At 69.0% G+C, this 57,466-nt stretch carries 42 protein-coding genes, 1 tRNA gene and 10 pseudogenes (1 of these 53 only partly in view); 27 read left to right on the top strand and 26 right to left on the bottom strand.

The window, feature by feature from the left end:
- Positions 1-234 precede the first annotated feature (234 nt).
- From ACFJGX_RS01510 to tssH, 10 genes and pseudogenes are all read left to right on the top strand, one after another.
- Positions 235-828 carry a LemA family protein gene (locus ACFJGX_RS01510; protein WP_382327601.1) on the top strand — a complete coding sequence of 198 codons (594 nt, stop codon included), beginning with the start codon at positions 235-237 and terminating at the stop codon, positions 826-828.
- On the top strand, positions 828-1,850 hold the full coding sequence (locus tag ACFJGX_RS01505; protein ID WP_382322951.1) for a M48 family metalloprotease: 1,023 nt from the start codon (positions 828-830) through the stop codon (positions 1,848-1,850). The genes ACFJGX_RS01510 and ACFJGX_RS01505 overlap by 1 nt, the downstream gene beginning before the upstream one ends.
- 44 nt (positions 1,851-1,894) lie before the next feature.
- Positions 1,895-3,256 (top strand): 16S rRNA (cytosine(967)-C(5))-methyltransferase RsmB, encoded by a 1,362-nt coding sequence (gene rsmB / locus ACFJGX_RS01500; RefSeq protein WP_382327599.1) that lies wholly within the window; start codon positions 1,895-1,897, stop codon positions 3,254-3,256.
- Positions 3,228-3,779, top strand: a pseudogene (locus ACFJGX_RS01495) (DUF4390 domain-containing protein); the annotation flags it as partial. The gene rsmB and the pseudogene ACFJGX_RS01495, both read left to right, overlap by 29 nt.
- Positions 3,780-3,844: 65 nt before the next feature.
- The gene (locus ACFJGX_RS01490; protein ID WP_382327597.1) at positions 3,845-3,973 is read left to right on the top strand and encodes a hypothetical protein; all 129 of its coding nucleotides are present in this window, start codon (positions 3,845-3,847) and stop codon (positions 3,971-3,973) included.
- Positions 3,974-3,978: 5 nt separating this feature from the next.
- A pseudogene (locus tag ACFJGX_RS01485) lies at positions 3,979-6,266 on the top strand (ATP-binding protein).
- A gap of 30 nt (positions 6,267-6,296) precedes the next feature.
- Entirely contained in the window at positions 6,297-7,001 is a 705-nt protein-coding gene (locus tag ACFJGX_RS01480) for a response regulator (RefSeq protein WP_382322953.1), read from the top strand.
- A gap of 58 nt (positions 7,002-7,059) precedes the next feature.
- Positions 7,060-7,135, top strand: a tRNA-Phe gene (locus ACFJGX_RS01475).
- Between the two features lie 105 nt (positions 7,136-7,240).
- Positions 7,241-7,627, top strand: coding sequence for a hypothetical protein (locus ACFJGX_RS01470; protein WP_382322954.1), 387 nt, complete (start codon positions 7,241-7,243; stop codon positions 7,625-7,627).
- 118 nt (positions 7,628-7,745) lie between these two features.
- Positions 7,746-10,286 (top strand): annotated as a pseudogene (tssH, locus tag ACFJGX_RS01465) (type VI secretion system ATPase TssH); the annotation flags it as partial.
- Positions 10,287-10,301: 15 nt separating this feature from the next.
- Here the strand turns inward: tssH and tssF are convergent.
- The 3 genes and pseudogenes from tssF to ACFJGX_RS01450 form a co-directional block, all read right to left on the bottom strand.
- Positions 10,302-11,168 (bottom strand): annotated as a pseudogene (gene tssF / locus ACFJGX_RS01460) (type VI secretion system baseplate subunit TssF); the annotation flags it as partial.
- Positions 11,169-11,221: 53 nt separating this feature from the next.
- Positions 11,222-11,965 carry a hypothetical protein gene (locus ACFJGX_RS01455; protein ID WP_382327595.1) on the bottom strand — a complete coding sequence of 248 codons (744 nt, stop codon included), beginning with the start codon at positions 11,963-11,965 and terminating at the stop codon, positions 11,222-11,224.
- A complete protein-coding gene (locus ACFJGX_RS01450; protein ID WP_382322956.1) occupies positions 11,962-12,189 on the bottom strand; it encodes a hypothetical protein in 228 nt (75 codons plus the stop codon). Before ACFJGX_RS01450 ends, ACFJGX_RS01455 begins: the two co-directional genes overlap by 4 nt.
- A gap of 1 nt (position 12,190) precedes the next feature.
- Between ACFJGX_RS01450 and ACFJGX_RS01445 the strand changes: the two genes are divergently transcribed.
- The 4 genes from ACFJGX_RS01445 to ACFJGX_RS01430 all read left to right on the top strand — a co-directional run bounded on the left by ACFJGX_RS01445 (position 12,191) and on the right by ACFJGX_RS01430 (position 15,371).
- The gene (locus ACFJGX_RS01445) at positions 12,191-12,637 is read left to right on the top strand and encodes a type VI secretion system baseplate subunit TssG (protein ID WP_382322957.1); all 447 of its coding nucleotides are present in this window, start codon (positions 12,191-12,193) and stop codon (positions 12,635-12,637) included.
- Positions 12,638-12,729: 92 nt separating this feature from the next.
- A complete protein-coding gene (locus ACFJGX_RS01440; protein WP_382322958.1) occupies positions 12,730-13,758 on the top strand; it encodes an ImpA family type VI secretion system protein in 1,029 nt (342 codons plus the stop codon).
- Between the two features lie 165 nt (positions 13,759-13,923).
- Positions 13,924-14,325: a hypothetical protein gene (locus tag ACFJGX_RS01435; protein WP_382322959.1), complete on the top strand. Its 402-nt coding sequence runs from the start codon at positions 13,924-13,926 to the stop codon at positions 14,323-14,325.
- Between the two features lie 401 nt (positions 14,326-14,726).
- Positions 14,727-15,371, top strand: a complete 645-nt coding sequence (locus ACFJGX_RS01430) for an N-acetyltransferase (RefSeq protein WP_382322960.1) — start codon at positions 14,727-14,729, stop codon at positions 15,369-15,371.
- A 7-nt stretch (positions 15,372-15,378) separates the two neighbouring features.
- Here the strand turns inward: ACFJGX_RS01430 and ACFJGX_RS01425 are convergent, their stop codons facing one another.
- Complete coding sequence (locus ACFJGX_RS01425) at positions 15,379-16,296, bottom strand: LysR family transcriptional regulator (protein WP_382162638.1); 918 nt, start codon at positions 16,294-16,296, stop codon at positions 15,379-15,381.
- Between the two features lie 107 nt (positions 16,297-16,403).
- Here ACFJGX_RS01425 and ACFJGX_RS01420 point away from each other — a divergent pair, with 107 nt between their 5' ends.
- From ACFJGX_RS01420 to ACFJGX_RS01405, 4 genes are all read left to right on the top strand, one after another.
- Positions 16,404-17,387: a TRAP transporter substrate-binding protein gene (locus ACFJGX_RS01420; RefSeq protein WP_382163770.1), complete on the top strand. Its 984-nt coding sequence runs from the start codon at positions 16,404-16,406 to the stop codon at positions 17,385-17,387.
- Between the two features lie 71 nt (positions 17,388-17,458).
- Complete coding sequence (locus tag ACFJGX_RS01415) at positions 17,459-17,974, top strand: TRAP transporter small permease (protein WP_382322961.1); 516 nt, start codon at positions 17,459-17,461, stop codon at positions 17,972-17,974.
- Between the two features lie 24 nt (positions 17,975-17,998).
- Positions 17,999-19,282, top strand: coding sequence for a TRAP transporter large permease (locus ACFJGX_RS01410; RefSeq protein ID WP_382322962.1), 1,284 nt, complete (start codon positions 17,999-18,001; stop codon positions 19,280-19,282).
- Positions 19,282-19,533 (top strand): hypothetical protein, encoded by a 252-nt coding sequence (locus ACFJGX_RS01405; RefSeq protein ID WP_382162628.1) that lies wholly within the window; start codon positions 19,282-19,284, stop codon positions 19,531-19,533. Before ACFJGX_RS01410 ends, ACFJGX_RS01405 begins: the two co-directional genes overlap by 1 nt.
- On the opposite strand, the gene ACFJGX_RS01400 is transcribed toward ACFJGX_RS01405, so the two are convergent.
- Positions 19,442-20,032, bottom strand: a complete 591-nt coding sequence (locus ACFJGX_RS01400; RefSeq protein ID WP_382327592.1) for a hypothetical protein — start codon at positions 20,030-20,032, stop codon at positions 19,442-19,444. The two genes, ACFJGX_RS01405 and ACFJGX_RS01400, sit on opposite strands and share 92 nt — an antisense overlap.
- Positions 20,029-22,108, bottom strand: a pseudogene (locus ACFJGX_RS01395) (ATP-dependent helicase). Before ACFJGX_RS01395 ends, ACFJGX_RS01400 begins: the two are co-directional and overlap by 4 nt.
- Positions 22,109-22,210: 102 nt before the next feature.
- On the opposite strand from ACFJGX_RS01395, the gene ACFJGX_RS01390 reads away from it, so the two are divergent.
- The 3 genes and pseudogenes from ACFJGX_RS01390 (at position 22,211) to ACFJGX_RS01380 (ending at position 27,319) form a co-directional block, all read left to right on the top strand.
- Complete coding sequence (locus tag ACFJGX_RS01390; RefSeq protein ID WP_382322965.1) at positions 22,211-23,173, top strand: AEC family transporter; 963 nt, start codon at positions 22,211-22,213, stop codon at positions 23,171-23,173.
- 133 nt (positions 23,174-23,306) lie between these two features.
- Positions 23,307-25,452, top strand: a pseudogene (gene katG, locus ACFJGX_RS01385) (catalase/peroxidase HPI).
- 931 nt (positions 25,453-26,383) lie between these two features.
- Complete coding sequence (locus ACFJGX_RS01380; RefSeq protein ID WP_382322968.1) at positions 26,384-27,319, top strand: hypothetical protein; 936 nt, start codon at positions 26,384-26,386, stop codon at positions 27,317-27,319.
- 7 nt (positions 27,320-27,326) lie between these two features.
- Here ACFJGX_RS01380 and ACFJGX_RS01375 read toward each other — a convergent pair whose 3' ends face one another.
- Positions 27,327-28,292: an MBL fold metallo-hydrolase gene (locus tag ACFJGX_RS01375; RefSeq protein ID WP_382327590.1), complete on the bottom strand. Its 966-nt coding sequence runs from the start codon at positions 28,290-28,292 to the stop codon at positions 27,327-27,329.
- Between the two features lie 140 nt (positions 28,293-28,432).
- On the opposite strand from ACFJGX_RS01375, the gene ACFJGX_RS01370 reads away from it, so the two are divergent.
- On the top strand, positions 28,433-28,936 hold the full coding sequence (locus ACFJGX_RS01370) for a GAF domain-containing protein (RefSeq protein ID WP_382162605.1): 504 nt from the start codon (positions 28,433-28,435) through the stop codon (positions 28,934-28,936).
- The gene (locus ACFJGX_RS01365) at positions 28,933-29,334 is read left to right on the top strand and encodes a hypothetical protein (RefSeq protein WP_382322970.1); all 402 of its coding nucleotides are present in this window, start codon (positions 28,933-28,935) and stop codon (positions 29,332-29,334) included. Before ACFJGX_RS01370 ends, ACFJGX_RS01365 begins: the two co-directional genes overlap by 4 nt.
- A 95-nt stretch (positions 29,335-29,429) precedes the next feature.
- Here ACFJGX_RS01365 and priA read toward each other — a convergent pair.
- The 4 genes and pseudogenes from priA to ACFJGX_RS01345 all read right to left on the bottom strand — a co-directional run bounded on the left by priA (position 29,430) and on the right by ACFJGX_RS01345 (position 36,099).
- Positions 29,430-31,578, bottom strand: a pseudogene (gene priA, locus ACFJGX_RS01360) (primosomal protein N').
- Between the two features lie 446 nt (positions 31,579-32,024).
- A pseudogene (gene hemE, locus ACFJGX_RS01355) lies at positions 32,025-33,129 on the bottom strand (uroporphyrinogen decarboxylase).
- Between the two features lie 76 nt (positions 33,130-33,205).
- On the bottom strand, positions 33,206-33,832 hold the full coding sequence (locus ACFJGX_RS01350) for a thioredoxin family protein (protein WP_382322972.1): 627 nt from the start codon (positions 33,830-33,832) through the stop codon (positions 33,206-33,208).
- Between the two features lie 47 nt (positions 33,833-33,879).
- Positions 33,880-36,099, bottom strand: a complete 2,220-nt coding sequence (locus ACFJGX_RS01345; protein ID WP_382327588.1) for a protein-disulfide reductase DsbD family protein — start codon at positions 36,097-36,099, stop codon at positions 33,880-33,882.
- A gap of 224 nt (positions 36,100-36,323) precedes the next feature.
- On the opposite strand from ACFJGX_RS01345, the gene ACFJGX_RS01340 reads away from it, so the two are divergent.
- Complete coding sequence (locus tag ACFJGX_RS01340) at positions 36,324-37,544, top strand: class I SAM-dependent methyltransferase (protein ID WP_382322973.1); 1,221 nt, start codon at positions 36,324-36,326, stop codon at positions 37,542-37,544.
- Between the two features lie 62 nt (positions 37,545-37,606).
- Here ACFJGX_RS01340 and ACFJGX_RS01335 read toward each other — a convergent pair whose 3' ends face one another.
- On the bottom strand, positions 37,607-38,386 hold the full coding sequence (locus ACFJGX_RS01335; RefSeq protein ID WP_382322974.1) for an alanyl-tRNA editing protein: 780 nt from the start codon (positions 38,384-38,386) through the stop codon (positions 37,607-37,609).
- A gap of 45 nt (positions 38,387-38,431) precedes the next feature.
- Here ACFJGX_RS01335 and ACFJGX_RS01330 point away from each other — a divergent pair, with 45 nt between their 5' ends.
- On the top strand, positions 38,432-39,274 hold the full coding sequence (locus ACFJGX_RS01330; RefSeq protein WP_382322975.1) for a creatininase family protein: 843 nt from the start codon (positions 38,432-38,434) through the stop codon (positions 39,272-39,274).
- An 89-nt stretch (positions 39,275-39,363) separates the two neighbouring features.
- Here the strand turns inward: ACFJGX_RS01330 and ACFJGX_RS01325 are convergent, their stop codons facing one another.
- On the bottom strand, positions 39,364-40,047 hold the full coding sequence (locus tag ACFJGX_RS01325) for a histidine phosphatase family protein (RefSeq protein WP_382322976.1): 684 nt from the start codon (positions 40,045-40,047) through the stop codon (positions 39,364-39,366).
- Positions 40,048-40,262: 215 nt separating this feature from the next.
- Here ACFJGX_RS01325 and ACFJGX_RS01320 point away from each other — a divergent pair, with 215 nt between their 5' ends.
- Complete coding sequence (locus tag ACFJGX_RS01320) at positions 40,263-42,578, top strand: ATP-binding protein (RefSeq protein ID WP_382327586.1); 2,316 nt, start codon at positions 40,263-40,265, stop codon at positions 42,576-42,578.
- A gap of 121 nt (positions 42,579-42,699) precedes the next feature.
- Here ACFJGX_RS01320 and ACFJGX_RS01315 read toward each other — a convergent pair.
- The 11 genes and pseudogenes from ACFJGX_RS01315 to ACFJGX_RS01265 form a co-directional block, all read right to left on the bottom strand.
- Positions 42,700-44,213, bottom strand: a pseudogene (locus ACFJGX_RS01315) (tripartite tricarboxylate transporter permease).
- A 34-nt stretch (positions 44,214-44,247) separates the two neighbouring features.
- On the bottom strand, positions 44,248-44,733 hold the full coding sequence (locus tag ACFJGX_RS01310; protein ID WP_382322979.1) for a tripartite tricarboxylate transporter TctB family protein: 486 nt from the start codon (positions 44,731-44,733) through the stop codon (positions 44,248-44,250).
- 156 nt (positions 44,734-44,889) lie between these two features.
- A complete protein-coding gene (locus tag ACFJGX_RS01305) occupies positions 44,890-46,263 on the bottom strand; it encodes an ATP-binding protein (protein WP_382322980.1) in 1,374 nt (457 codons plus the stop codon).
- On the bottom strand, positions 46,260-46,961 hold the full coding sequence (locus tag ACFJGX_RS01300; RefSeq protein ID WP_382163768.1) for a response regulator transcription factor: 702 nt from the start codon (positions 46,959-46,961) through the stop codon (positions 46,260-46,262). Before ACFJGX_RS01300 ends, ACFJGX_RS01305 begins: the two co-directional genes overlap by 4 nt.
- A gap of 108 nt (positions 46,962-47,069) precedes the next feature.
- Complete coding sequence (locus ACFJGX_RS01295; protein WP_382322981.1) at positions 47,070-48,038, bottom strand: threonine dehydratase; 969 nt, start codon at positions 48,036-48,038, stop codon at positions 47,070-47,072.
- Entirely contained in the window at positions 48,035-48,730 is a 696-nt protein-coding gene (locus ACFJGX_RS01290; protein WP_382322982.1) for a VOC family protein, read from the bottom strand. Before ACFJGX_RS01290 ends, ACFJGX_RS01295 begins: the two co-directional genes overlap by 4 nt.
- A gap of 15 nt (positions 48,731-48,745) precedes the next feature.
- Complete coding sequence (locus ACFJGX_RS01285; protein ID WP_382322983.1) at positions 48,746-49,600, bottom strand: PhzF family phenazine biosynthesis protein; 855 nt, start codon at positions 49,598-49,600, stop codon at positions 48,746-48,748.
- 20 nt (positions 49,601-49,620) lie between these two features.
- Positions 49,621-50,235: a glutathione S-transferase family protein gene (locus ACFJGX_RS01280; protein ID WP_382322984.1), complete on the bottom strand. Its 615-nt coding sequence runs from the start codon at positions 50,233-50,235 to the stop codon at positions 49,621-49,623.
- A gap of 4 nt (positions 50,236-50,239) precedes the next feature.
- Positions 50,240-51,460, bottom strand: coding sequence for a PLP-dependent aminotransferase family protein (locus ACFJGX_RS01275; protein WP_382327584.1), 1,221 nt, complete (start codon positions 51,458-51,460; stop codon positions 50,240-50,242).
- Positions 51,461-51,472: 12 nt separating this feature from the next.
- Positions 51,473-52,417, bottom strand: coding sequence for a DMT family transporter (locus ACFJGX_RS01270; protein WP_382325847.1), 945 nt, complete (start codon positions 52,415-52,417; stop codon positions 51,473-51,475).
- A gap of 87 nt (positions 52,418-52,504) precedes the next feature.
- Positions 52,505-52,912 (bottom strand): annotated as a pseudogene (locus tag ACFJGX_RS01265) (LysE family translocator); the annotation flags it as partial.
- Positions 52,913-53,173: 261 nt separating this feature from the next.
- Between ACFJGX_RS01265 and ACFJGX_RS01260 the strand changes: the two are divergent.
- Positions 53,174-54,592, top strand: coding sequence for a PLP-dependent aminotransferase family protein (locus ACFJGX_RS01260; RefSeq protein WP_382322986.1), 1,419 nt, complete (start codon positions 53,174-53,176; stop codon positions 54,590-54,592).
- A gap of 13 nt (positions 54,593-54,605) precedes the next feature.
- Here ACFJGX_RS01260 and ACFJGX_RS01255 read toward each other — a convergent pair whose 3' ends face one another.
- A complete protein-coding gene (locus ACFJGX_RS01255; RefSeq protein ID WP_382322987.1) occupies positions 54,606-56,825 on the bottom strand; it encodes an ATP-binding protein in 2,220 nt (739 codons plus the stop codon).
- Positions 56,826-56,873: 48 nt separating this feature from the next.
- Positions 56,874-57,466, bottom strand: the final stretch of a protein-coding gene (gene abc-f, locus ACFJGX_RS01250) for a ribosomal protection-like ABC-F family protein (protein WP_382327582.1). Its footprint extends 1,306 nt past the window's final position; 593 of the gene's 1,899 nt are visible here — the last part of the coding sequence; its start codon lies off the right edge, out of view; it ends in the stop codon at positions 56,874-56,876.

Here is a 57,466-nt window from a genome sequence, read left to right as displayed (position 1 = left end):
GCGGCGCTATGCGCCGCCCCCTCAAGGGGGCAACACCTGCGGCCCGGCAAAGCCGGTTCCGCGGTGTTTCTGGACAGGGGCACTTTCGCCTTCGAGCCAACAGAAGCCCCCGGTCATCCGACCGGGGGCTTTTTTCATGGCGCGCGCGCAGGCACGGGTGATGCCCTGCGGGGTATATTGGCCGCGCTTGCCGCACGGCAGGCGGTTCAACACCAACAACAAGGAGTTCCAAACATGTCCGTCTCGCTGTGGGTCTTCCTGGCCGTGGGCCTGGTGCTGTTCTTCTGGGCCGTGGGTGCCTACAACCGGCTGGTGCGCCTGAAAAACGCGATCGCCAACGCGTTTCGCCAGATCGACGTGCAGCTCAAGCGGCGTTACGACCTGATTCCCAACCTGGTGGAGGTGGCGCGCCGCTACCTGGCCCACGAAGCCCAGACGCTGGAGGCGGTGATCGCGGCGCGCAACCAGGCGCGCACGGCCGAGCAGACGGCGGCCGGCAGCCCGCTCAACGCCGGGGCGCTCGGCGCCCTGGCCGGGGCCGAACAGGCTCTGGGCGGCGCGCTGGGCAAGCTGTTCGCGGTGGTCGAGGACTACCCCGATCTCAAGGCCGACCAGAACATGCGCGAGCTCAGCGAGGAGCTCACCAGCACCGAGAACCGCGTCGGTTTCGCGCGCCAGGCCTACAACGACCACGTGCTCGAGTTCAACGACGCCGCCGCCCAGTTCCCCACGCTGCTCATTGCGCGGCTGTTCGGCTTCCAGCCTTTGACCATGCTGGCGTCCACCACGAGCGAAGCCGAACGCGAGGCCCTGCGCATCCAGCTGTAATGCGCTTCTTCGAATTCCAGCGCGACGCCCGGGGTGAGACCCGGCGCCTGCTGTTCGCGTTCGGCCTCACCGTGCTGTTGCTGCTGGTGGCGGTGAACGCCGCGCTGGCCCTGGCCTGGGGCCTGAGCTGGGGATTCTGGATGCCCGGCGAACTGCGCTTCCCCCGCTATTTCTTCTCCGTCAACACCGGGGTCACGCTGCTCTTCGTGCTGGGGGGCTGGTGGGTGGAGACCTCCCGCCTGGCCGACGGCGGCGGGGCGCGCCTGGCCGAGCAGATGGGGGCGCGGCCCGCGCAGCCTTCGGGCGACCTCGACGAACAGCGCTTCTGCAACATCGTCGACGAAATGGCGATTTCATCGGGCCTGAAACGGCCGCAGGCCATGGTGCTGGCGCGCGACCAAGGCATCAACGCCTTCGCGGCCGGCTGGGACGAGAACGACGCGGTGGTGGCCGTGACCCAGGGCGCGCTCGACCACCTGACCCGAGACGAACTGCAGGGCCTGGTGGCGCACGAGTTCAGCCACATCGGTGAAGGCGATACGCGCCTGAACATGCGGCTGGTCGGCATGGTGTTCGGGCTGGAGATGCTGTTTCGCATGGGCCAGGACCTGGCCGAGCTCGACAGCCGGGACCGGCGCTGGATCACGGCCCTGATCGGCCTCGCCATCATGGCCGCAGGCTGGCTGGGCTGGCTCGCCGGCCACGCGTTGCAGGCCGCCGTCTCGCGCCAGCGCGAGTACCTGGCCGACGCGCGCGCCGTGCAATGGACGCGCAGCCGCGACGGCCTGGGTGGCGTGCTGCGCAAGGTGCTGAGCCAGCAGCGCGAAGGGGTGGTGCCGCGCCAGGTGGGCTCGATGGTGCAGCACATGCTGCTGGTGGCGAACGCGGGCGGCAAGACCGAGCACTGGCTCGACTCGCACCCGCCGCTGGCCCAACGCATCCGCCGCATCTATGGCCGTGACATGGGGCCGCTGCCCCTGCTGAGAGAGGACGAACCCGCCACCCCGTCCCGCGCTGTGTGACACTCGCGGTCTTCGCTTTGTCTGCGCTTGCCACGGAACCTGCCTTGACCGCTCCGGCCCCCCCGACCTCCACCGCTCCCGGCCTCCAGGGTCCCACCCTGCGCACCCAGTTGCGCCACACCGCGGGCTGCGTGCTCGCGGTCGAGCAGGGGCGTTCGCTGAGCGAGGTGCTGCCCGAGCTGGTGCCCGCGCTGCGGCCGGGCGTGCAGGCGCTCACTTTCCACGCCTTGCGCCACCTCGGGACGGCGCGCGCCCTGGTGAACCAGTTGGTGGAGCGCAAGCCGGCGCCACCGGTGCAGGCCCTGATGTCCAGCGCGGTGGCCTTGCTGCTGGACGCGACCGACGAACATGCCCCGCGTTACCCGGCGCACACGGTGGTGAACCAGGCGGTGGAAGCCGCCCGCCAGGACCGCCGCACCGAGCGCCAGGCGGCGTTCGTCAACGCCTGCCTGCGCCGCTTCCTGCGCGAGCGCGAGGCGCTGCTGGCGCATGTGGCGGCCGACCCGGTTGCGCGCTGGAACCACCCGTTGTGGTGGATCGAGCGCCTGCAGCGCGACCACCCCGAGCACTGGCGCGCCATCCTGGAGGCCAACAACCAGCCCGGCCCCATGGCCTTGCGCGTGAACTGCCGCCGCGTGGAGCGCGCCGCCTACCAGCAGGCCCTGGAAGCCATCGGCCTCACCGCCACCCCCACGGGCAGCGATGGCCTGGTGCTGGACGCCCCGCAGCCGGTCGAGCGCCTGCCCGGTTTTGCCCAGGGCCATTGTTCGGTGCAGGACGCCGCCGCCCAGATGGCGGCCGACCAGTTGCTCGAAGGCCGGACCTGGACCGCGGCCGACCGCGTGCTCGACGCCTGCGCCGCCCCTGGCGGCAAGACCGCCCATTTGCTCGAACGCGCCGACCTGAACCTGCTGGCGCTCGACGTGGACCCGCGCCGCTGCGAGCGCATCGAAGACACCTTGCAGCGCCTGGGACTGCAAGCCACGGTGCGCAGCGCCGATGCCGCAAAACCCGCCGCCTGGTGGGACGGCCAGCCGTTCGACGCCATCCTGCTCGACGCGCCTTGCACCGCCTCGGGCATCGTGCGCCGCCATCCGGACGTGCGCTGGCTGCGCCGCGCCAGCGACGTGGATGCGCTGGTGCGCACGCAGCGCGGCCTGCTCGAAGCCCTCTGGCCGCTGCTCAAACCCGGTGGCCGGCTGGTCTACGCCACCTGCTCGGTGTTCCGCGCCGAAGGCGACGGGCAGGTCCAGTCGTTCCTTGTGCGCCACACCGACGCGCTTCATCGGCCTTCGCCGGGGCATTTGCTGCCCGGTTCGGCCGCCCCGTCGGGGGAGTTCAACGACAATCCTCCAGGTGGATACGACGGTTTCTTCTATGCCCGCATCGACAAGGCCCTGCCTTGACCGACCGCCCATCGCCACCCGCCGGACCCGCGCCGTGAACCGATGGCGTGGGTTTGTCCTGGGGCTGGCGCTGTCGCTGCTGGCGTTCTGGCCCGCGCACGCCCAGGCCCCGCTGGTGGAGCAGCTCGGTCTGCAGCGCACCCCCGAAGCGCTGTTCCTCTCGGCCCGCATGGAGCTCCAGCCCGCGCCGGTGGTCGAAGACGCCCTGTACAAGGCCGTTCCCCTCTATTTCGTGTGGCATGCCGACGTTTACCGTGCCCGCTGGTACTGGACCGACAAGCGCGTGGCGAGTGCCACGCGCACGCTGCGCCTGGCCTACCAGCCGCTCACCCGGCGCTGGCGCGTGAGCCTGTCCAACGAGACCGCCGCCGCCTCCGGCGGGGCCGGCCTGCAGTACGCCCTGCACCAGAACTTCGACTCCCTCAACGAGGCGCTGGCCGGCGTGGGCCGCGTGGCCCGCTGGAAGCTGGCCGACGCGGCGCGGCTCGAACCCGATGCCGAGCATGAAGTCGAGTTCTCGTTCCGGCTGGATCTGACCCTGCTGCCCCGGCCGTTCCAGATCGGCATGGCAACCAGCCCGAATGGACCGTGGAAGTCCGCCAGACCCTGCCGGTGCCCGGGCGGGCGGAGGCCGACAAGGCCCCGGACCACACGGCCGGCGGCGTTCACGCCGTCGAGCTCACCGGCGAACCCAGCGTGCGCGAGCCCACGCGCTAGCGGCCATGTCCAGCGTGCGCGGCCCGCGCGGCCAGGACCCCATCGTGACCCCGGTCCACACCACCGCCCCCAAGACCAAGCCCGCCGCTGTGCGCTGGGCCATCGGCGCCGGACTGGTGTTCATGACCGGCGTGGGCATGGTGCTGCTGTTCCTGCTCACCCTGCCACCAACAACCGCGCGTTCTACGAGCAGAACTTCAACTGGCTGGTCGGCATCAACGTGGCGGTGGCGGCCTTCCTGTTGCTCGTCATCCTGTGGCTGGCCCTGCGCCTGGCCCTGCGCCTGAAACGCGGCAAGTTCGGCAGTCGGCTGCTGATCAAGCTCGCCGCCATCATCGGCCTGGTCGGCATCCTGCCGGGTTTGCTGATCTACACCGTGTCCTACCAGTTCGTTTCGCGCTCCATCGAGAGCTGGTTCGACGTGCGCGTGGAATCCGCGCTGGTCGCCGGACTCAACCTCGGGCGCACCACGCTCGACACCTTGACCGCCGACCTCAGCAGCAAGACCCGCGTGGCCGCCGAGGGCCTCTCGCGCGTGCCCAACCCGTCGGCCGTGCTCGCGCTGGAGCGCGTGCGCGAACAGCTCGGCGTGACCGACCTGGTGCTCTGGAGCGCCAACGGCCAGGCCCTGGGCAGCTCGGGCAGCTCGCGCTTCGACATCAACCCCGAGCGCCCCACGCCAGCCCAGCTGCGCAGCGCCCGCAACGCCCGCGTCGTGGCCCAGATCGAGGGCCTGGAGGAGGACGGCAGTGGCGAGATCGAGGCCCTGATCGCGGCCAGCCAACCGCGCATCAAGGTGCTGGCCCTGGTGAGCCCGCCCAACTTCGGTTTCAACGCCGAGCCGCGTTACCTGCAGGTGGTGGCACCGCTGCCCGGTGCGCTGGTGACGGACGCGCTGGCCGTGCAGGTCGCCAACCGCGAGTACCAGGAGCGCGCGCTCACCCGCGAAGGTCTGCGCCGCATGTACATCGGCACGCTCACGCTGGCGCTGTTCCTCGCCGTGTTCGGCGCCGTGCTGCTGGCCGTGCTGCTGGGCAACCAGCTGGTGCGCCCGCTGCTCGTGCTCGCCGAGGGCATGCGCGAAGTGGCGGCCGGCAACCTCGCGCCCAAGACCGCACTGACCTCGCGCGACGAGCTCGCGAGCCTCACGCGCACCTTCGCGCACATGACACAAGACCTCTCGGACGCGCGCGCCGCGGTGCAGCAAAGCATGGAGCAGGTGGACGCCGCGCGCGACAACCTGCAGACCATCCTGGACAACCTCACCGCCGGTGTCGTCGTGCTCGACGAGCAGGGCCGTGTGCGCAGCGTCAACCCCGGCGCGGCGCGCATCCTGCACACGCCGCTGGCCGTGCACATGGGCCAGCCATTGGCCGAGGTGCCGGGACTGGAGACCTTTGGCGGCGGCGTGCTGCAGCAGTTCGAGCGCTTCCTGTCCGACCAGGCGCAACACGAAGGCGGCTACTGGCAGCAGTCCTTCGAGCTCAGCGCGGACGGCACCACGCCCTTCGACGAAGGCATCACCCTCATCGCGCGCGGCGCCCTGCTGCCCAACAACGAACGCCTGCTGGTGTTCGACGACGTCTCGGAAATGGTGTCCGCCCAGCGCGCCAAGGCCTGGGGCGAGGTCGCGCGCCGCCTCGCGCACGAAATCAAGAACCCGCTCACGCCCATCCAGCTCTCGGCCGAGCGCCTGGCCATGAAACTCGACGGCAAGGTACAGCCGCCCGAACAAGCCATTCTCAACAAGTCGGTGAAAACCATCGTCGACCAGGTCGATGCGATGAAGCGCCTGGTCAACGAATTCCGCGACTACGCGCGCCTGCCCGCCGCGCAACTCATGCCGGTCGACCTCAACGCCCTGGTGCGCGACATCGTCGTGCTGTACGACAACGCCGCCGTGCCGGTGCGCCTGGAACTCGCCGACGACCTGCCCAAGGCCATGGCCGACCCGCAGCAGGTGCGGCAGACCTTGCACAACCTGGTGCAGAACGCGCAGGACGCCATGGCCGGCGTGCCCGACGCCCAGGTGCTGCTGCGCACCCGGCGCTCCGACTCCGGCCAGTGGGTGCGCCTGTCGGTGCTCGACGAAGGCCCGGGTTTTGCCGAACACATTCTCAAACGGGCGTTCGAGCCTTACGTCACCACCAAAGTCAAGGGCACCGGCCTGGGCCTTGCGGTGGTCAAGAAAATCATGGACGAACACGGCGGCCGCGTGGATCTGAGCAACCGCATGACCGAAGGCAAGGTGATCGGCGCGCAAGTGTCGTTATCATTCGCAGTTGCAAATTGACAACACGTTCCGAGGGACACACACCGCGCCATGGCAACTATTCTGGTCGTAGACGATGAACTGGGGATTCGAGACCTGCTCTCGGAGATCCTCAACGACGAAGGCCATACGGTCGAACTCGCTGAAAACGCCGCACAGGCCCGCGCTGTGCGCGCCCAGTTGCGCCCCGACCTGGTGTTGCTCGACATCTGGATGCCCGACACGGACGGTGTGACCCTGCTCAAGGAGTGGGCCAGCGGTGGCCTGCTCTCCATGCCCGTGATCATGATGAGCGGCCACGCCACCATCGACACTGCCGTCGAGGCCACGCGCATCGGTGCCACCGCTTTCCTCGAAAAGCCCATCACCATGGCCAAGCTGCTCAAGGCGGTGGACCAGGGGCTCAACAAGGCCCCCGCCAAGCCCAGCGGCCCCGTCGTGTCCGCCCTGCGCATGGGCGGTGGCATGCTGTCATCGACCGACATCGCGGTGGAGGCCGCCGTCAGTGGCAGCGCTTTGCCCGAGCCGGCAATGATGGACCTGGGCCCGCAGTCGCTGCAGTCGTTCAACCTCGATGGCCCGCTGCGCGAGGCGCGGGACGATTTCGAAAAAGCCTACTTCGAATACCACCTCGCCAAAGAGTCCGGCTCCATGACCCGCGTGGCCGAAAAGACGGGCCTGGAGCGCACCCACCTGTACCGCAAGCTCAAGCAACTCGGCGTGGACTTGGCGCGCAGCAAACGCAACGCGCTCTGAGCGCCCGACGGCGGAAAAACCAGGCGCCGGAAGCTGCTACAATCTCGCTTCTTCCAAAGGCCCGGTAGCTCAGTTGGTAGAGCAGCGGATTGAAAATCCGCGTGTCGGTGGTTCGATTCCGCCCCAGGCCACCAGTATTTATGCGCCCCAGCGCCCGATAAGGGTTCTGGGGCGTTTTGCTTTTGGGTTCAGAGCTGCGGCTTCTGCATTGTTGCCGTGTCAACCTCGCAGAGCGTGCCTTGGCATTGCTGTGGCAAGGCCGTGCCAGGGCGGAGCGCAATTGCCCCGATGGCGCGCACGATTTGATCGAACGGCCGATGGAAAGCGCGCTGTTCAACTTTCTTCAAATCCAATCCAATTTCAGCGCACGCCTCGCTCGCACCAACGTTGCCGAGCGATCGCCTGCTGGTTCTGTGCGCAACACACGCGCATTGAGTGCAGCATTGTTGCGCCATCCAGACATCCTGAAAAAAACTCTCAACCTCCGTTCGACAGCTCTCAATTTTGATTTGAAACGAAATGCGGTTTTTGGTCATGAATTGACATTTTGCGGGATCGAGTTGCAGGCATTGATTGATGCAAAAAATGACTGCATCGTCAATCCTGTCAGATATGACAGTTGTTGAGTTGTGGCTCGCAATCGAGCATTCGCAGCTCTACGAAAACAACAGTCAGGAGGGCGATCGGCATGAATTTGCTGACTAGTACGGGCCATGTGCAATTCATGGACGAGGGTAGTGGCGATTGCGGGAGAGTGTCTTGAGCATTCCTCGCCGCACACTGTTTGGCAAACTCAATGTCGACCTGTTTCGAGCCATCGAGTCCGCCACCGTCTTGGCCAAACTGAGAGGCAATCCTTATGTAGAAGTGGTGCATTGGTTGCACCAACTCTGGCAGGCGCCCAATGGCGATTTTCATCGCCTGGCCACGCACTACAGTCTGGATATCGCGCAGGTCGAGAGAGATCTGACGGTGGCCTTGGCCCATTTGCCCACCGGCGCCGCAGGTGTCAATGATTTTGGCCATATGGTCGAACTGGCCATTGAGCGCGCATGGGTGTTTGCCAGTCTGACAATGCGTGACCAGCGCATCCGTGGCGCCTGGCTGTTGGGGGGCATGCTTCAAACACCTGACTTGCGACGCGTGTTGTTGGGTGTCTCGGCGAGCTTCCAGAGAATTCCTGTGGCGCAAATGGCGGAGGACTTTCCGCTGGCGGTTCGCGGCTCGGGTGAAGACGCTGCGATGGCACATGAGTCCACCGATTGGCAACCGGCATTGCCAGGGGAGGCCAGTGGTGCGCTCGATCCAGAGCCCCACGGCCAGTCCGCACTGGTCAAGTACTGTGCCGACCTCACCGCGCTGGCGCGAGAAGGGGGAATCGACCCAGTGGTCGGGCGCGAGCAAGAGATCCGCAACATGGTGGACATCCTGTTGCGCCGCCGTCAGAACAACCCTTTGCTGACGGGCGAGGCGGGAGTCGGCAAGACGGCGGTGGTCGAAGGCTTGGCCCTGGCCGTCGTAGGCCGTCTGGTACCTCCCAGTCTGCATCGTGTGCGCATCCTGAGCCTGGATGTCGGGGCCTTGCTGGCCGGCGCGAGCATGCGGGGGGAGTTCGAATCGCGCCTGAAAGCTGTGCTCAGGGAGGCGGCTGATTCCCAAGTGCCGGTGATCCTGTTCGTGGACGAGGTCCATACCCTCATCGGGGCCGGTGGTCAGGCCGGAACGGGCGACGCGGCCAATCTTCTCAAGCCCGCGCTGGCGCGGGGCGCCTTTCGTGTGATTGGTGCCACCACGTGGTCCGAATACAAAAAACACATCGAAAAGGATCCCGCGCTGACGAGGCGATTCCAGATGCTGCAAGTGCTGGAGCCGCAAGAGTCGGCCGCCGTGGCGATGGTGCGGGGCCTGGTGCCCGCATTCGCCAGGCACCATGGCGTAACGGTGCTCGATGAAGCGGTGCGTGCCGCGGTCTGCTTGTCCCATCGGTACATCCCGGCGCGCCAATTGCCGGACAAGGCCATCAGCTTGCTGGACACCGCGTGCGCACGGGTCGCCATGTCACTCCATGCCCCCTCGCGTGAACTGGAGACGATCCAGGCGCGTCGGGATGCCTTGCAAGGCGAGCACACCCTTCTCTTGCAGGAGGCCAGCATAGGGAAAGACCGCTGCGAGGCACTGGGGGAGGTTCAGCAGCGCATGGCGGACGTGGAGCACGAGCACAAGGTGCTGGCCGATGCAGGCGCGGCCGAGCGTCTGCTCACCAGTGCCATTCTTGAAAAACGCGAAGCCTGCCGCAGGGTCGAAGACGAAAACTCAAGGCGTGTTCTGGCATGCGAACTCCAGGCCCTGGAGCGGGACTTGCACCAACTGCAGGGTGATAGGCCTGGTGTCCACACTCAGGTGGATGAAGGAGTCGTGGCATCCATCGTGGCGGATTGGACAGGCATCCCCGTGGGCCGCATGGTGCGCGACGACCTGACAACTGTCCTGTCCCTCGAAGACCAGTTGCGCAAGCGCGTGATCGGCCAGGATGCTGCGCTGTCGACGGTGGCTGCTCGTGTCAAAACAGCCAGGGCGCGCCTCGGGGACCCTCACAAGCCGCTGGGCGTCTTTCTGCTGGTGGGGCCTTCCGGGGTGGGCAAGACCGAAACGGCCTTGGCTTTGGCTCAGGCTGTCTATGGCGGTGAGCACAACCTGATCACCATCAACATGAGTGAGTACCAGGAGGCTCACACCGTTTCTGGTCTCAAGGGTTCTCCGCCCGGTTATGTCGGTTACGGCGAAGGCGGGGTGCTGACGGAAGCGGTGCGACGTCGGCCCTACAGCGTCGTTCTGCTCGATGAAGTTGAGAAGGCCCACCCCGATGTGCACGAACTCTTCTATCAGGTGTTCGACAAGGGCTCGATGGAAGACGGGGAGGGGCGTGCCATCGATTTCAGGAACACCTTGATTCTCCTCACGAGCAACACCGGTTCCGATCTCCTCCATCAACTCTGTGAAGACCCGGTTCTTCTGCCGGACACCCAAGCGCTTATGGACGCCTTGCAGCCCGAGTTGCGCAAGGTTTTTCCCGCGGCCTTTCTCGGGCGCCTTCTGGTGGTGCCCTACCTGCCGCTCTCAGCCGGGTTGCTGGAGTCGATTGTTCGTCTGCAGCTGCAGAAAGTGGTGGCACGCATGCAGGAGCAACACGGCGTGCTTCTGGAGTTCACCTCCGGCGCATTGACCCACATCGTGGCGCAGTGCGGTACCCACGAAACCGGCGCGCGCCGCATCGGCCAATTCATCGAGCACAACGTGTTGACTCAGCTGGCCGAGGTCTGGCTGCAGCCCCTGCAGCGCCAGAAAGTAGAAACGGCTGGGACAGGCAAAGTACTCGTGCAGCAGGTTGCTGCGCATGCCAGGTGTTCCAGGCCAGCGGCAGCAGGCCCTGGTCGGGACCCAGGCCTTCGTGCACCAGTGCGTCCTGCGTCACCACATGCGGGTGGTCGGCCAGGCGGCCGGGCACACCGGTGAGAGACGCGACAGCGCCAACGTGCAGCAACTCGAACAGGTGGGATGCCACCTGCTCGTCGCCCCGGAGATACAGGGGCAGGCGGTCCAGTCCCTTGAGGTCGCAGAAATTCAGCTCACCGGTGACGCGCAGGCGGATGCGCAGGCTGCCGGCCACCTGCACCGTGGGAGGCAGGTAGCGCTCCAGCGCCGGAATGTCCGGTGGCGCGCCCGCCAGCTGGGCGCTGACGATCTCGATCGGCCAGAGCACCACATCCTGGCCGCTGCGGAATTCGCACGAGGTGGTCTCGCCATCGGGCACCTTGGCGAAAAAGGCCGTGCCACGCGGTACCGAGAACCCCTTGCTCGAGTCCCCTCCTGCACCTTCGGATGCAATTGCGCGACCGCCATGCTGGGTGTGGGCGCGACGTAGTTGGGGTACACCACCTCCAGCAACCGCTGGCTGAAGCGCGGAAACTCCGCATCGAGCTTGATGCTCATGCGCGCGGACATGAAGCAGAACGACTCGATCAGACGCTCCACATACGGGTCGGCCACCTCCATGCCCTGCATGCCCAGGCGGCGCGCGATCTTGGGATGAAGCTGGGCGAACTCCGACGCCGCTTCTCGCATGTAGGTGAGTTCGCGGTTGTAGTAGTCGAGCAGTTGAGGGTCCATGTTTCAGGTGTCTCCGATGAGGGGCGTTCAAGGGTTCGCGGCGCCACCCGCGCTCAATACCCTTTGGGAATCACGTAGCTGCGTTCGTTGGTGTCGTCGGACCAAACGCCCCGGAAATTGCTTCGGCCATGGCCCTGGTCGGGCGCGACCTCAATGCACAGACGCTGTTCCGGACCGCACTTGCTCAGCCGGATGCGCCCGCCCTTCTTCTCCAGGAAGGTGACGCTGGCCTGCATGCGCGCCATGTCGTCGGAGAACGCGGTCTTCTGCATTTGCAAATCGGCCTGTTGACGCTGCAGTTCGGCCTGCTGGCTCCGGATCTGCTGCACACCGACCCCCGCCACCACGACCGTGCGCACCAAGCCCATTGCACACAGGGCCGCCCACTGCCAAGTCAGGCGATGGCTGGCCGCTTTCACGCGTTCCTCGACCACCCCGGCCATCTGGACCACGCTGCCGAAGCGCTCGAGCACGGCGTTGGCTGCATGGCTCCACTGAGGCGCAGCGGCATCGGCCGTCAACCCCATCAACTTGCCCACGGCCGACTGGATGGCCTTGTCCGCCGCCGCCTCGATGGCGGGTATGGCTTGGGCCGTGGCACGGCGCAGCGTGTCGGACACCTCGGCCGAGTTCGCCGTGGTTTTCACGAGCGCGGCGCGCTCCTTGGCAAAGGCCTCGCGCTCTGCGGTCAGGCAGGCGATCGCGTCCTGGACGGCCAGCTGGTTGTCCTCGGCGAGTTCAAACAACTGGCGAAGCTTCTTTTCCTGCTCGGGGGGGTGGCTTGCATCCTGGCTCATGGCGTCGGGCTCCGTGTGGGGTGCAGTTCGATGCGGTTCGTTTCCAGATCCACGTTGCTTTGCACCATGAACTCCAGGGGATAGGGTTGCATGTGGATGTGGCCCGAGATCTCGAAGGTGAGCACGTTGTAGTGAGCGGCCGCGTGCTCCTTGATCAGTGGGCGAACGACCAGCAGCGCGCACCGGGTGCGGTCTGCGCGCAACCCCGACGGCCTGGTCAGCACGTTGTCCCGCTTCTTCGGCGTGGTGGTGCAACTGCGCGAATACATGCTGCAGTGGATGCCGATCGAGCCGCAGGACCGGTGCGTGCTGGGCCAGCCGAGGCTCTCGAGCGTGCTGGGTGAAGGGGCGATGCTCGGAGAGGTGGTTCCCGATCGGCAAAGCCGGTTTCGCCTCGTGATGGGCCCGCTGGATCTTGACGGGTACCTGCGGCTCACGCCGCAGGGCGCTGCCACGGGGCGGGACCTGCCGGCCCTGGTCGAGATCGTGCGCTCCTTCATCGGTTTCGAGTATGTGTGGGAGGTGGAGCTGTTGATCGACAGGACCGCCGCGCCCCGGTCGCGACTGGGTGACGGCACGCAACTGGGCTGGTCGACCTGGATGGCGGGAGAGGGAACCTGGCGCGGGCCCGTGACCGGCATGGTGTTCGAACCCGAAAGCTACTGCACATGAACCCTCTCAGACAATTGTTGGCCGCCCTGGTGGGCATCTCCCCGGACCCGCTGGCAGGGGCACCCGGCGTGTCCACGGAACTGCTTGCACCCGTGAGCGAGATCGCGCCCTGCGGCGAAAGCCTGGAGTACGACGCGGATCACGCCGTGCTGCAGGCGCGCCTGGCGCCTCAGAGCGAGGTGCAGTACGGGAGCTTTTCATCCCGGCCCGAGGCGCCCGACTGGGCCGAGGTCGAGCGCGATGCGCGCCGCCTGCTGGTGCGCAGCAAGGACATCGCTGTTCTGGGGTGGTTCACGCGCGCGCGCTGCCGCCTGGCGGGCGCTGCCGGTTTGCTGGAGGGCCTGCTCACCCTGCAGTCGGTGTTGCAGGCCTACCCTGAACAGGTCCATCCGCAGGTGGTGCTGGATGGTGTGCCCGATCCCGCCGTGCGGGCCAACGCCCTGGCGGCACTCTGCGACCCGGATGGTCTGCTGGGGGATGTGCGCGACGTCGTGGTGAGCGGGGGTACTGCGTTCCGTTTGACGGTGCGCGATGTGGAACGTGCCTTCGCCGTGCCTCGCCCGCCTTACGCTCCGGAGCCCGAAGGGGTCAAGCGGCAGCTGGCGGACCTGCACGTCAAGGGCGACGGCGCCTTGCGTGCCTTGCTGGCTTGCGGCAATGCGGTGCTGGGCATCGACCATTGGAGCCAGGGCGCTCTGGGCGACGATGCGCCCAACCTGGGTCCACTCATGCACCTGCTGGGCTGTCTGGCCGCCTTCGCCGTGGCGCCCGTGCGCGCCGAAAAGCTGCAGGTCGAGGATGTCGAATCGGATGGCTTGCGGCCGGGCTTCCAGGCCCAGCTCGTCGGCGCGCCGACGCCGCCGGGTGACCCTGTTGAGGCCCGGTGGTCGGCGCCGCTTGCCTTGCCCGCCGCGGGGGCGACCCATGCGCACATCGTGCAGGAGCGCGAGCAGATTCGGGCTTTGCTGCGTCACATCCGGCATTTGGTCGAACGCCATGAACCGAGCAGCCCTGTCACCATCCTGCTGAAGCAGGCAGATCGCATGTGGGGCCGGCGTTTCGCGGAGGTGGCACACATGATCCCGCCCGACCTGATGCAGGCCTGGGACCGGGACGACTGAGCCTAAGGTGCTACACTCAAGCCCTCTCTGATCTGAAAAAATTCAACAGAATCAATCAGATATCGCAAAAGCCCATCCCTCGCGCGATGGGCTTTTTCATTTCCGGGCTCGGCCTTTCCACGCGATCGGCTCGAAGCCAGCGCCCATTCCCCTTCTGGAGATCCGATGCCTGTTGTGACCCCGGCGCTTGCGCGCGATGACGACCTGTTGAGCCGCTTCACCCAAGGCCTCGTGACCCGCACGCTGGCGCATGTGGCCGATGAGGCCCGGCTGGATGGCGAAAGCCTGAAGAACGCGGTGGACCGGTACGAGATCGATTACGCCTGGCACGTGCTCGGCTCCGAGCGGCTGCGGGAGGCGGTGCTCTGCGCAGTGGAAGCGCGGCTCGGTCACCCGGCCGACGCAGGGCAGCAGGCGGCCGTGCGCGACCTGCTGCAGGCCGCCGCCGCCGCGCAGCCCAGCGATGCGCTCATGAGCTTCGACAACGATGTGCCGGCGCACCTGAGCCAGTTGCTGGTCGGTGTGCCCGATGTGCCTGTCGCGGCGGCCGCCGCGGAAACTGCCTGAACGCAATACCGCACCTCCCGCGTGCGGTATGGGTGCGCCACTAACATCCCCGCGTTGACAACCACCAGTCGTCCAGCGGAGCGTTTGTTTCTTCATGTCGGGTGTGCCTCTTCACACAAGCCCGCGCCATCTCGATGATGGCGTGGGTCTGCGCGCGCCCGTTCTTCATCGCCGATGCCCTCGTCGGCCGCGCCGCCATGCCCGTGGGCCCCTGGCCGCACATTCGTTTCGCGTTGACCTGAGCGTGACAGGTCAACGCCTCCGGCGCATCGAGGCCCGCGGCTAGCCCGCGGTCCGAGTCCACCCCCCTCCACGCACCTGCCGCCCGGCCTTCTTCGCCAAGGCCGTTCCATGCCCGCGCTCGCGCGCGGCCGTGCCTGCACGTCTGGAGTTTTCCGTCCATGGTTCTCACCCTTTCGCCTCCGCCTTCCTGGTCGTTCGCGCCACCCGCGTGGTGGCGCCGGTGCACGGAGCTGCGCATCGACGTGGAGCGTCCCAGCCAGCCCATGGAGGACGCCTTCGGTTCGATCTACGACCGCATCCACCAGCCCGGTGATCGCCTGCATGGCATTCCCGCCATCCCGCTGAACGACCCGGACCTCGTGGTGCGCTACCGCGAGGCCGATGGCGAGTTCTATGTGTATGTGGAAGACGTCCGGCACCGACGGCTGGCGGGCTACACGGTGTTCAACCGCCTCATCGAAGTCAACCGCGCGGCCGACCGCGTGGTGCGCGCGCCCCATTCCAGCTACGGTGAGGCCTACCAGCGGCGCGGCCTGGCGAGCGCCATCTACCGCTGGGGTCTGGGCGCGGGCCTGTGCCTGGTGACCGGCGCGCGCCAATCGCCGGGTGCGCACGCGCTGTGGCGTTCGCTGGCGCGCGACCATGAGCTGGGCTGCGTGCGCCTGCAGGACAAGACCCTGACCTACCTCGGGCCGGAGGTGGCGCCCGAGGTGATGGACGAGCTGCACACGCGCATGTTGTTGCTTGGCAGCGGCTGGACGCTGGCGCGCTTCGCCGCCGCCACCGGCATGCGAGGGGTCTGAGCGGGTCTCAGCGCAGCGCGGGCGGGCGCCGCTTCTTCCACGAGCGCGACGCCTCGGCCGCGATGTCGATGAAGTTCTTCACCGCCGGGTTGCGGTCCTGCGTGCGGTAGAGCAGGCCCATGCGCACGATCGGGCTGGGCTCCTTCGGCACCACGTAGGCCACGCCCGGGCGCTGCAGCTGCGAGAGCGAGGACGGAATGAGCGAGATGCACAGGCCGGTGGACACGATGGAGATGATGGTCTGCATCTGGCGCGCGTACTGCACGATCTCGGGCGTGAAGCCGGCGCGCGCGCAGTAGTCCTGCACCGCGTCGTACAGGCCGGGCGCCATCGGGCGGCCGAACAGCACGAAGGGCTGGTGCTTGAAGAGCTTCATGCTGGGGCTTTTCATGTGCGCCTCCTTCATGCTGTCGGGCAGGGCCAGCACCAGGCGCTCGTCGAACAGCGGCTGGAACGACAGGCCTGGCTCGTTGATCGGCCCGGGCGCGATGCCGATGTCGATCTTGTTGGTCTTGAGGTTGGGCACCTGCATGTCCAGCGTCTCTTCCGACAGGTGCAGCTCGATGCCGGGGTAGCGCTCGCGGCAGAGCTTGAGGGCCTGGGGCAGCATGGTGACGTTGGCGATGGACACGAAGCCCACCGCCAGCGAGCCGGTGTCGCCGCGCGCGCTGCGCTGGGCCAGGATGCGCGCGTGCTCCAGCCGAGCGAGCACGGCGCGCACCTCCACGTAGTAGGTCTGCGAGGCCGGCGTCATGACCACGCCCCGGTTGGTGCGCTCGAACAGCTGCACGCCGAGTTCTTCCTCCAGCGCCTTGATCTGCACCGAGAGGGGCGGCTGGCTGATGTGCAGGCGCTCGGCCGCGCGCATGAAGTTCAGCTCTTCGGCGACGGCGATGAAATAGCGGAGTTGCCGGATGTCAGGCATACGAAAATCATATAACAGAGGCCTGCAAACGGTATTGGCTCGAATGCCGGCATCTCAATACAGTGGCGACCGCCATACCCGGCATACAACGATCGGAGACAAACATGATGTCCATTTCCCGCCGCGCCGGCCTGCTGGCCGTGGGCGCCGCAGTCCTTGCCATCAGCACCGCTGCGCATGCCCAGACCCGCGAAGTCAAGATCGGCTACGCCCTGGCCCCGAACTCGCACTACGGTGCCGGCGCCAACGCCTGGGCCGCGTCGTTCGAGAAGGCCACGAACGGCCAGTTCAAGTTCCGTCAATTCCCCTCCAGCGCCCTGGGTGGCGAGCGCGAATTGCTCGAAGGCCTGCAGCTGGGCACCGTGGAAGCGGCCATCGTCTCCTCCGGCACGCTGAGCAACTTCGTGCCCGAAGTCGGTGTGACCGACATCCCCTTCCTGTTCCGCGACATCAACCACGCACGCAGCGTGCTCGACGGCCCGATCGGCCAGGACCTGCTGGGCAAGTTCAAGTCGCGCAACCTGGTCGCGCTGGCCTGGGGCGAGCAAGGTTTCCGCCACATCACCAACGGCAAGCACCCGATCACCAAGCCCGAAGACCTCAAGGGCCTGAAGATCCGCACGATGGAAAACCCGGTGCACATCACCGCCTTCCGCACGCTGGGCGCCGCGCCCACGCCCATGGCCTGGCCCGAAGTCACCGGCGCGCTGCAGCAGGGCACCATCGACGGCCAGGAGAACCCGATCTCGGTGATCGCCTCGGCCAAGCTCTCGGCGGTGCAGAAGCACCTGGCGCTCACGGGCCACGTGTATTCGCCGGCCATGCTGCTGGTCTCGCCCAAGTTCTGGGACTCGCTCAACGACAGTCAGAAGGCCGCCGTGACCGCGGGCGCCAAGGACGGCGCGAAGGCCATGCGCCAGTTCGTCGACGACATCGAGAAGAAGGGCGTGGACGAGCTGCGCGCCCAGGGCATGCAGATCACCGAGGTGCCCAACAAGGCGCCGTTCCAGCAGGCCCTCTCGCCCGCCTACCAGCAGTACGCCTCCAAGTACGGCAAAGAGCTGATCGACCGCATCGCCAACGCGAAGTGACCGTCTGACCCCGCACCGCCCGGCCCCGTGCCGGGTGGTGCGCTTGTGCACGTGCGCTGCAGGAAATCCCCATGATCGACCGATTCGAGAACGCCCTGGTGGCCGTCAACCGCTGGGTGCTGATCCTGCTGTTGGCGGCGATGTCCGTCATCGTGTTCGCCAACGTCGTGCTGCGCTACACCACCAACGACTCCATCGTCTGGGCCGAAGAGGTCGCGCGCCACCTCATGATCTGGGGCACCTTCCTGGGCGCCGGGCTGGTGCTGCGCTTCGGCGGGCACGTGGCGATCGACAACCTGCACCAGGCCGTGCCCACGCCGCTGGCGCGGGTGCTGCGTGCGGTCGTGGCGCTGCTGATCGCCGGCTTCTGCGTGTCGATGACGTATTTCTCCATCGTCTACACCAGCGTGATGCGGTTCCAGACCACGCCCGCCACCGGCATCTCGTTCGCCTGGATCTACGCGGCCTTGCCCGCGGGCTTCATCCTGATGCTGGTGCACCTGGCCTTTCTGGTGCGCCGCTACGTGATCGACGGCCGCTTCCACGAGTCGCCCGAGATGGACGCCGAGGCGGCTGCCTCGCTCTGAGCCCCTGACGCGGAACCCCCAACCATGGTCATCACCCTGTTCGTCGCCGCCGTCGTGCTCATGCTGATCGGCGTGCCCGTGGCGTTCTCGCTCGCCATCGCCGCCGCCCTGGCCGTGGCCCTGGGCGGGCAGTACCCGCAGATCATCGTGTTCAAGGAAATGTTCACCGGCGTGGACAGCTTCCCGCTGATGGCGGTGCCCTTCTTCATCCTGGCGGCCGAGATCATGTCGGGCGGGGCGCTCACGCTGGTGCTGCTGCGCTTCGCCTCGCAGTTCGTCGGCCACCTGCGCGGTGGCCTGGGCTATGCCAACGTGCTGTCGCTCACCATCTTCTCGGGCATCTCGGGCTCGGCCCTGGCGGACGCCGCCGGCCCGGGCTCGATGATGGTGCGCATGATGGACAAGGCCGGCTACGACCGCGCCTACGCGGCCGCGCTGACCGCCAGCACCGCCATCGTGGGGCCCATCATCCCGCCCTCGATCATCATGATCATCTACGCGCTGCAGGACGAGCACGTCTCCGTCGGCGCGCTGTTCATCGCCGGTTTCATCCCCGGCCTGCTGATCGCCGCCGCCATGAGCTGGGTCAACTGGTGGGTCTGCCGCCGGCGCGACTTCCGCTCCGACGCCCCGCGCCCCACCGGCCGCGAGATGCTCATGAACACCATCAAGGCGGTGCCCGCGCTGTTCCTGGTGGTGATCATCCTGGTCGGCATCCGCTTCGGCGTCTTCACGCCCACCGAGGCCTCGGTGGTCGCGGTGTTCTACGCGCTGGTCTGCGGCAAGTGGGTCTACGGCACGCTCAAGTGGTCGGCGCTGCCCGGCATCGCGGCGCGCTCGGCCATGCTCACTGCCTCGGTGCTGTTCGTGGTGGCCGCTTCGTCGGCCTTCGCCTGGGTGCTCACCATCGAAGGCGTGCCGCAGGACCTGGCGCAGGCCATCATCGGCTGGGATCTCTCGCCCGTCACCTTCCTGATCGCGGTGAACATCCTGCTGCTGCTGTTCGGCATCTTCATGGAGCCGCTGCCCGGCGTCACCATCCTCGTGCCCATCCTGGCGCCGATCGCGGCCGCGCTGGGCATCGACCCGATCCACTTCGCGATGGTGGTCATCGTCAACCTCACGCTGGGCATGATCACGCCGCCCGTGGGCGGGCTGCTGTTCGTCACCTCGGTGGCGACCAAGGTGCCGCTCATGGCCCTCACGCGCGAGCTGCCGCCCTTCCTGTGGGCCCACCTCGTGGTGCTGTTGCTGCTCACCTTCGTGCCCGCGATCTCCACCTGGCTGCCGCACGCGCTGGGCTTCTGATGCGCCGCGCCGCCCGCCGCTCCAGCCCTGACGCGGCTGTCTCGCCCCAGGGCGAGATCACCGACGTGGTGCTCGATCGCGGCCTGTCGCTGCACTTCTTCGACGAGGGCGTGGCCGTGCTGTCCTCGCGCATCGAGTCCGGCGAGGGCTATGCGCAGTTCAACAAGCGCGACCTGCAGGTGCTGGTGGATTTTTTCCAGGCGCCGGAGAACCGGCACCTGCTGCAGCCGCCGGTCGACCCCCGGCCTTGACTTCGCAGGGGTGGCTCAGCGCCAGCCCGGCACCTTCTTCAGCACGAAGTTCATCGCCGGTTCGGCCGGTGTGCCGCGCCCCTGGGCCGAGCGGCGGATGCCGCGCAGTTCCTGGCGACAGCCCGAGGCGGTGACGTGGCCTTCCCACACCGCGTCCATGCGCAGCGCCGTCGGCCGACTCGTCGAGGTTGAACTCGCCGTCCATGACGTCCCCGGACACCACCGCCTGCCGGTCGTTGCCGGCGGTGCTGCGTTTCAGGCTGCCGCGCACGCTGTCCGGGTACTCCGGGTGGCGCTCGAACAGCAGCGCGCCGGTGGAGGCGGGCGCGGCCTCGCTGCCCCCCTCCTGCGGCCAGAGCACCAGCTGCCACAGGCCGTAGAGCTGGCTGGGCGCCATGTCGCCGGGTTGGCTGCAGACGGTCGGGGGTGTGGCCGGCGCTTGCGCATGGCCGGCGCCGGCCAGCAGCGCCCACGCGGCGGCGAGGCAGAGGTGTTTCATGAGGCGGGGTCGGCCGCCTTCTGGGCGGCCTGGTCGGTGGCGCGTTGCGCGAACTCGGCGCGCAGCGCGCGCAGTTTCTCGCGCGGGTCTTCCTTCACGGTGGCCTGGTCCAGCGCCATCTCCTTGATGAAGCGGCTGGCCTGCCCGGGCACGCTCTCGCGCCCCTTCTTGCGGCGTTTGAGCCAGCTCACCGCCAGCGTGCGCTGCGCGCGCGTGATGCCCACGTACATCAGGCGGCGCTCTTCCTGCAGGCGCTGCGCCATGTCGGCCGCCTGCGCGTCGCTCTGGCCGGGCTCCTCGTCCATCTTGAACGGCAGCAGGCCCTCGTTCACGCCGACCAGCATCACGTGCGGCCACTCCAGGCCCTTGGAGGCGTGCAGCGTCGAGAGCGTCACCACGTTCTGGTCCTGCTCGCGCTCGCTCAGCGTGGAGAGCAGGGCGATCGTCTGCACCACCTCGAGCAGGCTCTTGCGCTCGCTCTCGATCTTCACGCCGTCCTCTTCCTCCAGCTTGCCGCCGCAGCGCCCGGCCACCCAGTCGCAGAAGTCCATCACGTTGGTCCAGCGCGCGGCCGCCACCTTCTCGTTGTCCTCGCTGTCGTAGAGGTGCTTCTCGTAGTCGATGTCCTTGAGCCACTCGGTGAGGAAGGCGCGCCCGGCCTCGTGGCCCACGGTGTGGCGCGCGCGGTACTCCAGGTCGTTCACCGCGCGGCCGAACTCGTGCAGCGTTGCGCACCGCGCGCGGGGGCAGGGCGGTGCCCAGCGAGTTGGCGAACAGCGCCTCGAACAGACTCAGCTTGTACTGCGTGGCGAAGGCCCCCAGCTGCTGCAGCGTGGTGTGGCCGATGCCGCGCTTGGGCGTGGTGGCCGAGCGCAGGAAGGCCGGATCGTCGTTGTTGTTCACCAGCAGGCGCAGCCAGGCGCAGAGGTCGCGGATCTCGGCCTTGTCGAAGAAGCTCTGGCCGCCCGAGACCTTGTACGGCACCTGCGCGCGGCGCAGCGACTGCTCGAACGGGCGCGCCATGTGGTTGGCGCGGTAGAGGATGGCGAAGTCGCGCCACTCCTTATGCTGCGAGCTCGCGCGCAGGCTCAGGATGCGCGCCACCGCGCGCTCGGCCTCGTGTTCCTCGTTGTCGGCATCGACCACGCGCACCGGCTCGCCCTCGCCCAGGTCGCTCCACAGCGTCTTGGGAAACAGCTTGGGGTTGGGGCCGATGACGTTGTTCGCCGCGCGAAGGATCGCGCTGGTGGAGCGGTAGTTCTGCTCCAGCTTGATGACCTTGAGCTCGGGGAAGTCGTGCGGCAGCTTCTTCAGGTTGTCCAGCGTGGCGCCGCGCCAGCCGTAGATGGACTGGTCGTCGTCGCCCACGGCGGTGAAGCGCGCCCGTTCGCCCACCAGCAGCTTGAGCAGCTCGTACTGCGTGGCGTTGGTGTCCTGGTACTCGTCCACCAGCACGTGGCCCATCTTCTTCTGCCAGCGCGCGCGCACGTCTTCGTGCTCGCGCAGCAGCTTGAGCGGCAGCGTGATGAGGTCGTCGAAGTCCACGCTCTGGAAGGCCACCAGGCGCTCTTCGTAGCGCGCCATGATGGTCGCCATCACGCGCTCGTTTTCGTCCTTGGCCTGAGCGAGGGCCTGTGCCGCGTTCATGCCCGCGCCCTTCCACGCGCTGATGCCCCACTGCCAGCCGCGCGCGGTGGCCGCGTCGGTGGTGCCGCCGCAGTCCTTGAGCAGGCTGGTGATGTCGTCGGTGTCGAGGATGGAGAACTGCTTCTTCAGGCCCAGCACCTCGCCGTCGTCGCGCAGCAGGCGCACGCCCAGCGCGTGGAAGGTGCAGATCAGCACCTTGCGCGCGTCGCGCCCCACCAGTTGCGCCGCGCGCTCGCGCATTTCGGCGGCGGCCTTGTTGGTGAAGGTGATGGCGGCGATGCGGTCGGCCGCCAGGCCGGCCTGGATGAGCCGGCCGATCTTGTGCGTGATCACGCGCGTCTTGCCCGAGCCCGCGCCCGCGAGCACCAGGCAGGGCCCCGCCAGGTGGTTCACGGCTTCCAGTTGCGCGAGGTTCAGGCCGTGGGACATGGAGGGAGGCGGGCGGGCGTCGGGAAAGGCGGGAAAAGAGCGTTGGATCATACCGGGCGGGGTGTCGCGGGCCGCCCACGGGCGCCTGAGACAATCGGCCCCGTGCTGCACATCCTGCTGGTCACCTTCCCCTTCTTTGCGCTCGTGCTCGCCGGCTACGTGGCCGCGCGCCGGCGCATGCTGCCGCTGGAGGCCATTCCCGGGCTCAACGGTTTCGTGCTGTTCTTCGCGCTGCCCTGCATGCTGTACCGCTTCGGCTCCACCACACCGATCGCGCAGCTGCTCGACGGCTGGGTGGCCGGCCTGTACCTGCTGTGCGGTCTCATCGTGGTGGGCGCCACCATCGCCTTCACGCGCAACGCGCGCATCCGCTGGAACGACGCCTCCCTGGGCGCGCTGGTGGCGGCCTTTCCCAACTCGGGCTTCATGGGCGTGCCGCTGATCGTGGCCCTGCTCGGCGCGTCGGCGGCGGGCACCGTGATCCTCACCATGGTGGTGGACATGGTGATCACCAGCTCGCTGTGCATCGCGCTCTCGCGCCTGGACGAGGCGCAGGGCCAGGGCCGCTCGGCGGTGGCCGAGGCCACGCGCAAGGCGCTCAAGGGCGTGCTCACCAACCCCATGCCCTGGGCCATCGTGCTCGGCGGCCTGGCCTCGGCCTGGGCCTTCACCCTGCCCAAGCCGGTGGAGCAGACGGTGTGGCTGCTGGCCGATTCGGCCTCGCCCGTGGCGCTGTTCACCATTGGCGCGGTGCTGGCGCGCGCGCGGATGACGGCCAACCACCCCATGCCCCTGGCCGACTACCTGCCGGTGGCGCTGATGAAGCTCTTCGTGCACCCGCTGCTGGTGCTCGCCGTGGGCTGGCTGGCCATCCGCGCGGGTGCTCCACTGTCGTGGCCGACGCTGGTGGTGATGGTGCTGGTGGCCGCGCTGCCCAGCGCGAGCAACGTCTCGCTGCTGGCCGAGCGCTTCGGCGCCGACAACGGGCGCATCGCCCGCATCATCCTCGTGACCACGGCGGCCGCCTTCCTCACGTTCTCCGGGGCCGTGGCGCTGCTGACCTGAAGCTTTCGTGACGGGAGAATGAAGCTTCGATAGGCACTGCCTATGTCCTTCATCCAGGCTTTTGTTTTGACACCCCCGGGGTGGCTCTCTAAAGTGCGTTGGCTCATCCCCGCCAACCACAAAGGAGATCCCCATGTCAGAAGCCAAGTGTCCCTTCCACCACGGTTCCGGTGTCGGAACCAGCAACAAGGACTGGTGGCCGAACCAGTTGCGCATGGACGTGCTGAACCAGCACTCCGCCAAGTCCAACCCGCTGGGCGAATCGTTCGACTACGCGGCCGAATTCAAGAAGCTGGACTACAAGGCACTCAAGGCCGATCTGAACAAGCTGATGACCGACAGCCAGGACTGGTGGCCCGCCGACTTCGGCCACTACGGCCCGCAGTTCATCCGCATGGCCTGGCACTCGGCCGGCACCTACCGCACCACCGACGGCCGTGGCGGCGGTGGCCGTGGCCAGCAGCGCTTCGCGCCGCTCAACTCGTGGCCCGACAACGTCAACATCGACAAGTCGCGCCGCCTGCTGTGGCCGATCAAACAGAAATACGGCCAGCAGATCTCCTGGGCCGACCTCATGATCCTCGCGGGCAACGTGGCGCTGGAGTCCATGGGCTTTCGCACCTTCGGCTTCGCGGCGGGCCGTGAGGACGTGTGGGAACCCGATACCGACGTGAGCTGGGGCGCCGAGACCAAGTGGCTGGGCGATGACCAGCGCTTCGAGGGCGACCGTGTCCTGGTCAAGAGCCTGGGCGCGACGCACATGGGCCTGATCTATGTGAACCCCGAAGGCCCGAACGCCAGCGGCGACTACATGGCCGCGGCCAAGGACATCCGCGCCACCTTCTACCGCATGGCCATGGACGACGAGGAAATCGTCGCGCTGATCGCCGGTGGTCACACCTTCGGCAAGGCGCACGGCGCGGCGCCGGAATCGCACAAGGGCAAGGAACCCGAGGGCGGTTCGATCGAAGCGCAAGGCCTGGGCTGGACCAGCGACTTCGGCAGTGGACATGGCAAGGACACCGTCTCCAGCGGCCTGGAAGTGACCTGGACCACCACCCCCGCGCAATGGAGCAACAACTTCTTCGAGAACCTGTTCAAGTTCGAATGGGAAGAGGAGCGCAGCCCCGCGGGCGCCAGGCAGTGGGTCGCCAAGGACGCGCCGGAGATCATCCCCGATGCGCACGTGCCCGGTCTGAAGCACAAGCCCAAGATGCTCACCACCGACCTGACCATGCGCTTCGATCCCGAGTTCGGCAAGATCTCCCAGCGCTTCCTCAACGACCCGCAAGCCTTCGCCGAGGCCTTCGCCCGCGCCTGGTTCAAGCTGACGCACCGCGACATGGGACCCAAGGCGCGTTACCTTGGCCCTGAAGTGCCGAAGGAAGACCTGATCTGGCAGGACCCGCTGCCCGCGGCCACGCACAACCCCACGGCGGCGGACATCGCCGACCTCAAGGCCCGGATCGCGGCCTCGGACCTGTCGGTGAGCGAGCTGGTCTCGGTGGCCTGGGCTTCGGCCTCCACCTTCCGTGGTGGCGACAAGCGCGGTGGCGCCAACGGCGCGCGCCTGGCGCTCGCGCCGCAGAAGGACTGGGTGGTCAACCAGGTGGCGGTGAGGGCGCTGCCCAAGCTGGTGGAGATCCAGAAAGCCTCGGGCAAGGCCTCGCTGGCCGACGTGATCGTGCTGGCCGGTGGGGTCGGTGTCGAGCAGGCGGCCAAGGCCGCGGGGGTCGCCGTGGACGTGCCGTTCACGCCCGGGCGGGTCGATGCGCGGCAGGACCAGACCGACGTCGAATCCTTCGCCGTGCTGGAGCCCGAGGCCGATGGCTTCCGAAATTACAAGGCGGGCAAGAGCGCCGCGTCGACGGAAGCGCTGCTGGTCGACAAGGCGCAGCTGCTCACGCTGACGGCGCCCGAGATGACCGCGCTGGTGGGGGGCCTGCGCGTGCTCGGCGCCAACGCCGACGGCAGCCAGCACGGGGTGTTCACCGACCGGGTCGGCGCACTCACCAATGCCTTCTTCGTCAACCTGCTGAACATGAACACCGTGTGGACGCCGGTGGATGCCGAGGCCGAGGTGTTCGAAGGCAAGGACCGCCAGAGCGGCCAGCTGCGGTACACCGCCACCCGCAACGATCTGGTGTTCGGCTCCAACTCGGTGCTGCGCGCCTATGCCGAGGTGTACGCCAGCGCGGATCGGCCAGTCGAAGTTCCTCAAGGACTTCGTGGCCGCCTGGACCAAGGTCATGAACCTGGACCGGTTCGACATCGCCTGATCGTTTCGGGCATCCGTCCAAGCCCCGGGATGCCGAATCCCGGGGCTTTTGTTTTGGGCATGGGCCGATGTCCCCGGCGGCGAGGCCCATGCCGTTGCTGCATCAACCAAACTTTCGATCATGGGGGCGCACTCATGCTGGACCCGTCGCGGTGCGATGGGGACGGGTGTTGTGTTCGTGTTGTGAGGATGTGGTTCATGGACGTGGTTGGGTTCAGCGCGAGGAGGGTCGCCCAGGTCGGGGTCGACCCCTTCAAAAAGGTGGAAAGCCCCAGGGGCATTGCGCTCAGCCCTGGCAACACCTGGGCATCGACGAAGGCCGGCTCTGGCCCCTTGCCGGGTTCTGATGAGGTTTCGGGCATTTCGATCTCCGCGCCGTCGCTGCGAGAGGACCCTCCCTCGGTGAGGGCGCGGGTGTTGGTGCACCAGGATGTCCAGGCCGTGAAGAGCCTGCCCACGTTTGCGCAAAGGCACCCGCTTCTGGCCAGGGTGTTCCGTGTTTTCACGGCCGTGCTGGCGTTTCCGCTGCTGCTGGCGTTGAACACGGTCGCGATTCCATTGGCGCATGCCGTGGCATGCGCCTCGAAGGAGTGGGGCGATGGGGGCCTGGCCCAGTCCTTGGGCAAAAGCCGGCTGGTGCGGGCGCTGTGGGGCGACGGTTTCGCCGACTGGCTGGCCACCGGCGACGGCAAGGTGCAGGGCGTGCTTGCGATGCTGTGCGTCTGCCTGCCGGTGTTGCTGGTGAAGTCCGCCGTGTTTTCCGTGCACGGCGCGTCGGCCTGTTCGACAACCTGTCGAACGGATTTTCCGAACGCGCATGGGCGTGCCAGGCGGGGTCGATCTACGACACCTGGACGAAGGACCAGGGCGTGCTCGCGCCCAGCTACCGCTTCCGGTCCGGCACCTGGGTGCGTGCGCGGTAGGCCGGGTCGATGGCGCGCTCCGAGCTCGAACGGGTGCTGGCGCAGATGGGCGAACACCTCGGCCTGCGGGACGCGCACCGCCTGCAGGACGGCGGGCTGCTGGAGGTGGGCGGGCACGAACTGCTGTTGCATCACGACGCAGAAAATGCGCCACACCTGGTCCAGGCGCGCCTGAACCTGGGACCGGCCGACCCGCACCAGCGCGAATGGATCTGGCACCGGCTGCTGGTCAGCAACTTCGAATGGGCCTGCAACGGCAGCCTGGGCTGGAGCCTGTCACCCGAGGGCGATCTGGCCATGCTCACCGCGCACCACCCCTTGGACACGCAGACCACGGGTGCCGAGCTGGCCGCCTGGCTGCGTGAGCTGCTGGTCTGCGCGCGGGCGCATTGGCAGGCCCTGCCGTCGCGGCAGGCCATGGCCGACTTCCAGGCCCTGGCTCCGCTGCGGCGCACCCGGCGGCCCGTGTCCACGCAGCCCGATGGCTGGGAGCCGCTGATCGACGCGCTCTGCGACCACGTGGGCATCGCCGAGCGCCATGCCTTGCGGCGTGGCGAGGGCAGCCTGCGGGTGGACGGCGTGGACATGCTGCTGCGGCACGACCCGTTGGTGCCCGGGCGTTTCCAGGTGAGCCTCGACCTGGGCATGGCGCCAATCGGCCCGCGTGAAAAGCTGTGGCAGGGCCTGCTGTGGAGCAACTTTCTGATGGGCGCGGGCGGCGATGTGCTGTTCAGCGTGCTCCCGCAGCGCGAGGCGGTGGTGATGACGCTGCAGCAGACCTTGCCGGTCGAACCGAGCGCGCAGGAGTTCTGCGATCTGCTGCATGCCCTGGCGGCACAAGGCCAAGGTGTCTGGGACACCCTGCGCGACACGGTCTCGCGGATGGAAACCGCCATGCCGGTAGGCCCGCCGGCCCAGGCGGGTCGACGCTTGAGCGCGCCTTGACGGTTGCCTACCGCTTCAAGGCCTCCTGCTCCAGCAGCAGGTAGGTGTTGTACGCGTTCATGCGGTTGGCCGGGCCGAACATGGGCATGGTCTCGAAGGCGGACCAGTCGGTCTTGTCGTAGGCCTCTTCGAACGGCACGAAGTTCTCCACCGCCTCGCCCATGCTCTGGCGCAGGTGCTTGAGGTAGTCGCGCGTGGTGCCGATGTCCTTCTTCGGGTCGGTGGACGCGGCGCCGTGCCCCGGCACGACCGCTTTGGCGTCGAAGGCCAGCAGGCGCTCCAGCGACAGGATCCACTGGCGGCTGTTGGCCTGGCCCACGAAGGGCAGGCGGCCGTTGAAGAACAGGTCGCCCGCGAACAGCACCTTTTCCGAAGGCACGAACACCGTGAGGTCTTCGGGCGTGTGGGAGGGCCCGACCGGCGTGAGCTCGAACACCACGCCACCGACCTTCAGGGCGGTGGGTCCGTCGATCCAGACGTCGGCCGGCACGATGCGGGTCTGCTCGTTGATCCAGGGCGCGAGGTCGGTGCGCGAGGCCTCCAGGCGCAGGCGCGCGGTGTCGGACTGGATGTACTCGCGCGACGCGCTGTGCGCGATGATCTTCGCCCCCAGCTGCTTGAAGTGCTGCAGGCCGTAGATGTGGTCGGCGTGGTAGTGGGTCAGGATCACGTGCGTGATCGGCTTGTCGGTCCGTTGGCGGATCGCCTGCGTGAGCCGCTCGGCCAGCCGGGGCGAGCCCAGCGCGTCCACCACCACCACGCCCTCGGGGGTTACCACGAAACCGGCGTTGCTGATGAAGTTCTGGTTCCTGGTCGAGCCCAGCTGGGTCAGGCCCTGCACGTAGTAGCTGTGGGGGCCGACCGCCTCCACGGTCATGGCCGGGCCGGTGTCGGCGGCGGGCTGGGCCTGGGCGGCGAAGGTGGCCAGGGCGATCAGGGGCGCAAGCCACCAGCGAAGGGAAAGTCGGGGCACGGGTCGTCTCCAGTAGTCTTGCCTGCTCTTATATCGCAATTTACTTATATTTGAGCGCGGTCGGCTTTGCGGGTCTCACGTTTTCGGGCCGACTGCCGATCTTCAAGGCGAGCCGGCGACATGACCGGCCAGGAGCCCGCATGATCAAGCCCCCTTTGCCGCACAACGAAGCGAAGCGCCTGAAGGCGCTGCGCGACCTGGTGATCCTGGACACGCCGCCCGAGGAGCGTTTCGACCGCATTTCGGCGTTCGCGGCGAAAGAGTTCAACGTGCCGATCGCGCTGGTGTCGCTGGTCGATCACGATCGCCAGTGGTTCAAGTCGTCCTTCGGCCTGGAGGACGTGCAGGAAACGCCGCGCGACATTTCCTTCTGCGGCCACGCGGTGGCGATGGCGAAGACGCTGATCGTGCCCGATGCGCTGGCCGATCCCCGCTTCGCCGACAACCCCATGGTGGTGGGCCAGCCCTATGTGCGCTTCTACGCCGGGGCGCTGCTGCGCCTGCCGTACGGGCAGGTGGTGGGCACGCTGTGCATCATGGACCGGCGCCCGCGCGATTTCGACAAACTGGACGAGGCCATCCTCAACGGCCTGCGCGACCTGGTGGTGGAGGAGCTGTTCCGGCGCGAGGAGGCGGTGTCGTGAGCGCCGGCCGGCCGCAGGTGCTGCTGATCGAACCCGATGGCCTGGTGCGCGGCACCGTGGCCTCGGTGTGCCGCGAGCTGCAGCTGGTGCGGCTGCAGCAGGCGACCAGCATCGCCCAGGGCGAAAAATGGATGCAGAGCAACGTGGACCACGGCCTGCTGCTCTCGCTGGCCGAGCGCGACGCGGCGCTGGCGCTGCTCACGCGGCTGCGCGCGGGTGAACTGCGCTGCGAGGCCGACATTCCGGTGGCGGTGATGGTGGCCAGCGCCGACGCGGAGCTGGTGGTGCGACTCAAGGAGCTTGACGTGCGCCGCCTGCTGCTGCAACCCTTCCGCCTGCGCGACGTGGTGCACACGCTGGAGCAGCTCTGGCCGATGCCGGAAATCCTCGTCGCCTGAAGAGGCGCCCTCCAGAACACCGCGGGTCCGGCTTCGCCGGCCCGCAGGTGTTGCCCCCTGGGGGGTGACGCCGCAGGCGGCGCGGGGGGATCCCTCTAGATCGCGAGCGGGTCCACGTCCACCGCGTAACGCACCAATCCACGCGCCTGCGGCAGGCCCCGGCACTCCAGCAAGACCGGCTGCCAGGCGCTCAGGAAGCGCTGCAGGGCGGCGCGCGAGACGGCCTCCACCAGCAATTGCGCGCGCTCCACGTTCGCCACGCGCTGGATGGTCAGCGGCACCGCCGGGTAGAGCGTGATCTCGTCGCGGTGCGGCAGGCCGTCGGCGGCCTGCGCGGCCGCGTTCAGGTAGGCCTGGGCCGCCTGCTGGGTTTTCGCGTCGGCGCGCAGCAGCGCCTGGTTGCGCAAAGGGCGGCATGCCCGCGCTTTCGCGCTCGCCCAGCTGCTGCGCGGCGAAGGCCGGGAAGTCGTGCCGGCGCAGCGCGGCGAACAGCGGGTGCTGCGGCGTCCAGGTCTGCACCCACAGCTCGCTCTCGCTGCCCTGGCTGCTCACGAAAACCGCGTCGCGCCCGGCGCGCCCACCGGCCTGCATCAGCAGCGCGAACAGGCGCTCGGGCGCGCGGTAGTCGCTGGCGAACAGGCCCGAGTCGGCGTTGATGCCGGCCACCAGCGTGATGCGGCGAAAGTCGTGGCCCTTGGCGATCATCTGCGTGCCCACCAGCACGTCCACCTCGCCGCTGTGCATGGTGGCGAGCTGCTGTTCCAGGCTGCCCTTGAGGCGGGTCGAGTCGGCGTCCATGCGCGCCACGCGCGCGGGGCCGCCGTCGGGGCGCTTCACGTCGGCCAGCAGGCTGGCGAGTTGCTCTTCCACCTGTTCCGTGCCTTTGCCGATGGGCGCGATGTCGAGGTTGCCGCACTCGGGGCAGGCGCGCGGCACGCGCTCGGTGAAGCCGCAGTGGTGGCAGCGCAGCGTGCGGTCCAGCTTGTGGAACACGCGAAAGGCGCTGCAGTGCGGGCAGGCGCTCTTCCAGCCGCAGTCGTGGCAGGCCAGCACCGGGGAGTAGCCGCGCCGGTTGAGCAGCACCATGCATTGTTCGCCACGCGCGATGCGCTCGGCCATCGCGGCCACCAGGGGCGGGGCGAGCACCGCGCCTTTGGGCTGGTGGTTCATGTCGACCAGGCGCAGGCGCGGCAGCGCGCCGCCGCCGATGCGCGCCGGCATGGCCAGGCGCAGGTAGCGGCCCTGGTCGGCCGCGTGCCAGCTCTCCAGCGAGGGCGTGGCCGAGCCGAGCACGACGCGGCAGCGCGCCGCCGCATCGCCCGTCTCGGCCACCAGCGCCTCCGTTTCCACCTTGGCGCGGTAGACCGCGAGGTCGCGCGCCGAATAGCGTGCGCCTTCCTGGCTCTTGTAGCTGGGGTCGTGCTCTTCGTCGACCACGATCAGGCGCAGCCCCGGCAGGCTGGCCAGCACCGCCATGCGCGTGCCCAGCACGATGCGCGCCTGGCCGGTGTGCGCCGCGAGCCAGCCGGCCAGGCGCTGCGCGGGCGTCATGCCGCTGTGCAGGCAGACCAGGGCACCCGCGCCGAACAGGGGCTCGAAGCGCTCGCGAAAGCGCGCTTCCAGCTGCGGCGTGAGGTTGATCTCCGGCACCATCACCAGCACCTGCGCGTCGGCCTGCGCCTGCAGCACGTGCTGCGTGGCCTGCAGGTAGACCTCGGTCTTGCCGCTGCCGGTGGCGCCGTACAGCAGCACCGGGGCCTGCGCGGCTTCCAGCGCCTGCAGGGCCTCGCGCTGTTCGTCGCTCAGGTCCAGGCCGATGTCGGTGGCCGTGCCGTCGGGCGGGGCTTGCGGGGCGCGGGCGGCCTGCTGTTTCTGGCTTTTCTTGAGGCGTCGGGCGAGCTGCACGGTGTTCAGGTCGCGCAGCTGCGGCGGCAGGGCCGCCAGCGACACCTCGCCCAGGCTGCGCTGGTAGTACTGCGCCGCGAAACGCAGCAGCTGGCGCCAGCGCGCGTTGAGCGGCGGCAGGCCTTCGAGCACGCCGGCCACGGTTTTGGTCTGGGCTTCGCTCAGGCCTTCGGGGGGCTGGTCGGGGCATTCCCAGACCACGCCCAGCACCTCCCGGGCACCCAGCGGCACCCGCACCAAGGTGCCCGGTGCGAGCGACAACTCACTCCGGTAAGTCAGGCTGGCGCCCACCCCGCTGTGGGCCGGGGTGCGCACGACGACGCTGGGCCAGAAAGCCATGCTTAGCGCCCATTCCTCAGCTGGACTGTCGGAACGCGCGCTAAGTTGTTGATTTGACAGAGCATCGGAACATATCCAGACTTTTTGTGGATAACTTTGTTGATAGTTTGCCTGCGCGCCGTCGGAAGCCTTGCAAATCAAGGGTTTGCTTAAACTGCCCGCAAAAAAAGCAGAAAATAAAATCTATATGAATCAATAACTTACGAGGCACTTGTAGGATTTGTCTGGCGCCTGGCCGCGGCGGGCCTCATGGCGCACCGCAGCACGAGTTTTGTGCATAAGTAAGGCGTGTCAAGTGACTTTTTCGGCATTATTTGTGTTATGGCCGGTTCAGACGGCGGCTTTTTGACGCCTTCATGACGCCAGAACGGGGGCGTTGCATCCGCCGCCCCAAGGGCGCCGGGGCAGGCCAAAAGCCCCGGTCCAGCTGCAAAAACGGGAGCGCTTCAGGCCGCCTGACGCAGCCGCCGGGAATGCGAATGCACCGCATCCACGAGCACCGACACGTGCTCCGGCGGGGTGTGCTGGCTGATGCCGTGGCCCAGGTTGAAGATGTGCGTGGGGCCGGTGCCGGCGCCCTGGTGCGGCCGGCCGAAGCTCTCGAGCACCGCGGCCACCTCGGCCTCGATGCGCTCGGGCGGCGCGAACAGCACGTTGGGGTCGATGTTGCCCTGCAGCGCCTTGCCGTGGGCGCCTTCGCCCACCTGGGCGCGCGCGCGGGCCAGGTTCACGGTCCAGTCCAGGCCCAGGGCGTGGCAGTCGAGGTCCTTCATGTCGTCCAGCCACAGGCCGCCGCCCTTGGTGAAGACGATGCGCGGAATCACCACGCCGCCGTGTTCGCGCTTGAGCTGCGCCAGCACGCGGCGCGTGTAGGCCAGGCTGAAGTCCTGGAACTTGCCGTCGGCCAGCACACCGCCCCAGCTGTCGAACACCATCACGGCCTGGGCGCCGGCGTCGATCTGCGCGTTGAGGTAGGTTGCGCACGGCGTCGGCGTTGACGGCGAGGATGCGGTGCATCAGGTCGGGGCGCGCGTACATCAGCGACTTCACGGCGCGGTAGTCGTCGCTGCCGCCGCCTTCGACCATGTAGCAGGCCAGCGTCCAGGGGCTGCCCGAAAAACCGATCAGGGGCACGCGGCCGTTGAGCGCCTTGCGGATCGAGGTGACGGCGTCGAACACGTAGCGCAGCTTGTCCATGTCGGGCACGGCCAGCGCGGCCACGTCGGCCTCGGTGCGCACGGTCTTCTCGAACTTCGGGCCTTCGCCGAGGGCGAACGACAGGCCCAGGCCCATGGCGTCGGGCACGGTGAGGATGTCGCTGAACAGGATGGCCGCGTCCAGCGCGTAACGCTCCAGCGGTTGCAGCGTCACTTCGGTCGCGTAGTCGGTGTTGGTCGCCAGCCCCATGAAGCTGCCGGCCTGGGCGCGCGTGGCGCGGTACTCGGGCAGGTAGCGGCCGGCCTGGCGCATGAGCCAGACGGGCGTGTGGTCGGTGGATTGGCGAAGGCAGGCACGCAGAAAGGTGTCGTTCTGCAGGGGAGCAAAGGGCATGTCGGTATCGGGGACTGGGGTGGGGGGGGTATCGGGGGGATTATCGGCCCCCACCCAGGGCGCAGGCGCAGGTCGGCTACGCTGCGCCGTTCTTGTACTTGATGCCGCAGCCGTAGGCACGGCTGGTGGCCACGCTCACCGGTTTGCCCGAGCGCAGTTCGCCCAGGCCCTGGCGCACGTAGTTGGTGGCCTTCGGGATGTCGTCCACCCGCGCCGAGGGGATGCTGTCGATGCCGCCGGCGTACACCAGCAGGCCCTGCGCATTGACGATGTACATGTGCGGCGTGACGCGCGCGGCATAGGCCTCACCCACCTTGCCGTCCTCGTCCATCAGCGTGGCGGTGGGGCTGGCCTGTTTCTCGGTCATCCAGCGGCCGAGCTGCTGGGGCGACTGGTAGTCGGCGCTGTCGTCGCGCGTGGAGTTGATCGCGAGCCACACCACGCCCTGGGCGGTGGCTTCCTTCTGCAGCGCCTGCATGTTGCCCTGGTAGTGCTTGCGCACGAAGGGGCAGCCCGGGTTGTTCCATTCCAGCACCACGGTCCTGCCCTTGAAGTCCGAGAGCTTGACGGGCTTGCCGGTGGTGTCCTGAAGGCTGAAGTCGGGCGCGGGCTGGCCCACACCGGGGGCCGCGAACGCGGGCGTGACCAGCATCGTGCCCAGGGGCGAAAAGACGGCCAGGGCGAGCAGGGGACGGCGTTGCATGGTGGCACTCCTGAAAACACGGTTGAAGAACAACGGGGCTGGCCTGTCTACAGCCGGGCCAGCGCCGCGCGGACCTCCTCGACACTGAGCACTTCGGTCAGCACCTGCGGGGTCTGGCCGTTCTTGTAGATCGCGTACACCGGCACGCCATTGCGGCCCAGGCTGGCGAGCGCGGCCGTCACGGCCGGGTCGCGGCGCGTCCAGTCGGCGCGCAGCAGGGCCACGTTCTTGCCGGCCATGTCGCCGAGCACGCTGGCGTCGGCCAGGGTGGTGCGCTTGTTGTACTGGCAGGTCACGCACCAGGCGGCGGTGAAGTCCACGAACACCGGGCGGCCCTGCGCGACCAGCTCGGCCTGCGCCTGCGGGCTCCACGGTTGCCAGCTCACGCCCTCGACCGCCGTGCGCACGGCCTGGCCGGGGGTGGGGTCCTGCAGGCGCGTCACGTTCGGGCCGATGGTCCAGCCCAGCCAGGCCAGGCCGACGAGCGAGAGCCCGGCGATCACGGTGCGGCCGCGCCCGCGCAGGCCCAGGGCCCAGACCAGCAGCGCGAGCACCACCAGCAGCATGAGCAGCGCGGCCGCGCCGTCGATGCCGCTTTGCTGGCCCAGCACCCACAGCAGCCAGACCACGGTGGCGAACATGGGGAAGGCCATGAGGTGGCGGAAGGTGGCGATCCAGGCACCCGGGCGCGGCAGCGCGCGCGCCACCGCCGGCACCCAGCTGGCGAGCAGGTAGGGCAGGGCCATGCCCAGGCCGAGCGCGGCGAACACGGCCAGCGCCTGCGCGGCGGGCAGGGCGATGGCCAGGCCGAGTGAGGCGCCCATGAAGGGCGCGGTGCAGGGCGAGGCGATGGCGGTGGCCAGCACGCCGGTGAGGAAGGCGTCGGTGGTCGGGTTGCGCGCCTGCAGGCTGGCGATGCGGCTGGGCAGCACGCTGCCGAACTCGAACAGGCCGGCCAGGTTCAGGCCGATCAGGGTGAACAGCACGGCCAGCGCGGCCACCACGCCCGGGCTTTGCAGCTGGAAGCCCCAGCCGAGTTGTTCACCGGCCGCGCGCAGCCCGAGCAGCAGCGCCCCGAGCGCGACGAAGGAGAGCACCACGCCGGCGGTGTAGGCGATGCCGTTGGCGCGGTGGGCGCGGCGGTTGTCGGCGTGCTGGGCGAAGGCCAGGACCTTGATGGCCAGCACCGGGAACACGCAGGGCATGAGGTTGAGGATCAGCCCGCCGAGCAGCGCGCCCAGCAGGGCCGCGCCCAGGGTGAGCGAGGTGGCGCCGACCGCGGGGGTGGCGGCGGTCGCGCGGGCCGCATTGGCGTCCAGTGCGGCCTGCAGCGCCTCGGGCACCGCGGCGGGCAGGGGCGCGGCGGCCGGCCAGGTGCCTTGCACCGGCACGTCCAGGCGCACGCCGGGGCTGCCCGGCCCCTGGCCCGCGGGCGAGGCCTGGGCCACCACCAGCGCGAGCCGGTCCGGGCTGTCGCTGCGGTGCGGCGAGAGCGGCACGCGCGCGGTCCAGCGCTCGCCGTCCCAGGCCTGTGTCCAGGGCTGGCCGGGCTCGATCAGGCCGGCGGCCTCGGGGAAAAATTCGAGCGCCTGGCCGCGCCAGGCGGCGGGCAGGCCGTTGAGTGCCACGTTCAGGAAGCCCGGCTCGGGGGCGGCGCGGCTGTCCTGCGCCGGCTGGTCCTTGGGCGCGGCCTGGAAGCTGGCGTCGAAGGCGGCGCCGTGCAGGCCGGTGGAGCCGCGCACCGGCAGGCGCAGCGCGAAGCTCCCTTCTTCCGGGATGCATTCCTTGCGGCAGACCAGCCAGGTCGCCTGGAGCTTGACGTCGATGTGGCTGCCGGTGAAACCGGGGTCCACGGTCAGCGGCACCGGCAGCACCACGGTGCCGTCGTAGCCGTAGTTGGCGAGGTTGCCGATCGGGAACTTGCGCGGCGTGGGCCAGGCGATGGCCCCGGCCGTCACGCCCGGCGGCAGCGTCCACTGCAGGTCGGTGGGCAGGCCGGAGTCGCCCGAGTTCTTCCAGTAGGTGTGCCAGTCGGGCGCGTGGGTGATCTGCAGCCCGACCCAGACCGGCTGGCCCGGCCCGGCGCCTTCGGGGGCGTGGGCCAGCAGCTCGGCGCGCGCCTGGTCGCTCTGCACCACGGTCTGCGCGGGCGCCGCGCCCGACAGCAGGCCCTGGGCGGGCACCGAGAGGGGGGCGAGCGCCAGCAGCAGGGCGCCGAGCAGGTGGCGCGTGGCGTGGCGGACCGAGGAAAAGGCGTTGAGGGGCATCGGGCAACAGGCAGGGGGATCGGGGCGGGGCGGTGGCGCCGCCCGTGGGTATGAGAGGCCGGGCGCGCCCAAGTTCCTGGGGCAGGCCGCTCAAATATAAGCGAGCACTGTTTGTCTGTGCGCCGCGACACGCTGGGGGCTTTTCACCCAGGCTTCACAGGGCTTTCATGTTTGGGTACAACCGGGGGCGGACGGGTGGTTGACCAGCATGGAGGGTTTTGTGCATGGGATCGATCGTTGAACGCGCCTTGCTGCCATGGGCGCAAAGAGTCAAGTCGCGGGTGAACCTGCCGGTTCGCCTGAGTTGGGGTGAGCGGGGCTCGTCTTCGCTGTCCCTGGGCGAGTTCGATGCGCCGCAGGTGGAGATCCGGGTGCGCGACGCCTCGGCGCTGCCGCTGCTCATCGACCCCGGCCTGGACACCCTGGGCCAGGCCTATGTGGAGGGCCTGATCGACGTGGAGGGTTCGATGGCGGACATCCTGGCCGTGGCGCACCGCCTGGCCGAGACCGCCGAACCCGATGGCGGCCTGCTCGGGCGCCTGCGCCGGCGCTTCGCCCACACGCGCGAGAGCGACAGCGAGGCCATCCAGTACCACTACGACGTGTCCAACGCGTTCTACGCCCAGTGGCTGGACGAGCGCATGGTCTATTCCTGCGGCTACTTCGAGAACGGCGACGAAACGCTGGACGAGGCGCAGGTCAAGAAGATCGACCACATCCTCACCAAGATCCAGCTGCAGCCCGGCCAGCGCCTGCTCGACATCGGCTGTGGCTGGGGCGCGCTGGTGTTGCGCGCGGCGCAGAAGTTCGGCGCGCACTGCGTGGGTGTGACGCTCTCGAAGAACCAGCACGAGCTGGCGCGCGAGCGCGTGAAGGCCGCCGGCCTGGAAGACCGCATCGACATTCGCCTGCAGGACTACCGCGACGTGAAGGACGGCCCGTTCGACCGCATCACCAGCGTGGGCATGTTCGAGCACGTGGGGCTGAACCACCTGGCGGGGTATTTCGGGCACATCCGCTCGCTGCTCAAGCCCGGCGGCTGGGCCATGAACCACGGCATCACCAGCACCGATCCGCAGGATGGCGAGACGCGGCACGGTGGTGGCACCTTCATCGACCGCTACGTGTTCCCGCAGGGCGAGCTGCCGCACATCGGCACCGTGCTGCGCACCATGCAGGAAGGCGGGCTCGAAGCCTTCGACATCGAGAGCCTGCGCCGCCACTACATGCGCACCACGCAGCTCTGGAGCGAGGCCTTCGAGGCGCGCACGGCGCAGATCAAGCCGCTGGTGGACGAGCGCAAATGGCGCATCTGGCGCGTGTACCTCGCGGGCTGCGCCTGGGCCTTCGAACACGACGAGGTGTCGATCTACCAGGTGATCTGCCGCGCGGCGGGCCAGCCCGCCCAAGGCCTGCCCTGGTCGCGGCGCTTCATCTACCGCTAGCAACGAGCCCGTCCAGAGGCACCGAGGAACCGGCTTTGCCGGGCCATAGGTGTCGTCCCCCTTCAGGGGGGAGGCGCCGAAGGCGACGCGGGGGGTGTTTCCTGAAACCCCAGCACCACCCTCCTGGTGGTGGCCGATTTCTTCTCGATCTTGGTGACCACCACGCGGCCGATCTCGGCCGTGTTGGCCACGTGCGTGCCGCCGCAGGGCTGCAGGTCGATCAGCAGATCGCCCTCGCCGATGCGGATGGTGCGCACCGTGCCGCTGCCGCGCGGCGGCGCCACGCTCATGCTCTTGACCAGCGCGGGGTTGGCGTCGAGTTCGGCGTCGGTGATCGCGCCCACGGTCAGCGGGTGCGACTCGGCCACCAGCCGTGCCAGGCCTTGCGTGAGCACCTCCTTGTCGAGCGGGTCGGTCAGGTGCAGGTCCATGCGCGCGTAGTCGGGCGTGATCGAGCAGCCGTTCACCGGCACCGGCACGAGGTGGCAGAGCAGGTGGGTCGCGGTGTGAAAGCGCATCAGGCGGTGGCGGCGGTCCCAGTCGATGCGCGCGGTGACCGGCAGGCCGGCGGCGAGCCGGGTCAGCAGCGCCTCCTGGCCCGGCGCCGGCACGTGCACGATGTCGGCGGTGGCCCGGCCTTCGGCGTCCTTGCCCTTGCGGGTGTCGGCGATCGCGATGGCCGTGCCGTCGGCCAGCGTGAGCGTGCCGGCGTCGCCAGCCTGGCCGCCGCCGAGCGGGTAGAACACCGTGCGGTCGAGCACGATGCCGTGGTCGTCGGTGCGCGCCACGGTGGCGTCGCACTGCTGCAGGTAGGCGTCCTGGCGGAAAAGGTCGTGGGTCATCGCGCCATCTTACGGGGGCGCGCTTAACGCACTTAAGATGCGGGCATGTCCGCCCCATCCCGCTTCTGGTCCGACCTCACCACCGCCGATTTCGCCGCGCTGGACAGCGCGCGCGCCATCGCCGTGCTGCCGGTGGCCGCCACCGAACAGCACGGGCCGCACCTGCCGCTGTCGGTCGACACCGACATCGTCAACGGCGTGCTGCGCGCGGCCTTGCCGCACATCGCCAGCGAGTTGCCGGTGCTGGTGCTGCCCACACAGGCCGTGGGCTACAGCCCCGAGCACACCGGTTTCGCGGGCACGCTCACGCTCAGGATCGAGACCCTGATGCGGGTGTGGACCGAGCTGGCCGAGTGCGTGGCGGCCAGCGGCGTGAAGAAGCTCGTGCTGTTCAACGCGCACGGCGGCCAGGTGGGCGCGCTCGACCTCGTGGCGCGCGACCTGCGCGCGCGGCTGGGCATGCTGGTCTACAGCGTGAACTGGTTCCACCTGCCGCTGACCGACGCCAAGGGGCACGACCTGAACGCGCTTTTCAGCGCCGAGGAGCACCGCTTCGGCATTCACGCGGGCGAGATCGAGACCTCGCTCATGCTTGCGCTGTCACCCGAGCGGGTGCACCTGCGCGAGGCCGAGCACTTCCGGTCGGCCTCGCAGGGCCGTGCCCAGCGTTTCCCCATCCTGGGCAACGGCAAGAGCGCGAAGCTGGCCTGGCAGATGCAGGACTACAACCCACAGGGTGCCGTGGGCAACGCCGCCGCCGCCAGCGCCGACAAGGGGCAGGCCGTGCTCGAGGCCGCCGGCCGCGCGCTGGCCCAGCTCTTGAGCGAGATCGACCGGCTGCCGCCGGACACGCTCACCGATCGCGTCGCCTTCCCGCCGGCCCGGTAGCGACCGATCCGGCGCCGGGCCGCCCCAAGCCGGATCAGCCCCCTTGGGGGGCAGCGACCGGCGCAGCGGCGGAGCGTGGGGGCTTCGCCTCAGGCGTAGGTCATCCAGTCCCTGAACTCTGCCCGGTCCAAGTGTGGCAGTGTGTTGTAGCTCAGCAGCGTGTGGCGCTTGGGGTTGAACTGGAACTCGGTCACCGCGCTGTTGCGGATGCGCAGGTTCAGTTCGATGGTGGCCTCGGGGCTCAGCCCGAGCACATGCCCTACGGCGGTGGAGATCGGCCCGCCGCTGGACACCAGCAGCACGTTCTGGCCGTGGTGGTTCGCGCGCACATGGTCGAGCGCGCCCGTCACGCCGCGCACGAACTCGGTGTAGCTGGGCATGCCTTGCGGGCTCACGGTGCCAGCCATCCACTGCGCGAGGCCGTCGCGCAACAGGCGGAAGTGGTGGCGGTAGAGCTCGGGGGCCTCGGCGGCGCTGCGCGGCTTCTGCAAGGGGTGCGGGTGGATGGCGCGGATCACCGCCTCGCTGTCGTACTCATTCAGGCCGGCCCAGGCCAGGGGTTCATGTGAGAGCCCCGCGCCTTCGGCGATGCCGGCCCAGGTCTGCTGGTGCCGGCGCAGGGTGCCGGTGATCACGGCGTCGAACACAAGCCCGCGCTCGGCCCAGTAGCGGCCCAGCTGCACGCTCTGGCGCTGGCCCATGTCGCTGAGCTGGTCGTAGTCGTCCGAGCCAAACGAGGCCTGGCCGTGGCGCACAAGGTAGAGGGTTCCCATGGCGGCATTCTGTGGCCGCGTGGCGGCCCGACTTTGTCCCGGCAGCGACTGGGCCGCCGCCCGGCAGTCGCGCAGGTGTCTGCCCCCGCAACCGTGACGGATGTCGGTCGCCCGAACTCGCGCGGCTTTGCGGTCTTTTTCCATTGCTAGGCGGCAAAGGCCCTGTGCTTCAATCGTCGGCATGTGCGTCTTTTCCCGTTGCCATGCTGTTTGACATGCCCACCCTGCTCGCGATGCGGGTCGGCATCGATGGGCTCACGGCCCTGGCATTTTTTGGCTTGCTGCGCCGCTACCCGACCATCGGGGGGCCGGGCTGGTGGTCGCTGTCGGCCACGGTGTCCATCCTGGGGTCGCTGGGCCTGTGGTTGCGTGGCAGCGTGCCCGACTTCCTCGCCTACGGCGTCGGCAACGCGGCCCTCTGCATCGCGCCCCTGCTGGCCTGGATGGGCCTTCGCAGCCACCTGCAGTTCCTGCAGCCGGTGGCGCGGGTGGCCGCGGCCGGCCTGGTGGCGGCCGCGCTGCAGACCGTGTTCATCTTCGTGTGGGACCTGCCGCAGGCGCGCCAGGCCGTGTTCGCGCTGGCGGTGCTCATCGTCATGGGCATGGCGTACCGGGACATGGTGAGCGCCGACCCGCAGCGGCGCGTGCCCGAGATGCAGGCCCTCAAGCTGCTGACCGCGGTGGAGTTCGTCGCCATGCTGCTGTTCGCCCTGGCCGGGCCGGTGGCGGGCCTGCCGCTGTCGCAGGTGGGGCCGGTCACGGTGTTCTTCTTCCTGCTCGCGGGCCTGCTGCGCGTGGTGCTCTATGGGGCCCTGGTGACCTACCGGCTGCGGCTCGAAGGCGATCGCGCGCGCCAGGGCCTGCTGATCCGCGAGGCGGACTCGCGCGCGCTGATCGAGAACCTCAGTGCCGGGGTGATGGTGTTCCGGCCCAACCACACGCTCTCGAGCATCAACAGCGCGGCGCGCCGCTTCTTCGGCTGGAGCCCGGGTGGCGCCAACACGGCCTTGCCCGAACCGACCGGGCCGGGCTGGCAGATGCTGCGCGAGGACGGCCAGCCCATGCGCCGCCACGACATGCCGTTCGAGCGCGTGCTGGCGACCGGCCAGCCGGTCAAGAGCGTGGTGGTGGGCGTGCCGGTGGGCAACGGCGACGAGGTGCACTGGGCCCTGTTCAATGCCTATCCCGAGAACAACGCCCAGGGCGGTCTGCGCCACGTGGTGCTGACCTTCATCGACATCACCTCGCTCAAGACCGCGCAGGCCGAGCAGAAGACCCTGCAGGCGCAGCTCTCGCAGTCGCAGAAGATGGAGGCCCTGGGCACGCTGGCGGGCGGCGTGGCGCACGACTTCAACAACATCCTGGCCGCGATCCTGGGCAACGCCGACCTGGCGCGGCAGGATCTCACGCACGATGCGCCGGCGCGCGAAAGCCTGCACGAGATCAGCACGGCCGCGCGCCGCGGCCGCGAGCTGGTGCGGCAGATCCTGGCCTTCAGCCGGCAGCAGCCGGCCGAACGCACCCGCGTGGACGTGGGCGCCATCCTGGCCGAGACCTGCAACCTCATGCGGGCGGCCATGCCGCCGCACGTGCAACTGCTGCACGAGTGCCACCCCGACACGCCGCCCCTGCTGGCCGACGCCACCCAGCTCGGGCAGGTGCTGATCAACCTGGGCACCAACGCCGTGCACGCGCTCGAAGGCCGCCCGGGGCGGGTCGAGTGCCAGCTCGACGGCCTCAAGGGCCACGACCCCCGGCTGCCCGCCGAGGTGGCCCAGGCCTGCGCCGAAGCCGGGGTGGATGCGGTGCGCCTGCGGGTGAGCGACAACGGCTGCGGCATGACCGAGGCGGTGCGCAGCCGCATCTTCGAGCCCTTCTTCACCACCAAGGTGGTGGGGCGCGGCACCGGCCTGGGCCTGCCGGTGGTGCTGGGCATCGTGCAGGTGCACGGGGGCGCCATCGATGTCGAGAGCCGGCCCGGCAAGGGCACCACCTTCACGCTCTACTTCCCGGCGGCGCCCGATGGTCCGCCCGGGCTGGCCCTTGATCCCGTGGTTGGACATGCGGGGGCCGATCCCGTCACAATGGCCCCTCGCCCACCCGAGGGCGCCGAGACCGCCCTTTTGGAGACCCCCCTCATGGCCGACGCCCCGCCAGCGGACCAGCCCCACATCCTGTACCTCGACGACGACGACACGCTGGTCTTCCTGGTGCGCCGCCTGCTGGAGCGCCGGGGCTACCGCGTGACGTCCTTCACCGACCAGCAACTGGCGGTGAACGCGGTGCGCGAGCAACCCGAGGCCTTCCAGCTGCTGCTGACCGACTACAACATGCCGGGCATGTCGGGGCTGGACGTGGCGCGCGCCGTGCTGGCGATCAACCCCAAGCTGCCGGTGGCCGTCGCCTCCGGCTACATCACCGACGAACTGCAGGCCGAGGCCAAGACGGCCGGCGTGCGCGAGGTGGTGTTCAAGACCGACGCGGTCGAGGCCTTCTGCGAGGTGGTGGCCCGCCTGGTCAAGCCGGACTGACGCCACCGCATCCAAAGGCATCAAGGGTCCGGCTTCGCCGGCCCGAAATGCCGTCCCCCTCCCAGCGCCGAAGGCGCGCCAGAGAGGGGGAAGCCGCCAAGGGCGGCGCAGGGGGAGCCCCTCAATCTTCCACGAACGCTTCCTCGCGCTTGGCCTTGACCGAGGGCAGCAGCACCACCACCAGCAGCACCACGGCGATGGCCAGCAGGCTGGCCGACATCGGGCGCGTGACCAGCACGCTCCAGTCGCCGCGCGAGATCAGCAGCGCGCGCCGCAGGTACTCTTCCATCATCGGCCCCAGGATCAGGCCCAGCAGCAGCGGCGCCGGCTCGCACTTGAGCTTGTGGAACAGGTAGCCGATCACGCCGAAGATGGCGACCATCCAGATCTCGAAGGTGTTGTTGTTCTCCGAGTACACACCCACGGCACAGAACAGCACGATCGCCGGGAACAGCCACTTGTAGGGGATGGTCAGCAGCTTGATCCACATGCCGATCAGGGGCAGGTTGAGCACGATCAGCATCAGGTTGCCGATCCACATCGAGGCGATCAGGCCCCAGAACAGTTCCGGGTTGCTGGTCATGACCTGCGGGCCCGGCTGGATGTTGTGGATGGTCATCGCACCCACCATCAGCGCCATCACGGCGTTGGGCGGAATGCCCAGCGTGAGCAGCGGGATGAAGGAGGTCTGCGCGCCGGCGTTGTTGGCCGACTCGGGGCCGGCCACGCCGCGGATGTTGCCCTGGCCGAACGGCACTTCGCCCTTCTTGAGCTTGATCTTCTTCTCGATCGTGTACGAGGCGAAGGCCGACATCAGCGCGCCGCCGCCGGGCAGGATGCCCAGCACCGAGCCCAGGGCCGTGCCGCGCAGCACCGCGGGCGTCATGCGCTGGAAGTCTTCCTTGGTCGGCATCAGGCCCTTGACCTTGGCCGTGAAGACCTCGCGCTGGTCCGACGGCGTCGGCCAGGTTGGCGATGATCTCGCCGTAGCCGAACACGCCCATCGCGATGGCGATGAAGCTGATGCCGTCGGTGAGTTCGGGGATGTCGAAGCTGTAGCGCGCCACGCCGGAGTTCACGTCAGTGCCCACCAGGCCGAAGGCCAGGCCGAGCAGGATCATGCGCCCCGCCTTGAGCAGCGAGCCCGAGGCCAGCACCACGGCACCGATCAGGCCCAGCACCATCAGCGAGAAGTACTCGGCCGGGCCGAACTTCAGCGCCACTTCGGTCAGCGGCGGCGCGAAGGCCGCGAGGATCAGGGTGCCGGCGCAGCCCGCGAAGAACGAACCCGAGACCGGCAGCCGCCAGCGCGGGCCCGGCCCGTCCCTTGCGCGCCATCTGGTAGCCGTCGATCACGGTCACCACCGAGGACGCTTCGCCGGGCAGGTTGACCAGAATGGCTGTGGTGGAGCCGCCGTACTGCGCGCCGTAGTAGATGCCGGCCAGCATGATCAGCGCCGCTTCCGGCGGCAGGCCGTAGGTGGCGGGCAGCAGCATGGCGATGGTGGCGACCGGGCCGATGCCGGGCAGCACACCGATCAGCGTGCCCAGCAGGCAGCCGACGAAGGCGTAGATGAGGTTCTGCGCCGTGAAGGCGACGCCGAAACCGATCGAGAGGTTGGTGATCAGATCCATGGTTCTTGTCTGGTGGGGGTCGTGGTCACGCGCATCAGCCGATGAAGGCCGGCCAGATCGGGAAGTTCAGCTTGAGCGCGAGCTCGAAGGCGATGTAGCTGCCGATCGCCAGGACGGTGGCGAGCACGAACACCTCCTTGGCCTTGAACTGGTCGCCCGCCAGGCTGGCGACGAAAGTGAGGGCGTAGATCGCGACGATCAGGCCCATGGCCGGCAGGCCCCAGCTGTGCACACCCACCAGCAGCACGCCGAAGATCAGGTTGGCGCCGATGATGAAGATCAGGGGGCGCCAGGCGATGCGGCCGATCGGCTCGCCATCCTCGGTCTTCACCGTCAGGGCCTTGAGCGTGATCAGCACGCCCATGATGGCGATGAGCACGCCCACCACCAGCGGGAAATAGCCTGGGCCCATGCGGGCACCGGTGCCCACGTTGTAGGTGGTGGCACCCCAGGCGAAGGCCACACCGAACGCGCTGAACAGCACGCCCGAGGCAAAGTCTCTCTGACTCTTGATTCTCACGATGTCTCCTGAAATGGCGTTGATCGCCGGCTCCTGCACAGGGCTCGGCGAGGGCACAAGACGTGCGCCGCGCGATGGTAAGAAGACCGTGGGGGTGTGTGGGTGACCAAAACATTGCCATTTGGCAATGTGGGCCGCTGCCGTCGCGGTGCCGCGTCAGCGGTTGGGTCGCGGCAGTTCGATGACGGCGCGCAGGCCCGGTGCCGCGTTCTCGAAATGCAGGCGCCCGCCGTGCAGGGCCACCACCGCCTGCACGCTGGCCAGGCCCAGGCCATGCCCCGGCGCGTCGTCCGGGTGCAGGCGGTGAAAGCGCGTGCCCAGGCGCGCGAGTTCGGCATCGGGCACACCGGGGCCGTTGTCCTGCACGCTGAGCCGCACGCCATCGGGCAGCTCCTGCGTGCCCACCTGGATCACCGCACCCGGGCCGGCGTACTTGAGCGCGTTGTCGAGCAGGTTGGCCAGCGCGCCGGCCAGCAGGTCGCGGTCGCCGGGCAGTTGCACCTCGTCGGCCGGTTCGTGCCGCAGCACGGCGTCCTGGGCGTCGGCAACGGCCTCGTAGAGTTCCACCACGTCGGCGGCGACCACGTCGAGCGCCACCGGCGTGAAGCTGCGGCGCCGCGCGCCGGCCTCGGCCTCGGCGATCTGCAGCAGTTTCTCGAACACCAGCGTCAGCTCTTCGATCTCGCGGATGGCCGCGCCGATGGCCTCGCGGCGTTGCGCCGGATCGGTGTCGGCCTGCTCCGCGTGGCGCAGGCGCACCAGGATGCGCGTGAGCGGCGTGCGCAGGTTGTGCGCGATGGTGTTGGAGACGTGGCGCACGCCGTCCATCAGCGACTCGATGCGGTCGAGCATGGTGTTGATCTCGCGGTTGAGCAGCGCGAACTCATCGTCCGCGCCCGACTCCGCGACGCGCTCGCGCAACTCGCCGGCCGTGGCGATGCGCTTCGCGGTGAGACGCACCGCGCTCACGCTGCGCTCGAGTTCCTGGCGGAACACGAAGGTGCCGCCGATCAGCAGCAGCACGGCCACGATGCCGGCGGCCGCGCTCGCGCTCGCCACCAGGGACTCGATCAGCTCCTGGTCCCGCAGGTCCTGCCCGACCACCAGCACGCCGCCGTCGGGCAGGGTGCGCGTGACCAGGTAGGCGTTCACGCTGCGCCCGTCGCGCTCCACGCGCCGCTGGGTCGGCCCGGTGTTCGCGGCGGCGTCGGGCGCGCGGTCGAGGTTGCCCGCGAGCCGGTGGCCCTCGCGGTCGGTCAGCAGGTAGATCTCGCTGTCGGAGTCGCGGCCGTCGGTCAGCGCCCGGGTGATGGCCGCGGCCGCGGCCGCGGTGCCGCCCTCGTTCATGTCCGCCATCAGCTGCTGCGCCGACAGGCCGACCTGCCGCGCCATGCGCTGGTGCAGCACGCCGACGGTCTGCAGGTAGACGATGGCCAGGGCGGCCAGCATGGTGACGGCGACCAGGAAACCGTAGGAGAACGCCAGGCGAAAACCGACCGAGCGCCAGAGCCCCCCCAGCTTGGCGATCATCCGGCGCGGTCTGGGTCGTCGGCGGCGGCGATGCGGTAGCCGATGCCGCGCACGGTGTGGATCAGCGGCGGCGCACCGCCCGCATCGAGCTTGCCGCGCAGCCGGCTGACCTGCACATCGATCACGTTGGTCTGCGGATCGAACTGGTAGTCCCACACGGCTTCGAGCAGCATGGTGCGGGTCAGCACTTGGCCGGGATGGCTCATCAGGTAGGCGAGCAGGCGGAACTCGCGCGGCTGCAGCGCCACCGGCCGGCCGCCGCGCTCGACATGGCGGCTCGCGAGATCGAGCTTGAGATCGGCCACCTGCAGCGTGCGGATCGCCGGGCCCGGCCGCGAGCGCCGCACCAGGGCCTCGGCCCGCGCGGCGAGTTCGGAGAAGGCGAAGGGTTTGGTCAGATAGTCGTCGCCCCCCGCCTTGAGCCCGCGCACGCGTTCGTCCAGGGCGCTGAGCGCGCTGAGCACCAGCACGGGTGTCTTCTTGCCCAGGCCGCGCAGGGTCGCGAGGATCGAGAGGCCGTCCACCTCGTTGGGCAGCATGCGGTCCAGGATGATCAGGTCCCACTGCTCGCTGGTGGCCCGGCCGAGCGCTTCCATGCCGTCGCGGCAGATCACGACCACGTGGCCGAGCGCGCGGAAACCATTGGCGATGTAGCGCGCGTTGTCCGCGTCGTCTTCCACCACCAGGCAGCGCCACATCACGGTGGCTTCCATCAGGCCTGCGCCCTTTCACTCAGATCGAACATGCGTTGCACTCCGCGTTTTTTGCCGGGTGCCCATTCTGCTTGATCCGCCGCCGCGCGAGATTCAGCCCTCGGCCAGGACGCCGGCCAGCACCGCGCTGTCCACGTTGCCACCGCTCAGGGTGGTGCCCACCACCTGGCCCGGGAGCGCGGCGCGCTCCTGCCAGGCGGCGGCGAAGCTGGCGGCGCCCGCGCCTTCGGCCACGTTGTGGGTGTCGGCGAACAGCATGCGCATGGCCTGCGCGACTTCCGCGTCGCTGACCTGCACGATTCGCTCCAGGTGCGGCCGCAGCACCTCGAGCGCGGCGGCGTCGGCCACGCGGCAGGCCATGCCATCGGCCAGTGTGGTGGTCACGGGCGCTTCGACCACCCGGCCTTCGGCCAGTGAAACCGCGTAGGTGGTGGCGTGGGCGCTGACCACGCCGACGATGCGCACGGGGTGCCGCAGCGCCAGCTTGGCGGCGATCGCCGAGCACGCGCCCGATCCCTGGCCGATCGGTACGTAGACGATGTCGAGCGCCGGCACGGCGCGAAAGAATTCCCACCAATAGGTGCTCACGCCCCGCAGCAGATCGGGGTGGAAGCTTGGCACCATGTGCGCGCCGCGTGCAGCGGCGAGCTCCATGGCGTGCTCGCGGCTGGCCTGGAAGTCGTCGCCGTGTTCGATCAGCGTGACGCCGAGCGCGCGCATGGCGGCGTTTTTCTCCACCGAGTTGCCGCGCGGCACGACGATGGTGCAGGCCACGCCATGCGCGCGCGCGGCCCAGCCGATGCTCTGGCCGTGGTTGCCGCGCGTGGCGCTGATGACCTCGCGCGGCAGCTCGCCGCGCGCCTTGAGCTGGTCGAAGTAGGTCAGCCCGCCGCGGATCTTGAACGCGCCCGCCGGTGTGTGGTTCTCGTGCTTGACCCAGCAATCGGTGCCCAGGCGCGCGCTGAGCGTGGCCCAGCGGTACTGTGGTGTGGGGCCGAACTCGCGGTAGACCACCTGCGCGGCGGCCTCGATGTCGTGCAGGGTGGGCAGCAGGTGGTTCATGGCGGGGACAGCAGGCTGAGCCGGCCGTGGGCCGGGGTGTCGAGCTCGGCCGCGAGGCCGGCCGGACCGTCGCTCACGGTGATGCCCGGCAGGCCCACGGCCTGCAAGGCTGCGCGCAGCCCGGCGGCGCCCGCGTGGCGCAGGTGCAGGCGGCGCAGCGCCACGCCGCTGGCGGGCATGTGCCGCGTGGGGTGGGTGCCGCTCCACTGGATCAGCGTGGGCAGCGCGCCGTTGAAGAGGCGTTGGCCGTCGTCGCGCACGCTGATGCGCCATTGCAGCAGGCCCTGCGGTGTCTGGCGCGAGGCGCTGACGACCGGGCCGCGCTGGATGCCGATGGCGCGCAGCGCCGCGAGGGCGGCATCGATGTCGGCGACGCGCGCCACCCAGTGCACCAGTTGCGGCCCCTGGCGCTGCAGGCGCTGTTGGAGCGCGGGGTCGTCGAGGTCGAACCAGCGGCGCTGGCCCGGTGCGCGGCCGGGCGTGGCGCGCGGGTCGATGGCGATGACCTCCAGGTAGGCCTCGGGTGCCTCATCCCCGTCGAGCCGAAGCAGGCGGTTGTGGGTGCCGAACAGCGGGTGTTCCCCGCCCGGGCCGGGCGTGACGCCCAGCGTGGCTTCGCACCAGGCCACGCCCTCGTCGAGCGTGCGCGCGGCCACCACCAGGTGGTCGATCTGCGCCCGGGGCTCAGCCATGGCCTCTCCCGGAGGTCACAGCGTCACCTCGCCGTCGATGCAGGTGACGGAGGCGCCGCCGACCCAGATGGTGCCTTCGGCGTCGCGGTGGATGTGCACGCGCCCGGCGCGCGCCATGGCCGTGCCTTGCGCGGCGACGTAGTCCGGTGGCGCCATGCCCGCGCCGATCAGCCATTGCGCCACGGCGGCGTTGAGGCTGCCGGTCACCGGGTCTTCGCTCAGCGTCTGGTGGCCGTGGAAGAAGGCGCGCACCTCGAAGGCGGTGTCCGAGCCGGCGGGTTGCGGGCCGACGACGCCGATCTCCAGCCCGGCGAGCACCTGCGCATCGGGCCGCACCGCGAGCACCTGCTCGGCCGAGCGCAGCATCACGCCGCGCCAGGGTGGGCCGTTCTCGCACCAGGCGTGCGCCACGATCTCATCGCGCGCCAGGCCCAGGCCGCGCGCGATCAGGGCCACGTCGGCCTCGTCGAGCGGGCCGCTGCGCCGCAGCGGCGGCGCGGCAAACGCGAGGCGCTGGCGATCGCGCCGGATGCGCACCAGGCCCACGCCGCATTCCTGCACCACGTGGGCTTGGGCCCGGGGCTGGCCGCCGGCCTGCAGCCAGGCGTGGCAGGTGCCCAGCGTGGGGTGGCCCGCGAAAGGCAGTTCCCGGCCGGGGCAGAAGATGCGCACGCGGTAGTCGGCACCGGCCGCGTGGCCTTCGTCGGTGGGCGGCAGCACGAAGGTGCACTCCGAGAGGTTGGTCCAGTCGGTGAACTGCTGCATGGCCTCGGTGCTCAGGCCGGTGCCGTCGAGCACCACGGCCAGCGGGTTGCCGCGGTAGGGTGTTTCGGTGAACACGTCGACTTGCTTGAAGGGGCGTTGGGCCATGGGAAGGTTCTCCGGGTTCGTCAGGACAGGGGCAGGTCGAGCACGCCGCGGCTCGCGGGCCGGGCCAGCCAGCCGGCGTACCAGCGTTCGAGGTGCGGCCACGCGGGGCGCGGCTGCGGCAGGCCCCACCAGCGGTGCACTTCGCAGGCGATGGGGATGTCGGCCATGGTGAGCGCATCGCCGGCCATGAAGGCCTGGCGCGACAGGTGCTCGTCGAGCAGGGCGAACAGCGGCTCGGTGGCGGCGACCGATTGCGCGATCACCTGGGCGTTGCGCTGCGCGGCCGGTGTGCGGATCCACTGCTTGAAGCCCGGGCTGCCCGCGGGGTTGAGCGTGGTCTGCTGCCAGTCCATCCAGCGCTCGGCATCGAAGCGTTGTCGCAGATCGCTCGGGTAGAGCCGGTTCTCGCGCGCGCACAGGTAACGCACGATGGCGTTCGATTCCCAGAGCGTGAAGTCGCCGTCCTGCAGCAGCGGCACCAGGCCGTTGGGGTTGCGCGCGCGGTAGCCGGGCGTGTCCACGACGCCGTGGGCCAGGCCGGCGTCGGTGCGCGGCAGGTCGAGGCCGAGCACCTGCGCGCACAGCACGACCTTGCGCACGTTGATCGAGCTCAGCCGGCCCCACAGCTGCAGCATGGGCTCAGGCCTTCGGTTGTTCGCGAATGGCCTGGGCCAGCGCGGTGATGCCGATGCGGATCTGCTCCACGCTGGCGGTGACGAAACTCAGGCGCAGGCTGCGTGGATCGGGTTCGTCGGCGTAGAACGCGGCGCCGGGCACGAAGGCCACGCCCTTGTCCACCGCGCGCGGCAGCAGGTCGATGGCGTTCATGCCTTCGGGCAGGCGCACCCAGAGGAACATGCCGCCGTCGGGCGAGTTCCACTGCACGTCCAGGCCCTGCATCTCCTGCGCCAGACTGGCCAGCATGGCCGCGCACTGGCTCTTGTAGAGCGCGCGGATGGTGGGCACATGGCGGTCCAGGAAACCGTCCTTGAGCACCTCGGCCACCATGCGCTGGTTGAAGCCGGGGCTGTGCAGGTCGGCTGCCTGCTTGGCTTGCAGCAGCTTGGGGAAGACCGCCTTGGGCGCGACGATGAAACCCAGCCGCAGGCCGGGCGCGAGCACCTTGGAGAAAGAACCCAGGTAGATGCAGCCGTCGGGGTTGCGCGCGCTCAGCGGCAGCGGCGGCGGCGCGTCGAACCAGAGGTCGCCATACGGGTTGTCTTCCACGATCGGCAGGCCGTGCGCGGCCGCGCTGGCCACCAGCGCGGCGCGGCGGGCCTCGCTCATGCTGCGGCCGGTGGGGTTCTGGAAGTTGGGCAGCACGTAGAGGAAACGCGCGCGGTTCGCGCCGCTGCCCACCCGGCGTTCGAGGTCACCCACGTCGACGCCCTCGGCGTCACTGGCAGCGGCTTCGATGATGGGCTCCATGGGGGTGAAGGCCTGCAGCGCGCCAAGGTAGGTGGGCGTTTCCACCAGCACGCGGCTGTCGGTGTCGATCAGCACCTTGGCCACCAGGTCCAGGCCCTGCTGGCTGCCGGTGGTGATGAGCACCTGGGCCGGATCCACTTCCCAGGGCAGTTGCGCCGCCACGGCCTCGCACAGCGGGCCGTAGCCTTCGCTGGCCGAGTATTGCAAGGCCGCCAGGCCGTCTTCGCGCAGCACCTTGGCGCAGGCGTCGGCGAACGCGCTCACCGGGAAGGTCTTGGGCGAGGGCAGGCCGCCGGCGAAACTGATGATGCCGGGCTTCTCCGTGACCTTGAGGATCTCGCGGATCACCGAGGGGTTCATGCGCGCGGCGCGGCGGGCCAGCGTCCAGGGCATGGCGGTGGTGGGCGTGGTGGGCAGGTCGTTGGGTTTCATGAAGGTCTCCGTTCAAACGTGTTCGGTGGGCGCGCTGGCGTGTACCGGCATTTTCTTTCCAATGAAGACGGTGGCGATCACCGCGATCGCAAAACCCAGCGAGACGGCGTCGAGCCGTTCGCCGAGCAAGGGCACGGCGAACAGCATGCCCAGAAAAGGCTGCACCAGCTGCACCTGGCTCACGCGCACCGTGCCGCCCAGGGCCAGGCCGCGGTACCAGGCGAAGAAACCGATCCACATCGAGAACACGGCGGTGTAGGCGAAGCCCCACCAGGCCGAGGCCTGCAGCACCGCCTGCGGCCGGGTCAGGGTTGCCAGGGGCAGGGTGAGTGGCAGGGCGATCACCAGGGCCCAGCAGATGACGTGTTCGGCGCGCATGCGCTGCGACAGGCGCGCGCCGTACGCATATCCCACGGCGGCGCACAGCATGGCGGCGAGCAGCAGCGCATCGGCCGGATGCAGTGTGAGGCCGGCACTGCCCGAGCGCAGCACCGCAAAGCCCACCACCAGCGCGCTGCCCAGGGCGGCGCAGGCCCAGAAGCCGACGGAGGGCCGCTGGCGGTGCAGCAGCGCGCCCACCGCCGCCGTGGCCAGCGGCAGCACACCCACGATCACGCTGGCGTGCACCGCTTCCACATAGCGCATCGCCACCGAGGTGAACAGCGGAAAACCGAACACCACCCCGGCCGAGGTGATGGCCAGCGGCAGCAGGTCTTCGCGGTGCGGCAGCGGCGCGCGCGTGGCGACCAGGAAGGCGATCGACAGCAGGGCCGCCACCACGGCGCGGCCCAGCGCGACGAACACGCCGGACATCTGGGGCGCATCGACCGTGCCCACGGCCAGCCGCGTCATGGGCAGGGTGAGCGCGAAGATCACCACGCCCAGCAGGCCGAGCATCAGCCCCTTGTTGGCAGGCCGGTCGATCCAGCGCGGTGCGGGCAGGCTGTGGGTGGTCATACAGTGAGCATCCAGAGGGCGGTGGCGCACCAGCACGGCGGCCAGCACGCGGTTGAACCAGACCAGGCGCGTGCCCTGCGTGAGCCACTGGCGCAGCAGCGAGCCGGCGACCGCGTAGGTGAGGTTGCTGGTGAAGGCGAAGAACACCATCACCACGCAGATGATGGCCAGCCGCTGGCCCGGGTTGGGCGCGGGCTGCCCGGCGGCGTTGACCACCCAGCCGGCGGTGAGCGTGAGCGCCAGCATCCAGGCCTTGATGTTGAGGAACTGCAGGCCCACGCCCTGCAGGAAGCTGACGTTCAGGCGCGAGGCGTCGACCTCGGAGAGCTTGGAGGCGCCCGCCAGTTTCCAGGCCAGCCACAGCATGTAGGCCACGCCCAGCAGCTTCACGCCCCAGCGCAGCGCCGGCACACCCAGCACCAGCGCGCCCAGGCCGAGGCCGCAGGCCAGCATGAGCAGCGTCCAGCCGGTGGGCACCGCGAAGCAGAAGCGCAGGGCGCGCCGCAGGCCCAGGTTGGCCGCGAGGGCGGTGGACAGCGTGGTGTTCTGGCCCCGGCGAAAAACTCATCGCGGTGCAGAACAGCAGCAGGGCGGTCAGCTCGGTGGCGCTCATGAAGATCGGAGGGATGGGCTTGTCAACACGGGAGGTTCAATGTACGCTTTTGCGCCAGTACACAACCAATACAGTTGACCGGCGCAGTTGCGAGTCTGTATTGGTCGATGCGACAGTACAGGCGCTGGAAGGATGCCCCCGACATGCTGATGAAGACCCCCGCACAATCCCTGACCGAGCAGCTCGCCGTGCGCTTCGCCGACCGCATCCGCAGCCGCCTGCTGGCGCCCGGTGCGCGCCTGCCCTCGGTGCGCCAGTGCGCGCTGCAGCACGGCGTGAGCCCCTCCACCGTGGTGGCCGCCTACGACCAGCTGCTCGCGCAAGGCCTGGTGCAGGCGCGCAAGAACCGGGGCTTCTTCGTGCGCGAAATGCCCACGCCGCGCGCCGACGGTCTGTCGAGCGAAACCAAGGCCGCTGCCGCGCGGGCCGGCGGCGGGGCGTCGCCCATCAACGCGACGGCGCTGATCCGCGGCATGTTCCACAAGGTCAGCAACAAGCCGCACCCGGGCATGGGCGTGTTTCCGCCCGACTGGCTGGAGTCGACCTTCATGCCGGCCGCCGTGCGCAAGGTCACCGGCACGCGCGCCTTGCAGGACTTCTCGCTTCAATACGGCGAGCCGATGGGCGACAGCAGCCTGCGCCGGGTGTTGTCGCAGAAGCTGGCCTCGCTCAACGTGCACGCCGATGCCGAGCACATCATCACCACCGTGGGCGCCACACACGCGCTGGACATCGTGAGCCGCACGCTGCTGCGCGCGGGCGATCCGGTGATGGTGGAGGAGCCCGGCTGGGCCGTGGAGTTCGCGCGGCTGGCCGCGCTGGGCATGCGCATCCTGCCGGTGCCGCGCCGCGCCGACGGGCCCGACCTGGAGGTGATGGCGAAGTACTGCGAGGTGCACCAGCCCAAGCTGTACGTGAGCGTGAGCGTGTTCCACAACCCGACCGGTTACTGCCTGTCGCCCGGCAGCGCGCACCGCCTGCTGCAGCTGGCGAACCGGCACAACTTCCACATCGTCGAGGACGACACCTACAGCCACATCGCGCCCGAACACGCCACGCGCCTGACCGCGCTCGACGGCCTGCAGCGCACCATCTACGTGAGCGGCTTCGCCAAGATCCTCGCGCCCAACTGGCGCATTGGTTACCTGGCCGCGCCGCCGGCGCTGGTGGAGCCGCTGCTCGACACCAAGCTGCTGTCCACGCTGACCACACCCTCCTTGCTGGAAAGGGCGCTGGCGCTGTGCATCGAGCAAGGCCAGTTGCGCCGCCACGCCGAGCGCATCCGCACCCGGCTCGATGCCGCGCGGGCGCGCAGCGTGAAGCTGGCGCTGGGCGCGGGCTGCAGCTTCGCGGCCGAGCCGGTGGGGCTGTTCGGCTGGGTCGACACCGGGGTGGACACCGACGCGCTGGCGCAGCGCATGCTGGACGAGGGCTACCTGATCGCGCCCGGTGCGCTGTTCCATGCCGCGCGGGCGCCCAGCACCCTCATGCGCATCAACTTCACGACCACGCAGGACGCGGCGTTCTGGCGCGTGTTCTCGCGCCTGAAGGCCTCGGGCTGAGCCCTGGGGCTGGCTAGAGCTTGGTGTCGAACAGGTCGCGGCCGCGCGCCTGCAGGATGTCCGCCAGCGCGCGGTCGATCTGGCGCGCTTCGGCCTGCATCAAGGGCAGGGCGCGCGCGAACAAGTGCCAGTCGCCCGACCGGGCGGCCAGCTCCAGGCCCTTGGCCAGGCGCGCGCCACGCTCGGCGGTCATGCTGCCCAGCGAGCCCTTGAGGCCGTGCGCGTGGGCCACGGCCGCGGCCGAATCGCGTGTCTGAAGCGCCTTCTGCAATTCGCTCTGGCGCGAAGCCAGGTCGGCGCGCATGGCCTGGGCCAGTTGCCCCAGCGTCTCTTCGTCGCCATCCAGGCGGCGCAGCAGTTTCTCGACGTCCAGCGCCTCCAGGTGCGTGGCGGCGGCGCGCGAGCCCGACACGGCGCTGGGGACGACGGGGGCGGGGATGGTCACCGGGGCCGGTGCGGGTGTGGCCGGGGCTTGCTCGGGCTCGGCCAGGCCGTCGTCGAGCTTCAGCACCCGGTCCATTTCCTTGATGAGCGCCTGCGGGCTGACCGGCTTGGCGGTATAGCCATCCATGCCGGCGGCCAGGCAGGCTTCGCGGTCGCCCGGCATGGCATTGGCCGTCACGGCCACGATGGGCGTGCGGGGCAGCTTGCGGCGGGTCTCGATGTCGCGGATCTCGTGCGTGGCCTGCAGGCCGCTCATGCCAGGCATCTGCACGTCCATCAGCACCAGGTCGATGCCGCCCTGTTCCCATTGGGCGATGGCGTGCACGCCACCGCGCGCCACGCGCACGATGCAGCCCAGGCGCAGCAGCAACTGCCGCATCATCAGTTCGTTGACCGGGTGGTCTTCGGCCAGCAGCACCACCAGGCCGACATAGCGGGCACCGGCCTGCGCGACTTCCTGCAGCTCGGCCGAGGCGCTGAGCGGGCTCTGGTCCAGCTCGCGCAAGGGCAGGGTCAGGGTGAAGGTGCTGCCTTCGCCGGGGTCGCTCTGCAGGTCGATCTCGCCGCCCATGAGCCGGGCCAGCTGCGCGCAGATCGCCAGACCCAGGCCACTGCCGCCATAGGGGCGCGCGGTGGAGGCGTCGGCCTGCGTGAAGGCGTCGAAGACGGTGGCGTGGTGTTCGCGCGCGATGCCCACGCCGCTGTCGCGGACCTGCAGCTGCAGCCGCTTCGGGGCCTGGCCCGCGGGCTCGATCGGCTGGATGCGCACCTCGATCCGGCCGCCGCGGGGCGTGAACTTGAGCGCGTTGGAGAGCAGGTGGTTCAGCACCTGGCGCAGGCGCACCGCATCGCCCATCACCCATTGGGGCAGGGTCGGTGGCAGTTCGAAGCGGAAGTCCAAAGCCTGTTCGCCCGCCTGCTCGGCGTACGGCACGATGGCCTGTTCCAGGGCCTGGTGCAGGTCGAAGCGCACGTTCTCGATGTCGAACTGGCCGGCTTCGATGCGGGAGAGATCCAGCAGGTTGTTGAGCAGGTCCAGCAACTCGTGCGCCGAGTTGTCCATCAGCGCCAGCCAGCTGGACTGGTCCCCATTGAGCGGCGAATCCATCAGCATGCGCGTGAGGCCCATGAACGCGTTGAGGGGCGTGCGCACCTCGTGGCTGATGTTTGCCAGGAATTCGCTCTTGGCCCGGCTGGCCTGTTCGGTCAATTCGCGGGCGCGCTCGCCATCCTGCTCGATGCGCTTGCGCTCGCCGATGTCGGCCAGGGTGCCCATGAGCCGCAGGGGCTGGCCCTTGCTGTCGTGCTCGGCGACCATGGCGTGCGTTTCGACCCAGCGCCAGCCTTCGGAGGCGCGCACCCGGTGCTGCACCACGGCGCGCTGGCTGCGGCCTTCGAGCAAGGCCATCACCTGCACGCGCAGCGGCTCGATGTCGTCGGGGTGCAGGCGCGCGCGCAGGTCGATCGCCTCCCAGTAGCCGTCGGCGGCGATGTCGCCGAGCAGTTCGCCCCAGCGCGCCGTCAGGAACACCTGGGTGGCGGGCAGTTGCCAGTCCCACAGTGCCAGGCCGGCGGCATCTACCGCGAGTTGCAGGCGGTCGCGCGCTTCGTCCAGCGCCTCCTCGGCCAGCAGGCGGCTGTTGGATTCGCGGTGCGCGGTGCTGCGCAGGCGGTCGAGCTCGCGGCTTTGGTGTTCCAGTTCGCCCTGCAACCTTTGCGTGCGCTCGCGCTCCTGCTGAAGCTCGTCCAGCGTGCGTTGCAAGTCAAAGGCGAGACGATCGGGCGTCATGGGCGTGTGTGAGGTGGTGCGAAGGCCTAGGGTTCCCGTGCCGGGCCCTCAGCTGCCGCCAAGCGCTTCCCAGCGCTCCAGCGCCTGAAGCCATTCCCCCTCGACTTCGGCATGTCGGGCGCCAAGTTGAGCCGCGCGGGTGGGATCGCTGTGAAATAGTTGGCCATTCTCCAGGTCCTTGCCAATGGTGGCTTGTTCGGCCTCCAGGGCCGCGATCAGCTGAGGCAGCGCGTCGAACTCCCGCTGTTCCTTGTAGCTTAGCTTTTTCTTGGCGGGTGCTGGTGCGGGCGCCGAACTGGCCGGTTTGGCGGCCGGGGCGGCCGGCGGCGGGGTGGGCGCCTCGCGCTCGCGCTGCAGGGCGGCCGACCGCGCCGACTGGGTCAGCCAGTCCTGCACGTCCCCCACGTACTCGCGCCAGCGCCCTTCGCCCTCGAACACCAGGGTGCTGGTGACCACGTTGTCCAGGAAGCGCCGGTCGTGGCTGACCAGGAACACCGTGCCTTCGTACTGCTGCAGCAGGTCTTCCAGCAGCTCCAGCGTGTCGATGTCCAGGTCGTTGGTGGGCTCGTCGAGCACCAGCACGTTGGCCGGCCGCGCGAACAACCGCGCCAGCAGCAGGCGGTTGCGCTCGCCGCCCGAGA

The sequence above is a fragment of the Hydrogenophaga sp. UC242_50 genome (assembly GCF_042697355.1).
Taxonomy (GTDB): Bacteria; Pseudomonadota; Gammaproteobacteria; order Burkholderiales; family Burkholderiaceae_C; genus Hydrogenophaga.
The sequence above is the reverse complement of the archived record's forward strand: the minus strand, read 5'-3'. Positions and strand labels throughout refer to the sequence as shown.

Excerpts from the sequence above, each read along its gene's own strand:
- ACFJGX_RS01510 (WP_382327601.1), top strand. The coding sequence starts at position 235 with ATGTCCGTCTCGCTGTGGGTCTTCCTGGCCGTGGGCCTGGTGCTGTTC.
- ACFJGX_RS01505 (WP_382322951.1), top strand. The coding sequence starts at position 828 with ATGCGCTTCTTCGAATTCCAGCGCGACGCCCGGGGTGAGACCCGGCGC.
- ACFJGX_RS01480 (WP_382322953.1), top strand. The coding sequence starts at position 6,297 with ATGGCAACTATTCTGGTCGTAGACGATGAACTGGGGATTCGAGACCTG.
- ACFJGX_RS01455 (WP_382327595.1), bottom strand. The coding sequence starts at position 11,965 with ATGAGCCAGGATGCAAGCCACCCCCCCGAGCAGGAAAAGAAGCTTCGC.
- ACFJGX_RS01435 (WP_382322959.1), top strand. The coding sequence starts at position 13,924 with ATGCCTGTTGTGACCCCGGCGCTTGCGCGCGATGACGACCTGTTGAGC.
- ACFJGX_RS01430 (WP_382322960.1), top strand. The coding sequence starts at position 14,727 with ATGGTTCTCACCCTTTCGCCTCCGCCTTCCTGGTCGTTCGCGCCACCC.
- ACFJGX_RS01425 (WP_382162638.1), bottom strand. The coding sequence starts at position 16,296 with ATGCCTGACATCCGGCAACTCCGCTATTTCATCGCCGTCGCCGAAGAG.
- ACFJGX_RS01420 (WP_382163770.1), top strand. The coding sequence starts at position 16,404 with ATGTCCATTTCCCGCCGCGCCGGCCTGCTGGCCGTGGGCGCCGCAGTC.
- ACFJGX_RS01415 (WP_382322961.1), top strand. The coding sequence starts at position 17,459 with ATGATCGACCGATTCGAGAACGCCCTGGTGGCCGTCAACCGCTGGGTG.
- ACFJGX_RS01410 (WP_382322962.1), top strand. The coding sequence starts at position 17,999 with ATGGTCATCACCCTGTTCGTCGCCGCCGTCGTGCTCATGCTGATCGGC.
- ACFJGX_RS01405 (WP_382162628.1), top strand. The coding sequence starts at position 19,282 with ATGCGCCGCGCCGCCCGCCGCTCCAGCCCTGACGCGGCTGTCTCGCCC.
- ACFJGX_RS01400 (WP_382327592.1), bottom strand. The coding sequence starts at position 20,032 with ATGAAACACCTCTGCCTCGCCGCCGCGTGGGCGCTGCTGGCCGGCGCC.
- ACFJGX_RS01380 (WP_382322968.1), top strand. The coding sequence starts at position 26,384 with ATGGCGCGCTCCGAGCTCGAACGGGTGCTGGCGCAGATGGGCGAACAC.
- ACFJGX_RS01370 (WP_382162605.1), top strand. The coding sequence starts at position 28,433 with ATGATCAAGCCCCCTTTGCCGCACAACGAAGCGAAGCGCCTGAAGGCG.
- ACFJGX_RS01350 (WP_382322972.1), bottom strand. The coding sequence starts at position 33,832 with ATGCAACGCCGTCCCCTGCTCGCCCTGGCCGTCTTTTCGCCCCTGGGC.
- ACFJGX_RS01345 (WP_382327588.1), bottom strand. The coding sequence starts at position 36,099 with ATGCCCCTCAACGCCTTTTCCTCGGTCCGCCACGCCACGCGCCACCTG.
- ACFJGX_RS01340 (WP_382322973.1), top strand. The coding sequence starts at position 36,324 with ATGGGATCGATCGTTGAACGCGCCTTGCTGCCATGGGCGCAAAGAGTC.
- ACFJGX_RS01335 (WP_382322974.1), bottom strand. The coding sequence starts at position 38,386 with ATGACCCACGACCTTTTCCGCCAGGACGCCTACCTGCAGCAGTGCGAC.
- ACFJGX_RS01330 (WP_382322975.1), top strand. The coding sequence starts at position 38,432 with ATGTCCGCCCCATCCCGCTTCTGGTCCGACCTCACCACCGCCGATTTC.
- ACFJGX_RS01325 (WP_382322976.1), bottom strand. The coding sequence starts at position 40,047 with ATGGGAACCCTCTACCTTGTGCGCCACGGCCAGGCCTCGTTTGGCTCG.
- ACFJGX_RS01320 (WP_382327586.1), top strand. The coding sequence starts at position 40,263 with ATGCCCACCCTGCTCGCGATGCGGGTCGGCATCGATGGGCTCACGGCC.
- ACFJGX_RS01305 (WP_382322980.1), bottom strand. The coding sequence starts at position 46,263 with ATGATCGCCAAGCTGGGGGGGCTCTGGCGCTCGGTCGGTTTTCGCCTG.
- ACFJGX_RS01300 (WP_382163768.1), bottom strand. The coding sequence starts at position 46,961 with ATGTGGCGCTGCCTGGTGGTGGAAGACGACGCGGACAACGCGCGCTAC.
- ACFJGX_RS01295 (WP_382322981.1), bottom strand. The coding sequence starts at position 48,038 with ATGAACCACCTGCTGCCCACCCTGCACGACATCGAGGCCGCCGCGCAG.
- ACFJGX_RS01290 (WP_382322982.1), bottom strand. The coding sequence starts at position 48,730 with ATGGCTGAGCCCCGGGCGCAGATCGACCACCTGGTGGTGGCCGCGCGC.
- ACFJGX_RS01285 (WP_382322983.1), bottom strand. The coding sequence starts at position 49,600 with ATGGCCCAACGCCCCTTCAAGCAAGTCGACGTGTTCACCGAAACACCC.
- ACFJGX_RS01280 (WP_382322984.1), bottom strand. The coding sequence starts at position 50,235 with ATGCTGCAGCTGTGGGGCCGGCTGAGCTCGATCAACGTGCGCAAGGTC.
- ACFJGX_RS01275 (WP_382327584.1), bottom strand. The coding sequence starts at position 51,460 with ATGAAACCCAACGACCTGCCCACCACGCCCACCACCGCCATGCCCTGG.
- ACFJGX_RS01270 (WP_382325847.1), bottom strand. The coding sequence starts at position 52,417 with ATGACCACCCACAGCCTGCCCGCACCGCGCTGGATCGACCGGCCTGCC.
- ACFJGX_RS01260 (WP_382322986.1), top strand. The coding sequence starts at position 53,174 with ATGCTGATGAAGACCCCCGCACAATCCCTGACCGAGCAGCTCGCCGTG.
- ACFJGX_RS01255 (WP_382322987.1), bottom strand. The coding sequence starts at position 56,825 with ATGACGCCCGATCGTCTCGCCTTTGACTTGCAACGCACGCTGGACGAG.